Source organism: Paraburkholderia sp. J10-1, assembly GCF_905220165.1.
In the GTDB taxonomy this organism is placed as follows: Bacteria; Pseudomonadota; Gammaproteobacteria; order Burkholderiales; family Burkholderiaceae; genus Paraburkholderia.
This window is the reverse complement of the sequence record NZ_CAJMYW010000001.1, coordinates 55,230-112,646: the sequence shown is the minus strand read 5'-3', so window position 1 is coordinate 112,646 and position 57,417 is coordinate 55,230. Positions and strand designations below refer to the sequence as shown.

The window sequence follows — 57,417 nt, the reverse complement described above, 5'->3', positions numbered from 1 at the left end:
TACGCGTGAAGGGTCCCGCCGTCGGATCGCCTCCATCGGGCTTGATGATGCCGGGTACGGCACGCACGCGATGCGTCGCCCAAAAACGCCATTGATATACCGCCGAACAGGGAAACTTCGCGCGATGCAGTGACTGCCATGCTCGCCGCACGGAGGTTTGCCGCCATCAGGCGTACGTCTGCTCTTTTCCGGAAACGCGCGCATCATGAGCAATATACGTGGCCGCGCGCAGACGTCTGGACGGTCGAGAGTCGCCGCGGGGCATAGGAGGACACCATGTCTTTTGCACCTATGTTCAGGCTCATCGTCAGCCTTGTATGCGCGATCGCGCCGCTTGGAGAGGGATCGGCTGGTGCGTTGCAGCACCCGGCCCCGGCATCAGCGCTCCGGCCCACGCCCGTGCATCAGCTCAGCGTGCCCAGCATCCCGTGGCAGGGCGACTTCAATGCGATCCTCGAGCGGCGCCAGCTTCGCGTACTCGTGCCCTACAGCCGCACCCTCTATTTCATTGACAAGGGGCACGAGCGCGGACTGACCGCAGAGCTCATGCGTGACTTTGAACGCTATATCAACAAGACCTACGCGAACCGCCTTGGCAAGCGCCCGCTCACGGTGTTCCTGATTCCGACGACGCGCGACCGGCTGCTGCCTAACCTGAATGCCGGGCTGGGCGATATTGCCGCGGGCAATCTCACGGTCACCGACGAACGGTTGAAACTGGCCGACTTTTTTGTGCCACCCAACCGCAAACCGGTGCGCGAACTGGTCGTGACGGGGCCGCGCTCGCCGCGACTCGCAACGCTGGACGACATGGCCGGAAAGACAGTCCAGGTGCGGCGCTCGTCAAGCTACTATGAGAGCCTCACTGCACTCGACAGGCAACTGCGCGCGAGCGGCAAGCTTCCCTTAAAGATCGTGCTTTTGCCTGATGCGCTCGAAGATGAGGACGCACTTGAAATGCTCAACGCCGGTCTGCTGCAGATTCTGGTCGTTGACGAATGGAAGGCCAGGCTGTGGGCTCAGGTATTACCAAACATCAAGGTTCACAACGATCTTGCCGTGCGAACCGAAGGCTATACCGGCTGGGCGATGCGCAAAAACAGTCCGCAACTCCGGGACGCGATGGCGGACTTCTTTCTCAACCATGTCAAGAAGCAGAGCATCGAAGAGTATCGCCTGGAGAGGTACATGCGGCGCTTCAAGCAGATCCGCAACAACGATGAGTCTGAAGAGCTTCGGCGCTTCGAGCAGACGATCGCGATTTTCCAGACGTACGGCCGGCAATATGGCTTTGATCCACTGATGCTTGCCGCTCAGGGCTTTCAGGAGTCGCAGCTTAACCAGAGCGCCCGCAGCCGCGCTGGGGCAGTCGGCATCATGCAGATCACGCCTGCTACTGGCAGGCAGATGAACGTGGGCAACATCATGGTCACGGAGCCCAACATCCACGCTGGTGCGAAATACATGGATGAACTGATGACCCGCTATTTTCCGGACGCGCACTTCAGCGAGAATGACCGCTCGCTATTTGCCTTCGCGAGTTACAACGCGGGCCCATCGAAGATTGCCAGAATGCGCGACGAAGCATTGAAGCGCCGGCTCGATCCGGACAGTTGGTTCAACAATGTCGAGATCGTCGTCGCCGGGAAGATCGGCATGGAGACGCCCACATACGTGCGCAATATCTATAAGTATTACGTATCGTATCGCTTGATTGCCGATGCCCAAGCCGCGCGCACGCAAGCGGTCGGGACTGTACGCAGATGAGCAGGGCCGCGCCGATGACCGCTAGCACCAGCTAGCTGCCATCGAAACACCTCTCCAATTAAACAATCGACCTTCGCACGGTGATCTACGCACGCAGAAAATAGCAGCGAAGTGGACGCGCGAGGAGACGACACTCGTCAAGTCACGAGGCGATGCAATGTTCGTCGCAACTACTTAATAAGTCCACTCGCACGCGAGCGTCCCCGCACCTGCCGCGAAGAGGTGTGAGCCGCATGGACAAGTTGCGCTACCTCGCCGATGATAAGGCTGGATGGGCATTCCAGAGATGCAGCAATGACCGACGATCTGACGACATGGTTAGCGCAGGTTGGCCTTGGCGCGCACGCTGCAAAGTTCAGGTCGCAAGGGATTGACTGGGATGTGCTCGGCGATCTTTCCGAGGCTGACCTGAAGGAGCTTGGCCTTACCCTTGGCGACCGGAAGCGGCTCGCAAAAGGACTTGCGGCGCTGACCGAAGCCCACGCACATTCGATTGTGCCGGTGGAGGCATGCAGAGCCTTGTCTTCGTCGCCGGCTTCCGAAGCCATCGATGCAGAGAGGCGGCAAATCACGGTGATGTTCGTCGACCTCATCGATTCGACAGCGCTAGCGGAGCGATTCGATCCAGAGGACATGCGACGTCTGCTAGGGGTCTACCATCAAGCTTGTGCACGCGCGATTGAAGCTCACGAAGGCCATATCGCTCACTATATCGGCGACGGCCTGGACGTCTATTTCGGCTATCCCGATTCGCACGAAGACGATGCCATACGTGCGGTGCTTGCCTCTCTCGCCGCCATAGCTGCGCTTCGTGAGGCCAACGAATTCATCGAGCCGGAGTACGGCGTGCGCCTGCAGGCGCGGATAGGGATCGAGACGGGACTTGTCGTAGTCGGCGCGATTGGCGCTGGCTCTTCGCTCGTTCAGCGCTCGATCGTTGGAGAGGCGCCAATCATCGCCGCGAGGCTACAGTCGCTCGCCCCGCCCGATGCGATAGTCGTGGGACCGGCCACCCAGCGCCTGATCGAAGGATCGTTCAAGCTTGAAGACCTTGGATGCCATGAACTGAAGGGGGTCACGGGCCCGGTCCGGGTTCAACGTGTACTCGCGCAAGCGGATACGATCGACCGCTTCGAAATCAGGGCGGCCCAAGGGATCACACCGCTCATCGGCCGGACCGCGGAACTCGAGATGATCCGGCGGCGCTGGAAACAGAGTGTCGATGGCGAAATGCGCTGCGTGCTGTTGACCGGCGCGCCGGGAATCGGCAAATCTCGCGTGCTGCGGGCGCTCTGCGACGGCATGAGTGAAGATGCGCATACGATCATTTCGCTTCACTGTTCCGCGTACTATCGCAACAGCCCATTTTGGCCGGTACAACGCTGGCTGCAGCGCACGTTCGGCGTCGGCCTGGACGCTTCGAATGCATCGGATAGGGAGCGCCTGGCGGCCGGGATTGCAAGGCTCGGGGTCGATGCCGATGAGACGCTTCTTGTTCTTTCAAACTTGCTCTGGATGCCAAAAGGAGATCGCCGTCCGGCCGTTGACACCTCTTCCCCTTCCTTCAAGCGCCGGACGCTCGACGTGCTGGTGGCGATGCTCGAAGCGTCAACGCGCGTTCAGCCGGTACTTGTCGTTGTTGAAGACGCGCACTGGATCGATCCGTCATCCCTGGAGTTTGTTCGGCTTGCGGTTGAACAACTGGTGTCCGCCAGGCTAATGGTACTGGTCACCGCGCGGCCCGAGTTTGAGCCGGGATGGACTTACCCTCATCTCGTACAGATCAATCTCGATCGGCTATCGCGCCGCGATTGCGTTGCGATGATCAGGCGACTGACGGGTGGCAAACGGCTTCCGGATCTGGTACTCGATCAGATCGTCTCAAAGACGGACGGTGTGCCGCTTTTCGTCGAGGAGCTGACCAAGGCCGTGCTCCAGGGCGATCTGTTGCAGGATGCCGGCCTCAGCTACGAGTTGAAAGGCACGGCGCAGACGATCGCGATTCCGGACACGCTGCAGGGCTCGCTGCTGTCGCGGCTCGACCGGCTGGAGCCAGCAGTCAAGGAAACCGCGCAGATCGCAGCGACAGTGGGACGCGAGTTCGGCAGGAAGCTGCTTGGGTTGATTGCGTCGAGGCCGGAGGATGAACTTCAGCAAAAGCTCAATTGCCTGATCGCGGCCGAAATCATTATTCCAGCTTCAGGGAAACTCACTGGCGGGGACGCCTATTTATTCCGGCACGCATTGATCCAGGAGATTGCATACCAATCCCTGCTGCTTGCGCACCGTCGCCACTACCATGCGCTAATCGCCGCCGCTCTTGAAGAACATTATCCGGACGTCGTCGAGCGGCAACCCGAACTGATCGCTCAAAACTTCGCTGCAGCCGATCTGCCGGATCGCGCGATCGGCTATTGGCAGCAGGCCGGGCAGCGGGCACTTGCGGGTGCCGCCTACGACGAGGCGATCGCCCATGTGCGGCGCGGTCTTGAGCTGGTCAACCGCTGCTCCTGCAGCGAGCCGACTCGGTCCAGCCACCTGCTGACGCTGCTGCTGACAAGAGGCAGAGCAGAGCTCAGACTGGCGCAGCGCGAGGCGATCGCGACCTTCCGCGAGGCGGCCTGCATTGCCCGCGAACGGAAGCTGACGTCGCATCTCGTGCAGGCAGCGTTGGAGTTTGACACCGCCGAGACGTTCCTCGAAGGCTCCGGAGATGAATCGATTTCTCTGCTGGAGGAGGCGCTCACCCTGATCGGCACCGAGGAGTCGGTCGAACGTTGCCGCCTGTTGAGTCGCCTTGTTCGCACAGTTCATATGACCGGTGCACGCGAACATCGTAGTGAATTTTCGCTGGAGGTCGTCGATCTCGCCAGACGCCTGAACGATCTGCCGAGCCTGTTCGACGCATTGGCGTGCGAATTGATGCATGTCGGGGCTCTCCCGTTGCCTGCTAACCGGTTTGCGCAGCGAGAAAGCGTGTTGCTTGAGCTCAGGCAGATTGCGGAAGATCTCGGCGATGCCCATACCATCGGTCATGCGTGCGCCCGATGTCTTGCCGGCTATCTGGAGATCGGCGAGGTGGACAGTTTTGAGAGCGCGCTGGAACGGTATCGGGAGATTGCCGCCAGCGGACAGCACTTCGTCGACAAGTGGTGCGTTACGGGGGCCCAGGCAATGCGGGCCATACTCGTTGGCGACTTCGCTGAGGCGGAGCGCAAGACGCGCGACTCGTTGCAGATGGCGCAGAACGCTGACGCGAATCTCGCAACGGGCGTCTACGGCATGCAGATGTTTACGGTCCGCCGCGAACAGGGCCGGCTCGCTGAGGTAGCGCCGATCTTCAAGCGGTTTGTCGATGAGCATTCCGAGGACACTACGTGGCGGCCAGGATTCATGTTGATTTGCAATGATCTCGGCTTCGAAGCGCAGGCCCGTGACAATCTCGAGCGGATCGCGGAATCGGAATCCGGTATCCCCGTGGACAGCAAGCGGCTTGTTACGTTGACCTATCTAGCTGAAGTTGCCGCGCGCCTGCGGGACGTCGAACGTGCCGAACGGATTTATGCCCTTCTCCTGCCATTCCGCGATCAGGTCGTCACGGTTCCAGTCTTTACGCTTTGCTGCGGATCTGCGGCACGGTTTCTTGGCATACTGGCCCATGCTCTCGGCGATTGGTCTGCTGCCGAACAGCATTTCGAATACGCGCTGCACATGGATGAGCGCTTGCGCGCGTGGCCCTGGCTGGCGCATGGCCGGCATGAATACGCGCTCATGCTGGCGGCGCGCAATGGCAGCGAAGATAGAGCACGAGCGCAAAATCTGCTGTCGATGGCCGCAGCCGCAGCCAAAAAACTCAAGATGTTCGCGCTCGTGGAGCGCATCGGCACCGCGCAGACAGAAGCTTGGCTCAGAAGATAGCACAGGCTGGCGCACCGTTTGACGCGCAATGATCCGCCGCTACTCAAGGAGAGTCACATGCCGCGCTTTATGATTGAACGCAATTTTGCGGAACAACTCGAGGTCACGGGAGAAAGTGCTGCAACTGTGAAAAGAATCAACGACGAGGAAGGCGTCGAGTGGCTTTTTTCGTTTCTCAGCGCCGACAAGAAGAAGACTTATTGTCTGTATGAGGCGCCCAACGCCGACGCCATCCGCGCCGCCGCACGTCGGGCAAATCTGCCGGCCGATGTGATCATCGAGGTCAGCGACTTGCGGCCGGAAATGTTTACTTAGAAGGTGGGAGCACGGATGCAATGTCTGATGGCTGTCTATGCAACGACAGCATTGCCGCCAACGAAAGCTCGCAGCGGCGGCAATCCGCAAGTGGCGACCGACATTCGGCCGCCATCGCGGCGCACAGTACGACCTCCCACGCCGTCCCAACTACAGACGGCGTGCTCCACATCGCCCAGATCAATCAGACGAAAACGCTTACGACCCGCCAAAGAAAACCGGCTTCATCCCACTCGGGCTGGCCGGACGTCCCGTCTGGGACGACCCGTTCGTTGCAGGGCCATAGCCGCTGCTCTGGCCCGCAGCACTGGTCTCGTTGGCCTGCATATTGGCAGGAAAGTCGACGGTATTCGCATTCGCCGGATTGAAGCCGGCTTGTTGTAGCTGAGCGATTTCTGCTTGCACTTGCGAGCGCGTCAGCGCCCCGTCTGACTGCGCCGACGATGCAATTGGCATCGCAATAACGGCGACCGCGCAAACTGTGTGGACTAGCGGCTTCATGATTGCCCACCTCCAGGTGAGTGACTCCAGTTGATTCGGGCCGCAAACGGCCCGGACTTTCGTTCGACGTTTGCCGCACTTTATAGCGCTCAAACGTTGACGTTGTCGTTCATTTCAATCGTATGCGCGAGTGATCGTTTTGGCCTCCATCATTTGATGGAGGCCGTCCAGCGTGAAAACGAGACGCTGCCGTCTACGCGTTCTATCGTGATGAAGTGGCTCGATAAGCCAGACTAACCCAGACGATCAATTTCGGATAACTAACCCACGGTGGCGTAAGCCAGCTCTGGACGCGAATGTCATGCTCATACGGGAGTTACTGGGCACGTTTCCTAACCAGGTCATGCCGCGCTCGCCACTATTTTTTGGCTGATTTTCGCCACACGACCTAAGCTGATAAAACCGAGCGAGGGTCGAATCCATGCATATCAAGCAAAACGTGACCTGCGCGCTGCTGCTTGCCGCGACGCTGGCTGCAGGTTGCAGCGGTGGTGGTGGAGGCGCCAACACCACGCCCGTGTCGGCGCCGGCCGGATTGACCGAACGCGACGTTGCAGTGGTCTACTCGCAGGGCGCTGAAATTGTTCCCGATACGCTCAGCATCAGCGGTGGCCCCATTACACAGTGCAGCATATCGCCGCCTTTGCCTGCGGGGCTATCGCTCGATCCTCAGACCTGCGCGATCAGCGGCACGCCAAATGGCGTTTCTCCCGACACGATTTACACGATCAACGCCAGCAATGCGGCGGGAAGCGAGTCCATCAAGGTCGAGATCGAGGTCAAGGCTGAAGTGGTCCCCCCGGAAAGCCTGAGCTACCTGAACGCCGCAGTGATCTATACGACCAACGCGGCAATCATTCCCAACACGCCGATCGCCACGGGCGGAGAAATTACCCTGTACAGCATTTCGCCGGCCCTGCCTGCGGGGCTTCAGTTCGATCCGCAAACAGGCGTCATTTCCGGCACACCGCTGGCAGTCAGTCCGCCGGCCGTCTACACGGTGACCGGCAGCAACAGTGCCGATTTTGTCGAGACCCAACTCACGATCGAGGTGCACGCAGTCACTCAGCCGCCGGCGAGCCTCAGCTATTGGGATCTCGCTCCCATCTACGTCGTGGGCCATCCAATCTCGTACGACGAGCCGCAGTCCACCGGCGATGAAATCACCTCCTTCTCGGTCTCGCCCGCGTTGCCTGCCGGATTGAGCCTGAATCCGCAGACGGGCGCGATCAGCGGGACGCCGACCACGGCGCAGCCGCCGACGACCTATACGTTTACCGGCAGCAACAGCGCTGGCAGCGTCACGGTGCAGATCGTCATCGGCATCGACGAACCGGCGACCGGAGCGTGGACACCGGCTGGTTCCATGAGTCAGGGGCGGTTCCGGCACACCGCCACGCTCCTGTCCAATGGCCAGGTCCTCGTCGCTGGGGGGCAAAGAAGACAGGTCACTGCCTCCACCGAACTGTACGATCCGGTTGCGAACACCTGGACATTGACTGGCGGCCTGAGCCAGGCGCGGCAATCCCACTCGGCGACGCTGCTCCCCAACGGCCACGTGCTCGTGGCGGGTGGATTCAAAACGGGCGTTGGCAGTGAACAGTCGTCGGCGGAGTTGTACGACCCGGCTTCCGGTAGCTGGTCGTCCACCGGCAGCATGAGCGATGCGCGTGACGCTCACACGGCCACGCTGTTACCCAACGGCCTCGTGCTCGTAGCGGGCGGCGAGGGGAAGTCGGGAACGCTGTCGTCGGCAGAGTTGTACAACCCGGCAACGGGAACCTGGTCGCCAACAGGCAGCATGGCGCAAGCGCGCTTCTCCCATACTGCGACGCTGTTGGGCAACGGCCTCGTTCTCGTCGTGGGCGGGGCGACGGATTCAGGCGTCCTGGCTTCTGCGGAACTCTACAACCCGTCAACGGGCACCTGGTCACCCACGGGTAGCATGAGTCAGGTGCGCACCAACTTCGCCACGGCGTTGCTGCCTGACGGTACGGTGCTGGCCATAGGCGGAACGGACGGAAACGTCGAACTGTCGTCGGTCGAACGGTACGTCCCCGCTGGCACATGGACACCGACTGGCAGCCTGATCCATGCGCGCGACTTCCTGAGCGCCACGTTGCTGCCCAACGGCCGCGTGCTTGCCGCCGCCGGACTGGCCGGGAGCGACCTCTACTCGGACGAGCTCTACGATCCCGCCACGGGCACCTGGACGCCGACCGCAAGCCTGAGCTGGGCGCGCGAGCAGCACACGGCCACGCTACTGGGTAACGGCAGCGTGCTCATAACCGGGGGACTCGGTCGCGGAATACTGGCTCACGCCGAACTGTTCCATTGATACGGGAATGCAGATCGCGACCGACATTTCATGCGCGCTGTCTGTCTCAAGCCGGGATCATTTCTCAAACTGGGCATGCGGTTGCTGATTCCTGATGTAGGCGCGTCGGTACAGAATCGACCAGGCCGTCAGCCCGGCATAAGCGCCATATCTGACCAAAGTGGAGAGCCGATCCACGTCGTGCCCGGCAAGGTACCCGACGATATAGACCCGAATCACGTTTTCGGCTACGAGGCCGATTCCCCAAACGGCCGTCATGAGCCGGATCGATCGCGCGAGTGCCGGGCGCGATTGCCACATTTCGTCGAATTCCCGTTCGCGTCCCTCGCGCTCTCGCGCCAGCGTCGATCTCGCGAGATAGAACACGAGTGGGCGCTTGACCAGCAAGGAGAGGAGAAAAAGCACGCCAATGAAACCACCTACCAGTGGTTCACGTGCTTCGCGCAACCATCGACCAGCAGGCGAAGTTAGCAAGGCGAGCGACAGCGCCAGGCTCGCGAGGACGATTGCGCTCAAGGCATCGAAGTGCCGAAAACGGGCGAAATCGAAAGTGATCCAGGCCAGCAACGGTATGCTCGACGCCATCAGCGCGCCGGGTGTCCCCCAGTGGGGAAGCGCTATCCGGTAAGCCAATGCAGGCAATGCCACATTGACAACGAATGCCAGAACGTACCGGGCAGAGGGGATCATCTCGAGCGCATGGACTTTGGCGAGGGCCGATACCGGCGCGAAGTGAACGTCCGAATCTCCGAGGCACCTTACCACCGACTGGTCGTTGCTGGCCGCACGGCGATGGTCGTTCAAGGTGTGGGGCGAGGGCGCTCAGGTCGGGTTGCGGGCCGACCCAAGATAACAAATCGGTAATCCACGCGTCACTTTTCGGCAAGCCGGTCTATGGAGAATTGAAGCTCCACACACGCTGCGCGATACAAACATCATGATGTTTCTTCGTACCAGAATTGCGACCGTTGTCGTGACCGTTGTGGCGCTCTTCGTCGTGCTCGGCGCCGCAGGTTTGGCCTTCATGTACTCCGGGGTGTATGACGTCTCGGCAAGCTCCAAAGACAACCCGATCGTCGCGAAGCTGCTGCACGGAACGTACGAGGCCTCGTTGCATCGGCATGCCGGTTCCGATGTCGCGCCTGGCGACTTGCTTTCATTTGAAAACATTCGTTCAGGTGCACGAATGTATGACGCAAGCTGTGCTCTCTGCCACGGTGCACCTGACCGGCCACTGAGTGCGGTTGGGCAGGGTATTCAGCCCGCCGCGCCCTCGCTGTTGTCTGCGAGCCGCCGGAATAAGCCCGCTCTGATGTTCTGGACGATCAAGCATGGCGTGAACATGACGGCCATGCCGTCGTTTGGGAAGACGCAGTCGGACGACACAATCTGGCAAGTCGCGGCCTTTATTTACGCCGAACGCGGAATTTCGAAGGATAAGTACGACCTGCTCGTCCATGGGAACGCCCAAGCCGACAGCACGGCCGCATCTCCGAAGCGCCCCATGCCCGCGCCCGATCAAAACTGACGAAGCTGTTCCGATGTGCACACCCGCCTGGCTGAATGTCTTTCCTGGGTCAATTCCATGTTGCGCGTTGTCGTGGCTCTCCAGTTCGCAGTGCAGTTGGCCGCCTGTTCAACGGCCCCGTCAACCCATTTGGCGGCGGTTGATGTCGTCGATTACGCGGGCCAGGTATGTGGCGATCAAAGCGGTCACGTAAAAATGCCTGTATGCCTTTTTCCTCGAGCGATCACGCAAATGCCCGGGCAACGCTCACAATCCGGGCTCCTAAGCGCTCGTTGACGCCGCCTGTTGGTGGCAACCGCTACAGTCGCGATCAAACGGCGGAATGCCGCGGTACCGTAAATTGAACGGCTGCGCCGCGCGGCGAGCAGTCGCTCGCCCACAGGCGACCGCCATGTGCGTCGATGATCGAGCGGCAAATTGAAAGCCCCATGCCGAGCCCGGTCTCCTTCGTGGTATAGAACGCGTTGAACGCGTTCTCGGCATTCGGGCCAAAGCCTGGGCCCGAGTCGCGCACGGTCACGATCACGCAGGCCTCGGCCTCGCCGGTGCTGATGTGCACGTGCCGCACGCCACCGAGGCTGCTCATCGCCTCCAGCGCATTGATGATCAGGTTCAGCAGCACCTGCTGCAGTTCCACACGGTCGCCTTCGATAACCGGCAAATCTTGCGCGAGTTGCAACGCGAGCTGGGTGCCGCTCTTGCGTGCTTCTCCCTGGACCAGTTCGGCGATCTCACGAATCGCCTCGTTGAGGTTGACGGGTTCCTTTTTGCGTGGCGCTTTTCTGATCAGTTGCCGCAGTCGCCAGAGCACGTCCCCGGCACGGTTGGCGTCCCTGACAATCCCGCCTAGCGCTAGGCCGGCCTCGGTGAGGTTGGCAGGCTCGCGGTTCAGCCATCGCAGTGCAGCCTCGGCATAGCTCACCGTCGCGGCAATGGGCTGACTGACTTCGTGAGCGATCGAGGCCGCGAGTTGCCCCATGGTCGCAACACGGTTCGCATGGGCGAGTTCGGCCTGGATCTCGCGATAGCGTTCTTCGCTCTCGCGGATTCTCATTTCCGCCTGCTTCTGCCCGGTCAAATCGAGCACGTAAGCCACGCCCTGGTTCGGCTGTTCTTCGAATGCCGCGCCGGCGATGAGAACGGGTACGCGGCTGCCGTCTTTCCTGAAGAACTCCTTTTCACAGGGTTGCAGCGCGCCGGTCGCCTCAAGCTCTTCCAACTCGCGTGGGACGCGCGCTTGCCATTCGGGAGGCGTCATGTCGTACCATCGGAGCCCGGCCTCCAGATCCTCACGCTCGTACTGGCACATGTGGAGAAATGAATCGTTGGCGTCGATCAGTCGTCCGTCGAGGCCCCAGATGAAAATCCCAATGAGATTGGCGTCGACGAGGCGGCGGATTTTGGCTTCGCGTTGCGCAACGTCGCGATACAAACGGGCATTCTCGAGCGAAATCGCAGCCTGCGAGGCCACCAGCTTCAGCACGGCGATCCGGGCGGGGCTGAACACACGGGCAGTGAGATGGTTCTCGAGGTAGAGCGCGCCCATGAGCTTGGCGCCGTTCATCAGCGGCAGGCACAGAATGGAGCGTGCGCGATGTTCGCGCACGTAGGGATCGGCATCGGCCTTGGGATCGGTTGCGGCGTCGTCCAGGAAGAGGTTCTCGCGCGTACGCAGGACATGGTTGAGGATCGATTCCGGCAACAACGCAGCAGTGACCGGTTCGTCGGACAGTTGCACGCGCACCCCGTCGCCGGCAATAGTGGCCTGCGCTGCGATGCGGTGATCATCTCCGTCGGAAAGGATCAGCAGACCTCGCTGCGCGCCCGCCTGTTCGATGGCCGTGCGCATGACCATCTCGATCAGCCTTTCAAGGTGGATCTCGCCTGAAGCCGCCTGCAAGACCTTGATCACGGTCGCCAGCTCGAGGTGCTCGATTGGCGCGGCTATCGTATTCGTCGGTCCGGGCACGGTCTCTTCGGTCCGCAGGTACCGATACTTTTCCTCGAGCTGCCGCGCCTTTGCGTTGGCGCCCCAGCGGAGATAGCCGTAGTGTGCGTCCTGCATGTACACACGCGCAATCTTCTGAAGGCCGCGGGCTGCATAAAAGCGCGAAGCGAGTTCGTTGGCCGTTGCTTCGACGTGCGTAAAGCCGCTTTCTTTTGCTGTTTCGATAGCCTGCTCGTAGAGCATCTCGGCGTCGACTACGCGGTTCTCGATACGGGCGATTTCGGCACCGACCAGCGCGGCATGGCTTGCGAAGTTCTCCGCGCACAGATTCGCCCAGATGCGAAGCTGGTCGTGACGGGAACTCAGTGCTTCCAGGTGCTGCGGTAGTTCGCCAGACGGGATGGCGTCGCAACGGGCAGCCTGCGCCAGCGCGGCATAGAGGTAGTATTCGGCCGCCTCGTTGTAGACGTACGCGGTGGTCCAGATGAGACCTTGTGCGTTCGACGCAGCCGCCATGGCTGCCTCATACTCGCCAGCTAGATAGCACTCCTGCAGTTTCCGGAGCCAGTACCATCTTGTATTTTCAACAGGGGATTGGGGCAGGCCGGGTTCAGCGTGCAGCTGTTCAGACTGCGCGTCTTCAAGGTTGCCTGAGACGGGCGTCAAGCCCCGGAGGGTCCGGATCAACGCGAGTTTTTCTTCGATAAAGTCGACGGTGATGCCGAACTGCAGCTTCTTCGCGTGCGCAAGGCAGGACTCGACCTCGCGTTGTACGTCGGGCAGCGGGTCGCCGATGAGAAGCAGTGTCTGGACGAGGTGCGCGTACGCGACGGCGCCATATGTCAGGTCGCCGGTCCGGTGCGCCGTGTCGTATACGCAGCGCAGCTGGTCAATGCATGCCCGCACGGGTTCCACCCAGCGTGCGACATACAGCGAGTAGCACAGATACGTGCGCGTTTCATACCGTTCGAGGCCACGCTCTTCCACGAGTTTGCAGGCGAGCCGGCCGAATTCAAAGCCGACTTTGTAGTCGCCGAAAAGCAGGACGGAAAATCTGGGCAAACGCGCGTAGGCCACGCACGAGGCATCGGCGTTGCCATGCTCGAGACTGAGATTGATTGCCTTGCACAGCGTCAGGCAGGCAAGGTTCGCATCGGTGTCGATGGCAGGCAGGACGAGGGTGGTCAGCACCTCGATGGTTGCCAGGGCGGCCACGTCGTTCATTGGCGGCAGATCGATGAGTGCTTCGATGCTCCGGTCGCCGAGCAGTGACGTGATGCGCTCGTATTCGCTGCGCGTGGTCATCTCATCCGGATGAGGCGACCACGCGATGCCTGCGTGACGAAGGAAGGCGAGGCCAACAGCGATCGCGGTGTCAGTCTGGCGAAGGAGCACGTAGATCTCCATCTGCCTGCATGCGACCTGGGCGCGTTCGGGCGGGGTCGAGGCACGCTTTGCCAGGGCCGCGAGTTGCGCTTCGGCGGCCAGCAGCTGTCCCGTGAGGATTTCGCATTCGGCCCGGTTCAACGCCAGCGTGAAGAGCAGGTCATGGCGACGCTGCCAGCAATCGTCGCCCAGTACCGCCGCGCCGGTGCTGACATAGGCGAGCGCCGAGGTGTAGGCCGTCGACGCCCTGGCGCGCTGGCCGGCGAGCAGGTTGAGTTCGGCCAGTTGCTCGCGTTCGTCCTGGTCGCCGATCAGCACGGCCCCGCGATTGAGTTGCCCCACGATCTCGAAGATCGCCTCCTCGCGCTTGTCGTCCGGCGTCTGCGCGATGAGCAGCCGGCCGATGCGCAGATGGGCGTCGGCGCGCGATGCCTCCGGGATCAGCGAATAGGCGGCTTGATGGACCCGGTCATGAACGAAGGCGTAAGCGCCGTCGAGCCGCACGGCCAGTTCCTGGCGAACCGCCTCCCACAACACGGCATGAACCTGCGTCTCCTGCATGCCGAGCACAGCCGAGAGGGTGGCGATGTCCGCGACGTTCCCGAGGCAGGCAAGCTGCTGCAGCGCGTGCTGCGTTGCGCACGGCAGGCGGGTCAGCTTGCCGGCCATCAGGTCCACGATGTTGTCGGTGTAACCCTTCGCGTGGATGCGCTCGGTATCCCAGCGCCACTGCCGCGCATCAGGGTCGAACGTCAATAGATCGCCTTCGGCCAGCGCATGCAGGAACTGGATGACGAAGAACGGATTGCCGCCGGTCTTGTCACGCACGAGGTGCGCCAGAGGCTCGATCGATTCGGGCGCACAGTGGAGCGCATCGGCGATCAGACGCCCGATGTGTGCACGGTTGAGCGGCGCGAGCCGGATTTCCGCTATCTTCGCGCCCGCGTTCCGGACGGCCTGAAGCCTGAGCGTCAGTGCATGGGTGGCATCCACCTCGTTGTCGCGGTAGGCGCCAATGACCATCAGGTAGCGCAGGTCCGGCTGGCACAGCAGATCCGCGAGCAGGTCCAGTGTCGCTGCATCGAGCCACTGCAGGTCGTCGAGAAAAAGCGCCAGTGGATGGTCGGCCTGGGCGAATACGCCGATGAAGCGCCGGAACACCTGCAGGAAGCGCTGTTTCGCCTGCTGCGGTTCAAGTTTCGGAACGGGGGGCGGCTCGCCGACGATGAGCTTCAGTTCAGGGATCAGGTCGCTCACGAGGGCCGCATTCTGCGCCAGTGCCTCGAGCAATGCGGTGCGCCAGCGGGTCAGCTCCGCTTCGGACTTGCCCAGAAGCATGCGCACCAGCCCCTGGAACGCCTGAACAAGCGTCGCGTAGGGGATATCGCGCTTGTACTGGTCGAACTTGCCGGACGCAAACAATCCACGTGGCGGCACGAGTATCTTGTGCAGCTCATTGACCACCGACGATTTGCCGATGCCCGAATAACCGGAAACGAGCACCAGTTCCGGCATGCCGTTCTCGAGAATACGGGCGAACGTGGCGACGAGGGAATCGACTTCGCGCTCGCGCCCGTAAAGCCGCTCGGGAATCATGAGCCGGCCAGGGGCGCCGTGTTCGTCCAGTGCGAAGTCGTCGATGTGACGGTGACGCTGCCAGTGGGCGAGGCAACGCCGCAGATCATGCTCGACACCGGCGGCACTCTGGTAGCGCTCCTCGGCGGTCTTCGCGAGCAGCTTCATGACGATGCGCGAGATGGCCGTGGGGACGGCATCCGCGCGCGTGTGCGGCGGCAACGGCGTTCTTGCGATATGGCAGTGCACCCATTCCATGGCGTCGCTGGCGGCAAACGGCAGGGCGCCCGTGAGCATCTGGTAGAACGTGACACCGAGCGAATACAGATCGCTGCGCGAATCGGCCGAGCGATTCATCCGGCCAGTCTGCTCGGGCGCCATGTAGGCGAGCGTTCCGGCGATGGTTTCGGGGGGCTCCGGTGCGTGCCGCTCGCGTGGCAGGCGCGAGGCCAGGCCAAATCCGGCGAGCCGTGGCCGCCCATCGGCGCAATGCACGAAGATGTGCGCGGGCTTGAGGTCCTTGTGGACGAGGCCCCGCTGATGCAGCTTGCCGAGCGCGGCGGCAATGCCAATGGCGAGTTCGAGGAAATACCCGGTCTCGAGCGGCGCGCCAAGCAGCCTTGCGAGCGGCTCGCCGCCGGGGTCGTCGAACGACAACAAGGCCTGACCGCCTTCGCGCACCAGTCTTTGCGGGCGCACTGCCCATTCGCCATCAAGCTCGTCTCTGAGCCCGAACTCGCGGGCAAGACGCTCGAGACTGGCGGGCGAGGGCTGCTCTGCGGCGAGCCGCGCATGCAATACATCCTGGCCAGCTAACGTCGAGGACGGTTCCCTCCAGAAGATACGTTCCCCGTCGTCCCACAAAATATTTGCCTTTTTATCCATCGACGCTGCAATGCGATTATCTATTACGGATAGCATACACATTCTTCGTCGTGGCGCAATTCGCGATACAAATGGCTGCGCGCGCAACGTATTACGTCATGGTGTGCATAGTCTCGCGACGGAAGTCGTTGGATCGCGTCATCTCATCCAGGATGAAACGGCGGGCACTCCATGTTGAACCAATCGTCGACCCGGCGCTGCGCCGCCTCCAGATCCTCGGGATAGTAGGGGTCGTTCCATGGTGACGGGTTGTAGCCCGCTTTTCTCAGAGCCGCGAGTTCGCTCTGGTGTTGCGCCATCGTCGCAGGCGCGTTGCGTTTAAGGGCGGCCAGGTCGCGGCACTGCGTTGGGCTCAGATGCGGCCCGCTTTGCGGCATGCCGCCGGCGGTACAGGCAGTCAACAGGAGCGCAAACGCGGTCAGCGCAGGGCGCAATGTTGGGTAGCGATTCATAGTGCGTCTCCACGCGTGTGATTGGCGCAACGCTAGCGGCGCGATGCGACGGGCACGCGTGACTTACGCGTTCATTTTGCCTTAGGCCAATCGGCCCAGGCGCAGTACGAAGTGAAGAAAGCGCCCGCGCCGTTCACCCAGCAACGGACTTTACACGTTGTTACCGTCGCGCAGCGCCCGTTTGTACGCGCTTTCCGTATACTGCCGCGCTTGTCGCCTTCCTCTTTACGCTTGTCGTGCCCGGCGCGGCGGCAATGCGAACCACACTGTGATGCCCATGTTCTCTACCAGGTCCGTTCTCACTGCCGCGCTTGTCGCCGCAGCAAGTCTCTCGTTGTCGGCATGCGTTGCCCCGGGATACACGCCGTACGGCGCACAGCAAGGCTACCAGGCCCAGTACAGCCAGCCTGCTTATGCACAACCGGGCACCGTGCAGCAACCCGCCTACGTACCGCCGCCCGCGCCGCAACAGCCGTATGACACGCAAAGCAACGGCCAGTACGGTTCGCAGTACAACTCGCAATACGGCAACCAATATGGCACGCAGTACGGCACGATCTCGAGGATTCAGCCCTTGAGTAGCGCGACCGGTGCATCGGGCATCGCCGGGGCCGTGGTCGGCGCATTGGCTGGTGGCGTGCTCGGCAACCAGATCGGCGGCGGCCACGGCCGCGATGCCGCTACCGTCATCGGCGCGCTGGGCGGCGCTTATGCGGGCAACCAGATCGGTCAGCAGATGGGCCAGCCCGCAGGATTCCAGATCGACGTGCAACTGAGCGACGGCTCCACCCGCGCGTTCAACGTGCCGACGCCCGGCGACCTGCGCCCGGGCGACCGCGTGCAGGTCAACGGCAGCCAGCTTGCGCGCTACTGATTCCGCCTGCTGTCGCTGAGCGGTCCTACCCGGGCGCGCCAGTCATGCAGCGAAATCGGTCGACGCAGACAGGTCCTTCCACGTTTGCGTTTCCTGCGTCACATAAGCATTTTTCGCAGCGATGGCGGCCAGGGTGTCCGTACCGAGCGGAAGGCGCAGCGGCGGGTTAGCCGCGTCGACGAGCGTGATCAATGCGGCAGCAAGCTTCGTCGGGTCGCCGGGCTGATTGTGATTCATTTGCTCGGCCTTGCGGCGAACCGCGCCCGAGGTTTCGTCGTAATCGGCGATCACGTCGGGCGCCACGACCAGCGAGGACGCATCGAGAAAATCCGTGCGGAAATACCCCGGCTCGACAACGGTTGCGTGAATGCCCAGCGGTTTCAGTTCGGCATGCAATGCTTCCGTAATGCCTTCGACGGCGAACTTCGTCGACGAGTACACGCCGAATCCGGCCGCGGCCCGATAGCCGCCAATCGATGAAATATTGATCACGTGACCCGCGCGGTTTGCGCGCATCGTCGGCAACACAGCGCGCGTGACGTTCAGCAGTCCGAATACATTCGTGTCGTACATGCGGCGCACGTCCTTGTCGGCGGATTCTTCGATCGCACCGAGCAGACCGAAGCCGGCGTTGTTGACCAGCACATCGACGCGGCCGAATTGCTCGAGCGCCAACTGCACTGCCTGCTTGGCCTGGGCCTCGTTGGTCACGTCGAGCGCAACCGGCAGCAACGCTGCCGACTCGCCCAGACGCTCAACGATAGCCTGCACGTTACGTCCGGCGGCCACGACAGCATTGCCGTTTGCGAGCGCTGCTTCGGCAATCAATGCGCCAATGCCTCGCGAAGCGCCGGTGATGAACCATACGCGTTTGAAGCCACCTTGTTGAGCGTCAGCCATGATGTCTCTCCTACGTGTGTGATGAGGTGACGCCATGGTAAGCGCGACGATTGACACGAACTAGCCGTATATTACTGGAGTGATAATCAACGTTTGTTTGCGAATCGGGGGTTCCGGAAATGAACGAAATTCGTGCGATCACCACTTTCGTGCGGGCCGCGGCGCTCGGAAGCCTGCGCGGCGCGGCGGTCGATCAAGGCATCTCGCCGCAGGCCGCGAGCCATGCGGTGATGCAATTGGAGAAGGAGCTGGGCGTGCGGCTCTTTCATCGGACCACCCGCAAGTTGAGCTTGACCGAGGAGGGCCAGCGGCTTCTTCACAGCGTGGAGCCGGCGCTCGCCATTCTGGCGTCTGCGCTCGACGAGGCCCGGCGTTCGCAAGAGGATGTGGCAGGCATGCTGCGCGTGAGCGCGCCGCGAGCATTCGGGCTCCCGGTCCTGTGGCCGTACTTCGAGGAATTCCAGAAGCGCTACCAGAACGTGCAACTCGAAGTGCAATTCGACGATCAATTCACGGATCTCGTGACCGACCGCTCCGACGTGGGATTTCGCGGTGGACCGCCGCCTTCGGGTGGGTCGATCGCACGCCGGCTGGTGCCGATTCAGCTGATCGTGTGCGCTTCGCCGGAATATATCGAGCGCAATGGCGCGCCGCGCACGATTGAGGAACTCGCTCAACATCGCTGCACCGGGTACCGCCGCGCAAACACGGGAAAGCTTGCGCAGTGGCAGTTCCGTATCGGCGACGAAATCGTCTATCGCGACGTGCCCGCCGCCATTTGCGTGAACGATACGGAACTGGAAACGCAGGCTGTGCTTTCGGGGCTCGGCATCGGGCAGTTGGGCAGCTTTAACGCCACGACGCATATTCGCAGCGGCCGGCTCATTCCGTTATTGATGGAGCACACCACCGAATACGGCACGATTTACATCTACTATAAGCATCGAACTGAACAATCGCTGCGCGTGAAGACGTTCATCGACTTCATGGTCGAGCGCATGGCCGGCAACCGGGACTTCTTTCTCGATGCGTCCGAACTTCGCGCTGCGCAGCAGCCTCAGCACAAGCGTGCTGCGAAGCGGCGTGGATAGTCGCCAGGCATTGCACCCCCCAAACGAGCAAGGTTTCCTGGCTTCTTCCTTAGTTGCCTTCGTGCGCAAAGGCGCCTGCCGCGCGAACCTTGGGCGGGCGGTCGCGCAGCAGTAGCGGCGTCAATCGCCGGTTGGCTGTCTGCGCCGCCCACTCGCAATACGCGGCGCTGCCGAGCACCCAACCCTTGAGCGTGGACTGCATCAGATTATCGACCTCGCGCTCATCAAGAGGCTGTGCGCCCAGCTCGCGGTATGACTCGTAGCGCTCGAACGGCGTATTGCCGAGCGCGCGATAGAGCGGATGTTCCTTGATGAAGCGATCGACGCGCAGCCCGACGTGGTGCGAGTAGCTCGACCACGCGTAGTTTCCCGGTTCGGCCGCAAGGCGAGCGCGCACCGGCGCATGATCGATGACCTGGCTTGCGAGCAGGAAATAGCGGTCGGGCTCGATCACGGTTGCGTGGTACCCGCCACGCCACACCGTACCGCGACGTCCATGGCGGCGGTTGAACGTTTCGACATAGCGACGGCTGACCGCCTGCATCGCCATGGCCACGCTCGACTCGTATGAAGGCGTGACGAGGAACTGCACCGCGTCGGGCATGAGTACCCACGCGTGGACTGCCAGATCGGCAACGCGCGCGGCGTCCGCCAGGCAGGCGAGAAAGTAAAGATAGTCTCCTTCGTCGAGAAATGCGGGCCCTGTGAGCCCCTGCAAGATAACGTGCTGCGGTTGTTCTGGGACGTAGTGCCGTGCGAGCCGTGTCATGCTGAATTAACCGGAAATCCGATAGGAGAAAGCGATCCGATTGGGGATCGGACGCTCGGGCGTTGTGTAACGTGAATACACGATCAAATTCTAGGGGTGGCGAGCGCGCCTCCGCGTTGCGAACAAGCCTTTTTTCTGGCCTCAGTTCACTGATTTGACGATTGCAAACGGCGTTTTTTATGCCATCGCTGAATAGCAGCGAGACATCACGCGTTGCCAGTAGGAACGATTCCCGTTGCCTCGACCATCAGGATCACCGTTTTCTCTGGCGCTCGCGGGCGATGCAGCAGGCCTTTACGTACGACAAAAGCGTGTCCCGGACTCAACTCCACGACGCGGTCCTCAAGATCAATCAGAAAGCGTCCGCTCACGACATAAAAGAACTCGTCCTCTGCGTCATGTTTGTGCCAGTGATATTCGCCTTGCACGACGCCCAGCCGAACCACCGACTGATTCACTTCACAGAGCGTCTGGTTGTACCAGGGATGGGTGTTCGCCGCCACGAGGGCAGGAATGTCGATGATTTCGCCGAATGAGTGGAGGACGTTAATACGGGTCAGATATGGAAAGGCATCGGTGCTCACATCAATCTCCATGAACGCGGGTTCGTGCGCGGGTTCGTATGGAACATGCGAGCCACTCTAGGCGATAGGCGTTCTGTGGGTCTTGCACCGGAGCGTCAGTCTTTGGTACGGGAGCGATGTTCGAGCAACTGCGCGCGGTACGCGCCGGGTGTCAGACCCATCCGGCGACGAAAGACGCGCGTAAAGTGGCTTTGGTCGGTGAAGCCGGCGGCCTGGGCGATGGCTGCGAGCGAATCGTGGCCACGAATCAATTGATCGCAGGCGAAGTCAAGCCGAAGCTGGCGCACGTACTCACCCACCGTGCAGCCAAAGTGCTTGCGGAATTCACGTGCGAGATGGTCGGCGCAAACATGGTTGTCCGAAGCAATTTCATCCAGCGTCAACGACTCGCGAAAGCGATCGTGCAGCAATGCCTCCACGCGGCCGAGCCATCGACGCGCACCGACAACCGTTGCCGCACGCGGGACGGACCGCTCGCACGCTGCAAGAAGTTCGAGTACCAGACCTTCCACGGCCAACGGCGTAGCCGAATCCTGCTCGCGGCACTCGCGCACCAGGCGGCGCATGAACGACAGCGGCGTTCCGCTGGCAAAGTCATCGGGACGATCGAGAACCCGTGTGCGGCCACCAAGCCGCTGCAGCCACGCGGGCGAAAACTCGAGATGGAGTGCCCGTCCGCCGGACCCGTACCAACAATTTGCATGCGGTACGCCTGCGGGAAAAAACGTCAGTGACATCGGGCCGTCCTCGCCACGGCGTGTCGGCCAGGATCGTGTACCGCGGCCGTCCAGCACGAAACAGAAAAACGGATTCACATGTTCGTGCTGCGGGATGATCAGATCCGTTGCGAAATGCGTCTCCACGACCGAGATGCCGTCATCGCCGTATTGCAGGGTGGTGGTGCCGAAGTAGTCGCCCGGTTCAAGTACCCTCAGCATGGGACGGCTCCCAAAGAAACGTTGCAGTCGATATTACACACTTCGATTTGTACTGGCGTGTATCTACTGCGTGCGTCGGTACATGCGTCTACAAAACGATCGATTCATGAAATGACTGGGATACACCCTCGCGTTCCAATAGCGCGTAGCGGGCCGCAAGGTTCATGTTATTTGTCGCGAGCGAAGCGCGCGACGGGAAAGTGAGGGATTTCAGTTATGGGTTCATTGAGCATTTGGCACTGGATGATCGTTCTCCTAATCGTGGCACTAATTTTCGGTACGAAGAAGCTACGAAACATTGGCGGCGATCTGGGCGGTGCGGTGAAGGGATTCAAGGAGGGCATGGCGCAAAGCGAAACGCCCGAAACGCCGCGTGAATTGCCGAGCAGCGGCGCGGTCGACATGGAAGCAAAGGACGTGAAGCGTTCACGCGATTTCCGCTAACCATTAGCGTTTTAGTCTGATCCAGCGGTAGAACGGGGTAAAACGGACGATGAACGAGCGGGAAAATTCGGCCATTTTGCGCGCCGCCGGAGCAAGTGCGCGCATGGAGGTGCAATATGGATCGCGGCCGCTGCATCTCTGCGCGGCAACGACAGGAGGTGGTCATGAAATCGAACCTGCGATACGCCTTGTGTGCGTTTTTTCTGTTGACCGCTGCTGGGATCGCTCAAGCCCAGTCGGCGAGTGCGCCAATGGACGCGTCGATGGCGCCGTCCACGACGCAGGCAGCGCCCAGCGCGACGAAGTCGGACCGCGCACTCGCCCGTGCTGTGCGGCGTGCGTTGTCCAGAGCGCAAGGGTTCAACGTTTCCGGCGTTTTCGTTCGCGCGCGTAGCGGCGCCGTGACGCTGAGCGGAACGGTTCGCACTGGCGATCAGATCCGCCAGGCGGAAGAGGTTACGCGTTCGGTGCAGGGCGTCACTTCGGTATCGAACAAGCTAACGCTCTTTCACGGCGGGAACGGTTGAATACACCGCGGTGGCAAACAGGCAGGACATCCGGTTCGTGCGCTGATTGCACGGGACGCAATTGGCGCACAGTTCACGTCGATAGGCCTGCAAGCGTGATTACGGCGACAAAGACACCAAGCGGCACCAGGTGCGTGAAGTCGCGGTGACGCAGAACAGTCAAAACCGCAGCCGCAATGATTAGCGCCCCAAGCGCCAGGCCAGCCATGCGACTGGCGGGAAGCGCAATCAGCAGGGCGCACGTCACTTCCAGTGTGCCGGTCAACCGGCCCCACCAGCGCGGGTAACCCCACCGGGCGAAATCGCTTTGCGCCGCGGGCGTGCCGATCGCGTTGAAGACGCCCGCGCCAAAGAAGCCGGCAACGAGAAGCCAGATCGAAAGCGTATGGATCATCTCAGCGCCCGCCCATCAGCAGCGAAATTGCCGTGAAGACCATCACCGCGGCTGTCGCGCCGTGCATGCCGAAGGCGCTTTTGGCGGAGCCTTTCGCCGCCAGAATGACCAGCATGTCGCCCGTAGGGATGCAGGCTTGCGCAAGCAGCAGGATGCCGATCGCCAGAGGCGTGCCCCACCCCATGAACGCGAGCACCGCCAATCCCGACGCAATGTCGCGCACGCCCTTGAGGCGAAGCCACCAGGCCATGTTGGCGCCGTTTTCGGGAAGCGGCAGGCCGAAACTGCGTGTCGCAGTCCTTGGCCTCACAAGATATAGGGTTCCGATCACGATAATCGCGACGGCGAGGAACAGCGCTAGTCCAATCGAAAGCTGATGCATCGCGTAGTCCTATGCTTCGGGGTATAGTGGAAGAATATAATCTAGCATTGCTAGAATTTCAAGCTTCCGTATCATCGCGAGGCATGTGGACCATCGCAGTCAGGGAGACGAAAAGTTGAGTATCGCGGAGCGCAAAGGCAGGCAACGGGCAGAGCGCGAGTCGCGCATCGTCGCGGCAGCGCGGTTGATCGCTGAGCGCGAAGGCTGGGATGCCGTAACGGTTCGCCGCCTCGCCGAAGAGATTGAATATAGCCAGCCGGTTCTCTACTCGCATTTCGAGAACAGGGATGCAATCGTGGCTGCGGTTGCCGTCGAGGGTTTCCAGGAGCTTGCCGTCGCGCTTCAGGACGCAGCGCGTGGATCGACCGGGCAACAGAACGCCCTCGAAAATGTCGCCATGGCCTATCTCGGCTTTGCCGTGCGTTGTCCTGCACTCTACGAGGCCATGTTTACGCTGCCGACGAATCTGCTGTTTGCTGAGGCCGAGACGCGGCCAGAACTGCGCGCGGGTTTCGAAGCGCTTGCATCGGTCGTCGCGCCGTTTTGCACCGATGTCGAGGACGTGACCGAGACGTTTTGGGCCGCCCTGCATGGGCTCGCGGAACTCGAACGTTCAGGACGAATCCGCCCCGGCGCGCGGGCTGCACGCATCATGTGGATGGTTCGGGCAGTTGTCGTTGCCGGTAATCCTCGCTGAAATAAAAAATGGCGCCGCAGGCATTGAGCCTGCGGCGCCATTGCGTGGCGCTACGGTGGGGCGCTACAACAACAAAACCCCCGCACCGTACCCCAACATCACACTTACATCGTCACCGTATCGGCGACTTCCTTGAAGTCTTCGATCTTGTCGAAGTTCATGTACTGATAGATCTTGTCGCCGTTGGCGTTCAGCACGCCCATGTCGGCCATGTACTCTTCCTTGGTCGGGATCTTGCCCAGACGCGAGCAGATCGCAGCCAGTTCCGCCGAGCCGAGGTACACGTTCGTGTTCTTGCCCAGACGGTTCGGGAAGTTACGCGTCGAGGTCGACATGACCGTTGCGCCTTCGCGCACCTGTGCCTGGTTACCCATGCACAGCGAGCAGCCCGGCATTTCGGTACGCGCACCCGCCGTGCCGAACACGCCGTAGTGGCCTTCCTCGGTCAGCTGCTTCTGGTCCATCTTGGTCGGCGGCGCGACCCACAGCTTGACCGGAATGTCGCGCTTGCCTTCGAGCAGCTTCGAAGCCGCACGGAAGTGACCAATGTTGGTCATGCACGAACCGATGAACACTTCGTCGATCTTGGCGCCGGCCACGTCCGACAGCGTCTTCACGTCGTCCGGATCGTTCGGGCAGGCCACGATCGGCTCGTGAATGTCGGCCAGATCGATTTCGATGACGGCAGCGTACTCGGCGTCCGCATCCGGTTGCAGCAATTGCGGGTCGGCGAGCCACGCTTCCATCGCCTTGATACGGCGCTGGAGGCTGCGCGGGTCCTGGTAGCCCTGGGCGATCATCCACTTCAGCAGCGTGATGTTGCTGTTGAGGTATTCGATGATCGGTTCCTTGTTCAGGTGCACCGTGCAACCGGCGGCCGAACGCTCAGCCGATGCATCCGACAGTTCGAACGCTTGCTCGACCTTCAGGTCGGGCAGGCCTTCGATTTCGAGAATGCGGCCCGAGAAAATGTTCTTCTTGCCTTGCTTGGCGACCGTCAGCGTGCCTTGCTTGATGGCCCACAGCGGGATCGCGTTGACGAGGTCACGCAGGGTCACGCCCGGCTGCATCTTGCCCTTGAAGCGCACGAGCACCGATTCCGGCATGTCCAGCGGCATCGTGCCGGTGGCGGCGGCGAAGGCGACCAGACCCGAACCTGCCGGGAAGCTGATACCGATCGGGAAGCGCGTGTGCGAGTCGCCGCCGGTGCCGACGGTGTCGGGCAGCAGCATGCGGTTCAGCCACGAGTGGATCACGCCGTCGCCCGGACGCAGCGCGATACCGCCGCGCGTGCTGATGAAGTTCGGCAGCGTCTGGTGCGTCTTGACGTCAACCGGCTTCGGATAGGCTGCCGTGTGGCAGAACGACTGCATGACGAGGTCGGCCGAGAAGCCGAGGCACGCGAGGTCCTTCAGTTCGTCGCGCGTCATCGGGCCCGTGGTGTCCTGCGAGCCCACCGAGGTCATCTTCGGTTCGCAGTACGTGCCCGGGCGCACGCCCTGGCCTTCCGGCAGACCGCACGCGCGGCCAACCATCTTCTGCGCGAGCGAGAAGCCCTTGCCGCTGTCGGCCGGCTGCTGCGGCAGGCGGAACAGCGTCGACGGGGCCAGACCCAGCGCTTCACGCGCCTTGGCGGTCAGGCCGCGGCCGATGATCAGCGGAATGCGGCCGCCGGCGCGCACTTCGTCGAACAGCACGTCGGACTTGACCTGGAATTCGGAGATAACTTCGCCGTTCTTCAGTGCCTTGCCTTCGTACGGACGCAGTTCGACGACGTCGCCCATTTCCATCTTCGACACGTCGAGTTCGATCGGCAGCGCGCCGGCGTCTTCCATCGTGTTGTAGAAGATCGGAGCGATCTTGCCGCCGAGGCACACGCCGCCAAAGCGCTTGTTCGGGATGAAGGGGATGTCTTCACCCGTGAACCACAGCACCGAGTTGGTGGCCGACTTGCGCGAGGAGCCGGTGCCGACCACGTCGCCCACGTAGGCGACCAGGTGACCCTTTTCCTTCAGCGATTCGATGAACTTGATCGGGCCGCGCTTGCCGTCTTCTTCCGGGGTGATGCCGGGGCGCGCGTTCTTCAGCATGGCGAGCGCGTGCATCGGGATGTCCGGGCGGGTGGTGGCGTCCGGGGCCGGCGAGAGGTCGTCGGTGTTGGTTTCGCCCGTCACCTTGAACACGGTGATGGTCAGGCTTTGCGGCACTTCCGGACGGCTCGTGAACCATTCGGCGTCGGCCCAGCTTTGCAGCACGGCCTTGGCGTTGGCGTTGCCCTTGTCGGCCAGTTCCTTGACGTCGTGGAACTGGTCGAACATCAGCAGGGTTTTCTTCAGCGACTCGGCGGCCACCTTGCCCACTTCGGCGTCGGCCAGCAGCTCGATCAGCGGGGCGATGTTGTAGCCGCCCAGCATCGTGCCGAGCAGTTCGGTGGCGCGAGCGCGCGAGATCAGCGCGCAGGCGGTTTCGCCCTTGGCCACGGCGGCGAGGAAGCCAGCCTTCACGCGGGCAGCTTCGTCAACGCCTGCGGGCACGCGGTTCGTGATCAGGTCGACCAGCGTTTGCTCTTCGCCCGCGGGCGGGTTTGCCAGCAGTTCCACCAGTTCGGCGGTCTGCTGAGCCGTGAGAGGCAGGGGGGGAATGCCGAGCGCGGCGCGTGCGGCTACGTGAGCGCGATAGTTTTCAAGCATTGGGGGACCTACTGGTATTGCGTTTGAAGGCGAAGGCTTTTCGGGCACTTCGATGCTTTTCCAGGCACTGCTTTGAGCGCAATTTTAATTGGAATGCCGTCTAACGTCAAATGTCTTATGTCTTATATAAGAGTTGGGCTAGACCCCAATGACGGCGTGGAAAAGCCTGCGATTTTGTCGGAGAGCTTGCGGCCGGACGCTTTGCAAAGCTTTCGATTCGCTTTCTTAACGGGAGCAATCACCGCCTGCTGCGCGCAGCAGGGCCCGGCATGCTCCATGCATCGACGTAGGTGTGCGCGCGAGGCGTGAGGAAAACGGCTTGCGCGCTCCGAACCGGCAAAGGAGGCAGTCGATCATGAAGTCAACCCCACGCTACGAAGTGAATGTTTGCGGCGGCGATTTCCAGCATGTGAGGGAATGCTTTCGTGCATGGAAAACGGAAACGCTCATCTACCGCCAGGACCAGAAGATGTTCGAGGGCCGCAATGAGGTGCGGCCGCTGGCCAGGCGCGAGTACGAGAACACGGAGCAGGCGCGCAAGGCGCTGCAAAACGCTTGCAGCCCGCACGATCGCTACGCGCTGGCGGCCGAAGTGAGCAACGGCGAGCGCGACATGTGGATCGTGATGGCGGCTTATCGGGAATGAACGATGGGCGCAGCCTCGGCGCGAGCCGGGGCGCGCCGGTGCGAGGCTGAAAGAGGGGAGCGGGGTAGAAAAATTACAAGCGCGGCGCGCGGCAATTGCAATTGCCGCGCACGAGAGCGGGATCAGATCAGGCGTGGCGGCCGGCCATCACGCCGCCGTCCACGGGCAGCACGGTGCCCGTGATCCACGAAGCGTGAGGCGAGGCGAGAAAGAGCATGGCCTCGGCAACATCCGCGGGCTGACCATTGCGCCCGAGCGGATGAAACGCGTTGAACCCCGGCAGCGTTTTGCTGACCTCGTCTTCGGTCATGAAGGTGCGATAGACCGGCGTTTCCACGACGCCCGGCGCGACGGTATTGATGCGGATATGCGCGGGCGCGAGTTCGATGGCGAGATTGCGCGTGAGCGCATGCACGCCCGCATTCGCCGCCGAATAGGCCGCGGAAGGCGTGGCGCCGATGGCCTGCAGCGCCCAGAGCGAACCTGTTTGCACGATGGCGCCGCCGCCGCGTTTGAGCATGGCTTTGGCCGCGGCCTGCGCCATGAAGAACTTGCCCTTGAGGATCGTGTCGAGAAAGCCGTCGTATTCGGCCTCGGTTACGTCGAGAAACGCTCTGGGCCGGAAAATGCCGGCGTTGTTGATGAGAATGTCGACGCCGCCGAACGCCTCGGTTGCGAGGTCCACCAGCGCAACCGCGGTGGCGGGCAGCGCGATGTCGCCGGCATGAAAGCGCACGCTCGCGCCCGAAGGGTCGATTTGCGCAGCCGCTTCACGCAACTTCGCCTCGTCGCGCCCGCCGATGACGACGCGCGCGCCGCCCGTCACGAGGCGCGCGGCGACTTCCTTGCCGATGCCGGAGCCGCCGCCGGTAACAATGGCGACCTTGGACACAAAATCAAAAGAAAAACTATGGGTCATGGTGGACTCCTCGAAGTCACGGAATGGAGGGCGACGCTGGCGCAATGGAACCCATCTGCCGCTACGTCTACAGCGCCCATTCTGTTCCCGTGCTCATGCGGCCACAAATCAGATATTCTGTGCCTCATTGATAGAAAAACTTTAGATCATGAAGACGCCGGTCTACCTCAACGCCATGCGTGCATTCGAAGCGAGCGCGCGGCATCAGAGCTTTTCTGCCGCGGCGGCCGAGTTGAATGTGACGCCTGCCGCCGTTGGCCAGCTCGTGCGCAGTCTCGAAGACTGGCTCGGCACGCCTCTGTTCGTACGCGGCAGCGGCGGACGCGCGCGGCTGGTGGCGACGGAAGTGGCCGAGCGTGCGCTGCCCGATATCCGCGCGGGGTTCGATCGCTTGAGTCTCGGGCTGGAACGCCTGAAGGAAGGATCGGCGAACGGTGTGCTGACGGTCACGGTGAGCCCGGCGTTCGCCGCCAAATGGCTCCTGCCGCGCATCGACCGCTTTCAGGCCGCGTGGCCGGAGACCGACGTGCGTCTGGACACGAGCCTGAAACTGCTCGACTTCGTTGCGCAGGGCGTCGATATCGGCGTGCGCTATGGGGCGGGCGCGTGGCCAGGGCTCGCTGCCGAAAAGCTCATGGACGAGGAGATTTACCCCGTCTGTTCGCCTGCCGTGCGCCGCGCCGGCAAATGGCGCGCGCCGCGCGATCTCACCCGCGCGCCGCTCATTCACGATCTCTCCGTGGACAGCCATGCGGGCTTTGCTTCGTGGCAGGCGTGGTTCGGGAGCGTGGGCGTGACGCTCGCACCAGCCAGCCGCGGCATGAAGATCAACAACTCGGCTGCGGTGCTGCAAGCCGCGATAGAGGGCCACGGCGTCGCGCTCGCGCGCAGCGTCATGGTGCGCGACGATCTGGCCGCTGGCCGGCTCGTGCGTCTCTTTCCGGAAGTCACCTTGACATCGGCGCTGGCGTATTACGTGGTCTATCGGCCCGAATGCGCGAGTCTGCCTCGCCTCGTGGCGTTTCGTGATTGGCTGAAGGACGAGGCGCGACGCGGTGCGCAAGCGTCGCCAACGCGTGTTCGCGGCGCACTCAAGGCGGTAGCATCCACGAAGTGATGTCATGCACGACTTCGCTTTCGATGCCGTTGAAACCGTGATACGCAAGCGCCCCGCACGCCTCGCCGCGTGAAGTACCACCGGAGACGAGCGTCAACGTCGTTCTTGGCGATTGCGTGAGCTTTTGCATGAGCGCGTCCGTTCCGGACACCGGACAGAGCTTGCAGGCGTCGTCCTTGTTGTGCACTACGAGCACGGGAATCTTGAGCGCGGCGAGGTTCATGCCGGTGACCGGGTCGCCGCCCCGGTTTTCGCGCAGGATGGTCGAGGTGAGCACGATGCCGTCGGGGCCCGCGCCGGAGTTTGCGTTTGAATTTGCGTTCGAATTTGCGCTATTGGCGAGCGCAATGGCGATGGCCGCCACCGACTGCGTGCCGCGACTCGTGCCGACGAGCCAGACCGGCACGTGTAGTTGTGCGCGCAACCATGCAATCACGGCGCGCGCGTCCTCGGCGTGTTCGGGCGTGAGGCGAAAGCCGTCCAGGTAGGGCGGCGACTGCCGGTCGCTCGGTGCGTCGACGACCGCCACGGCAACGCCGTCGTCAACGAACAGCGTGCGGGTACGCACGAGAAAGTTGTTGGCGCCCCAGCCGAAGTTTCCCTGCGGGTCCAGTTGCAGGCCGCCATGCCCGCCTGCGTAAAGAATCGCAACTGCCTTCGGCGCCTCCGGCGTGATGAAAAGAAAGCGCTGGGTGACGCCGGGCCGCGTTGGAATGTCGACGACCTTGGGCGCGCTTTGCGCGTGGCCCAGCAAGGACAACACTGCGAGCGCGAACGTCAGCAGCGACGCACGCAGCCATTGTGAAGCGATGCGCGCGCCCATCACTGCGCGGGCTAGCTCAGCGCCCTGCGAGCATGCGCCCGCCGAGCCCGATCAGCACAACGCCCACTACCGAGTCGAGCGCGGCTTTGCGCCGAACGAGGAACTGTCGCACTGAGGGATGCGAGGCGAGCAGGGCCATCGTGCAATACCAGGCGCACGAGATGAGAATGGCGATCACGACGACGGCCGCCTCGAGCCAACGCGGCGCGGCGGCGGGCACCATCAACGCGAAGATGCTGCCGTAGAACGCAATGGCCTTGGGATTCGTCATGCTGACGACATAGCCTTTTTTCGCGGCCGCCCAACCCGATGCGCCCGCCTGCGTCGAGACCTCCAGGGGGTGGCGCGCGGTGAGGAGCATCTTCGCGCCGAGCCAGATGAGATAGGCCGCGCCCGCGACGCGCAGCCCGGTGCCGATCCACGCGACATGAGCGACGATCAGGCTCAAGCCCGCGATGGCGATCCACGCCCATGTGCCTGAAGCGGCGGCGAGGCCCAGGCCGGTCGCGAGACCCGCGCGGCGCGAAGCCACCGCCGTCGAGGTGACGATGACGAAGTTCGGCCCCGGGCTGGCGACGCTCAGAAGCAGCACGCCCGAAAGCGCGAGCAGGACATTGAAATAGTTCACGATGGCAGGTTCCGCGGCAGGTTCGATGCGCGTTCAATCGACGCGTCGATCAGTTCGTCATGATACTCCGCGCGACTCCGGGGTTCGGCGCAGTTGCCTTCAGCTGAGGTATTGTTTTGTCTGGCTTGGGCTGGGCTTCTGCCGCTTGGCCTACGTCGTGCGAATGTCTGAGCCATCTGAAAACCGACTGATCGAATCAACTGAACGGAGCCATCGCCATGATCACTTCCACTGCCGCACGCCGCGCCGCCTTCCGCGCCAAGGTCAACGAACGCCGCGGCCTGCTCGTGCCGGGCGCCTTCAACGCCATGAGCGCCCGCGTGATCGAGGACGCCGGCTTCGAGGCGCTCTACCTCACGGGTGCGGGCGTGACCAACATGTCGTTCGGCCTGCCCGATCTCGGTTTCGTCGGGCTCTCCGACATTGCCGAGCACACGGCGCGCGTGCGCGACGCCGTCAACCTGCCGCTCATCGTCGACGCCGACACGGGCTTCGGCAACGCGCTGAACGTGCGCCAGACCGTGCGCACGCTCGAGCGCAGCGGCGCCGACGCGATCCAGTTCGAAGACCAGATCATGCCGAAGAAGTGCGGCCACTTCGCCAACAAGGAAGTGATCGGCGCAAGCGAGATGGTCGGCAAGATCCGCGCGGCCGTGGACGCGCGCGAAGACGGCAACCTGCTCATCATGGCGCGCACCGACGCGGCCGCCGTGCACGGCATTGAAGACGCGATTGCGCGCGGCCATGCGTTTATCGAGGCGGGCGCGGACATTCTCTTTATCGAAGCCACGGAAAAGCTCGAGGACATCGAGCGCCTGCCGAAGCTCATCGACGCCCCGCAGCTCATCAACATCGTAATTGGCGGCAAGACGCCGGTGCAGTCGCGCGAAGCGTTGGCGGGCCTCGGCTACGCGCTGGTGCTGTACGCGAACGCGGCACTGCAAGGCGCGGTGGTCGGCATGCAGCGGGCGCTCGGGCAATTGCGCGCGAACGGCCGTCTCGACGAAGACGCGAATATCGTCGCGCCGTTCGCCGAGCGTCAACGTCTCGTGAACAAGCCGCTCTTCGACCGGCTCGATCGCGAGTACGCACCGAAGGACTGAACGCCCACACCCCGGCATTTTGAGGAACAAGAGGAGGAGACACGCATGTCGAATGAAGCGGACTCTGCGCGGCGATTTCGGTGATCGTGTCGCTGCGCATGCCTGAAACGCGCGGGCGCCGGGCAGAGTCCGCGTAATGCCAGTTAGCGGGCGCGGCGCCTCACGAAGCGCTGCTCCGTGACCTGCGTGCCCCACTGGCTTCCTTCGAGTTCCTCCGCCAGTTCGAAGCCGAACGACTCGTATAGATGCCGCGCGGCGTCGAGGCCCTTGAACGTCCACAGGTAAGTCTCGGCGTAGTGCGCATCGACGAACTGCATCGCGCTCGTCATCATCTGCCTGCCGATCCCGGTGCCGCGCAGCGAGTCGTCCACGATGAACCAGCGCAGATGCGCGACGCCTGCGTTGCCGTGCTCGTTTCCGTCGATGGCAAGCGAAGCCAGTATGCGATCGCGCTCCACCGCGAGCCACAGCGCACGGCCTTCGGCGGGCAACGCGCCGGCGAATTCGGCCAACTCCGTCGCTACCTTCTTTTCGAAGTAAGCGCCAAAGCCCCAGTTCGCTGCGTAGAACCGCGCGTGCAGACTCGCAATGTCGCCAATACAGCCGGTGCGGTAGCCTTCCACGACCTGTACGCCCACTGTCGACGCGGTCGTGCTTTCCTCGTTGGGGTTGTCGTGCGCGAGCGCGTCGGCGTAGAGCGCGAGCGCGCGCACGAGCGCCTGTTGATCGGCGGGAACCAGCCGCCGCAGCGCGTTGGAAACCTGGTCCGTGGCGAAGCGGTCGATCTTTGCGCGCAACTTTTGGCCCGCCGCGCTCAGGCTCAGTTCGGAGGAGCGCGCGTCGTCGTCGGCGGTCTTGCGTTTGACGAGACCGGCCGCCTCGAGCCGCGCAACCTGGCGGCTCGTGTTCGACTTGTCGAGCCGCAGGATATCGCCCAACGCCCGCGCGTTGATGCCAGGCTGCGCGCCGATCTCGATGATGGCGTGCACGGCGGAAGGGGCGAGATCGCTGTCTGCGAGCGTCGTGCGCATGAAGCCCAGTTCGCGCACGAGCCGCCGCGAGAACTCGCGCAGCTCGAGAATGGTCGTCTCGCGGGGCTGGGCGGGCACGTCGACAAAATCCATGAGAGTCTCCGCTATGGTCTTCTTGCGATTGGTTGCGAGTCGCAACCATTAGAGGCCAATATAGGCGGCCATGAAGGATAACGCAAGTTCGGAGCGCTGGCGGGAAATTGCCGTTCGACCCTTCAGTCGTTCAGGCTTCAGAAGCGAAAGGGCGGGCGACGCAATCCGCGTTCGCCCGCCCTTTTTTCAAAGCGGCGTTCTTGTGGGTCGACCGTTCAGTCGATTACCTTGTTGCCGGTTTCCTCGAACAAGGAAACGGCGATGAGCGAAATCAGCACGCAGCCGATCATGTACCACGCGGGCGCCATCTTGTTGCCCGTGACATGGATGAGCCAGCCGGCCACGAGTTGAGCCGTGCCGCCGAACACCGACACCGCAATCGCGTACGCGCTCGACATATAGCCTGCGCGCAGATGCTTCGGAAAGTTTTCCGGCATCAACGCGTAAGCGGGCGCGGAGCCCATCGTGTAGCAGAGCATGAGCACGATGAGCGCGCCGAGCACGACCGGCAGCGAAGGAAAGTGCGTCATGAGCCAGAACGCCGGGTAGAGCAGCAGGATCAGCGCGACGCGACCGATCACCGTGAGCGGTTTGCGGCGGCCCATGCGGTCCGACCACGCGCCGTAGATCGGGCACATCACGAGCGAGATCGTGCTGGACGCCACGCCCGCGAGGATCGACATCTTCGGTGGCAGTCCCAGGTACTGGATGCAGTAGGTCGGCATGTAGTACATCATCACGTACGTCGACACCGACATGCCCATGACCGCGAAGATCGTGAGGAACCAGTTGCGCACGTACAGGCCGCGTTTCGGGTCGTTGCGGTCCGCGACCACGCGCTGTGCGGGCGGCTCCTCGCGAATGTGCCGGCGCAGATAGATGCCGACCGGCGCGATGAGCGTGCCGAGCAGAAACGGAATGCGCCAGCCCCAGCTATGCATCGTCTCTGCGGAGAGCAGAAAGCCAAGGCTTGCCGCAAGACCCGAGCCGAGCAGCGCCGCCGCGCCCTAGCTGGCAAGCTGCCAGCTTGCGCGAAAGCCGCGGCTCGCTTGTCCGCCCATTTCGAGCAGCGTGGCCGTTGCCGCGCCGAATTCGCCGCCTTGCGCGAAGCCCTGCACGAGGCGGGCGAGGACGATGAGCAGCGGCGCAGCGATACCGATCTGCGCATAAGTGGGCGCAAGACCGATGGACGCGGAACCCACCGCCATCAGCAGGATGGTGAGCGTGAGCGCCGGCTTGCGGCCCGCGCGGTCGGCGTAGCGGCCGAGCACGATGCCGCCGAGCGGGCGCATGACGAAGCCCACGGCGAACACCGCGAACGCGAGCAGCAGCGACGTGACCTGGCTGTCGGCCGGAAAGAACTGATGGCCGATCGTCAGCGCGAAATAGCTGTAGACCGTGAAGTCGAAGAATTCGAGCAGGTTGCCGATCACCGCCGCGAGAACGATCTTGCGCTGGTAGCCAGGGGAGATTGCGACTTCGTCGGTTGTTTTCAGAAGCGGTTCAGTGGCGGCGTTCATGCACGGTCCTTGCTGAGGAAGCGTTCGACGAGACGCGTCCAGAACGCAGCGCCAATGGTCAAGTTCTCGTCGTTGAAGTCGTAGCGGGCGTTGTGCAGCATCGGCCGGCCTTCGCCATTGCCAAGGCGTACGAAACAACCGGGGCGCTGCTGCAGGTAGTACGCGAAGTCTTCGCTACCCGCGATCGGCGGGAACGGCGCGATGACGTGCTCCGGCCCGACCAGTTCCTCGGCCACCTGGCGGGCAAATTCGGTTTCGGCTTCGCTGTTGATGAGCACCGGATAGCCGCGGATAAAGTCGATGTCCACCTTCGCGCCGTAGCTTTGCGCCTGCGCCTCGACGAGCGCGCGGATGCGGGCTTCGAGCGTCGCGCGCACTTCGGGCGAGAACGAGCGCACGCTCATTTCGAGCACGGCGTCTTCGGGAATCACATTCGGCGCATGGCCCGAACGGAACGCGCCAACGGTCACGACCGCGGCTTCGTTTGGGTCGACGTTGCGCGACACCACCGACTGCAAGGCCATCACGATGCTGCTGCCCACGAGCACCGGGTCCACGGCCAGATGCGGGCGCGCCGCGTGGCCGCCCTTGCCGTGAACGCGCAGCTTGACGGTGTCGCAAGCGGCCATGAGCGGGCCGGCGCGAAAGCCGAACGTGCCGGTGGGCACGCCCGGATGATTGTGCAGACCGAAGATCGCTTCGCAGGGGAAGCGATCGAACAGGCCGTCGGCGATCATGCGCTCGGCGCCGCTGTCCGAGCCGGCTTCCTCGGCGGGCTGGAAGATCAGGTGGACCGTGCCGTCGAAGTTGCGCGTTTTGGCGAGCTGGCGCGCCGCGCCGAGCAGGACCGCGGTGTGGCCGTCGTGGCCGCATGCGTGCATCTTGCCCGCGTGCACGCTTGCATAGTCGAGGCCGGTCAGCTCCTGGATCGGCAGGGCGTCCATGTCGGCGCGTACGCCTACCGTGCGCGCGCTCGTGCCCGCCTTGAGCGACGCCACCACGCCGTGGCCGCCCACGTGGCGCGTGACTTCGTAGCCCCAGGCCGCGAGCTTGTCCGCGACGAAGCGCGATGTGTCGGCTTCCTCGTACGAGAGTTCAGGGTGCTTGTGGAGGTGATGACGGATTTCGTCGAGTTCCGAACGGGCTTCGGCCAGGTCGGCGATTTCGCAGTAGTGGTGCTCGCTCACGGGGACTCCTTATTGGAATTGGTTTGGGCAAAAGCCGAAGGCCGAGTATTGCATCGACGAAAAACTCGACCCATGACGGAAAAGCGCCGAAAATGTTGACTTGAAGTCAACGGTTAATTGTCGCGGCGCAGCAAGGCAATGCGCGCAAAAGGAGCCACGCAGTGCGGGGAAAAGCAGATCGGGAAGATGCGGCGCGAGGCGCGATTGACGATATCGGCGAGCGGCCGTTGCGCTATCTGGCCGAAATTGCGGCGGCGGGCGGCGTGCGCATGGCCGCCGAGGCGCTGGGCGTCAACGCATCGGTCATCAGCCGCCAGGTGGCGGCGCTGGAGCGGCGGCTGCGCTTTTCGCTGATCGAGCGGCGCGGGCGCAACGTGGCCGTGACCGAGATCGGTCAGGTGCTCGTGGACCACTATCGCGACGGTCAGCGTCGCCAGCGCGATCTGGCCGCGCGGCTGGAGGAGTACCGGCACCTGAGGCGCGGGCGCGTGGCGCTAGGCGTGGGCGAGGGCTTCATCGGCAATCTGATCGCGCGAGCGCTGCAGCGATTTTCGATGACGTACCCCGACATTCTCGTGGAGATTCGCTCGGGGCCGACGCCGGTCGTGCTCTCGCTCGTGCGCGACGACGTGGTCGATATCGGCCTCTGCACGCGCACCTCCGACGACCCCGCGATGCGCATTCATCCGTTTGCGTCGCGGCCGCTTTGCGCGCTCGTCGCGCCCTCGCACCGCTTTGCGAAGTTGCAGAAGGTGGCGCCCGCCGAACTCGCCGGCGAGCGACTGATCTTCATGACCGAGTCGTTCGGCGTGCAGCACTTCGTGCAGTCGCTGTTCGACGACGCGCGCCTGAATGTGATGCCCGCCTATCGCGTGGATCTTTTCAATACGGCGCAGACGCTCGCGGCCGCCGGGCTCGGTGTGGCATTCATGTCGTCGATCACGGCGCGCCGCGGCATCGATCTGGGCGAACTGGTGGCCGTGCCGATCGATCATCCGATTGCAGCGGGCTTTTCAAGCCAGATGGTCACGCGCGTGGGCCGCAGGCTCTCGCCCGCGGCGGATCACCTGAGGAAGCAGCTTGCGCAGAGTTTTCTGGAGTCGGCGGAGAAGTAACGGCGTGTCGTTGCGTGCGCAACGGATCGGGTCGGTAGCGGCTCGGTTGCCGATCTATTATTCCTGCGCCGAAGGCGCATCCCCAATCCTCAACACCGCGTCGCGCTTGGCTAGCAAATGCTGCCGCAAGATCGCCGCGAGCCGCTTGCCGTCGCGCGCGTCGAGCGCTTCGAGCATTTCGCCGTGCTCATGAATCGCGCGATCCCACTTCGGGGTCTCGAAGTTCGAGCGAAACCGCAGCGCCTGCAAGCGGCGGTTCACGGCGATATACGTTTGCCGCAGCGCCGAATTGCGCGCCGCTTCGTTGATCTTGTCGTGAATCGCCTGATTGCGGCTGTAGTAACCGGCCAGATCGTTCTGCGCGCGGCAGGCGAGCATGGCGTAGTGCAGCGCCTTGATCTCGGCGATCTCGGCCGCGGTGATCCGCTCGCAAGCCAGTTCGCCTGAAAACGCTTCGAGCCCGCTCATGAGTTCGAAGGTCTCGCGCAGTTCCGCCTCCGACATCTTCGAGACCGAAGCGCCGCGATTCGGCGAAATCTCGATCAAGCCTTCGGACGCGAGCACCTTCAGCGCTTCGCGCAACGGCGTGCGCGAAATGCCCAGGGTTTCGCACAGTTCGCGTTCGTTGAGCTTGCGGCCGGCCTCGAGCACGCCTTCCACGATGAACCGCCGCAGATGATCGACGACGGTGTCGTGGAGTTGCTGGCGCGGAATAGGCGGCAGTTCCGGGCTAACGGCGACGGGGTTCAGGTTCGGGTTTTGCATGCAAAAGGCATTTCCATCGATTTTCAGCGAATTCTAGCCCAAGGACCGGACACCATAGAAGCAAGCGGTGATTGGGGTAAACCACGTCGGAATTCTCTGTCTACGTAAGGGCTGACTGGATTATAGTTTTTTGCATGCAAAATTCAAAAACAGGAGCGATTGCATGTTGAAGCTCGATTTCCATCCCGCTGGTCGTCACTTCCTGCAGATTCCTGGGCCGAGCCCGGTGCCCGATCGCATCCTGCGCGCGATGAGCTATCCGACCATCGACCATCGCGGCCCCGAGTTCGGCGTGCTCGGGCTCAAGGTGCTGGAAGGCATCAAGAAGATCTTCAAGACCCAGCAGCCGGTGGTGATCTACCCGGCATCGGGCACCGGCGCGTGGGAAGCCGCGCTCGCCAACACGCTGAGCCCCGGCGACACGGTGCTGATGTATGAAACGGGTCATTTCGCGACGTTATGGAAGCAGATGGCCGAGCGCCTTGGCCTGAAGCCGGAGTTTCTCGGCCTGCCTGGCATTGAAGGCTGGCGGCGCGGCGTGCAGCCGGACCTGATCGAAAAGCGTCTGCGCGAAGATGCGCAGCACACGATCAAGGCCGTTTGCGTGGTGCACAACGAGACCTCGACCGGCGTGACCTCCGACATCGCCGCAGTGCGCCGCGCAATCGACGCCGCCGGGCATCCGGCGCTGCTGCTCGTCGACACGATTTCTGGCCTCGCGAGCGCGGACTACCGGCACGACGAGTGGGGCGTGGACGTGACCGTCTCCGGCTCGCAGAAGGGCCTCATGCTGCCGCCGGGCATCAGCTTCAATGCGGTTTCGGCGAAGGCGCTGGCAGCCAGCGAGCAGGCAAAGCTGCCGCGCAGCTTCTGGGGCTGGACCGAGATCATCGAGATGAACAAGAGCGGCTACTGGCCGTACACGCCCAACACGAACCTGCTCTACGGCCTTTCCGAAGCGCTCGACATGCTGCAGGACGAAGGGCTCGACAACGTGTTCGCGCGGCATCAGCGTCTTGGCGAGGCGTGCCGGCGCGCGGTGCGCGCGTGGGGCCTCGAGATCCAGTGCGTCGACCCCGCCGTCTACAGCCCGGTGCTCACGGGCGTGATGATGCCCGAAGGCGTGGACGCGGATGCGGTTCGCAAGATCATCTACGAGCGCTTCGATCTTTCGCTCGGCACGGGCCTTGGCAAGGTCAAGGGGCGCATGTTCCGCATCGGGCACCTGGGCGACTGCAACGATCTCACGCTGCTGGCCGCGTTGGCCGGCTGCGAGATGGGCCTGCGCATTGCGAACGTGCCCTTGAAGGACAGCGGCTTGCCGGCGGCGATGGAATATCTGGCGGCGCAGCCCAATGTGGTTTCGCTGAAAGCAGCCTGAAACAGGAGTCCTTCTCACATAAGAAGCACATGCCGCGCACGGGGCGCGGCATGACAGGCTGATTTCCCAGGCGCTGCCACGCGCAGCCAGGTTGTTCCCATGCCGGACGCCCCTGCAAGAAGGGCGAAGCGGCCGATAGAACCAGCAACGGAGACAGACGATGAAACGGTATCGATTGACGAGCGCGAGCAGCATCGTGCTGATCATGCTCTGCATCATGTACTTCATCACCTACCTCGATCGTGTGAACGTGAGCACGGCGGCGGCGGGCTTCGGCAAGGAGTTCCAGCTATCGCACACCGAAGTAGGGCTGGTTTTTTCGGCGTTTGCGTATCCGTATCTACTGTTTCAGATTATTGGCGGCTGGGTGAGCGACCGCTTCGGCGCGCGCCGCACGCTGCTTTTCTGCGGCGCTGTGTGGGGTGTGGCCACGGTGCTCACGGGCATGGCGGGCGGTCTCGCCTCCCTGCTCGCCGCGCGCCTTTTGCTCGGTTTCGGTGAGGGCGCAACGTTTCCCGCCTCGACCTCGGCCATGTCGCGCTGGGTCGCAAAAGAGCGGCGCGGCTTCGCGCAGGGCATCACGCACTCCGCGTCGCGCATCGGCAATGCGGTGGCGCCCGCAGTCGTGGTGCTCGTGATGGCGCGCTACGGCTGGCGCGAATCGTTCTATGTGTGCGGCGCGCTCAGCCTGCTGTGGGTGGTGGTGTGGGCGTTCACGTTCACCGAGCACCCGAAGGATCACCCGCGCATTACCGAGGCCGAACTCGCCATTCTGCCGCCGCCCAAGCCGCGCGTGACTGGCCTGCCGTGGATGGCGCTCTTCAAGCGCATGATTCCGGTGACGATCGTCTACTTCTGCTACGGCTGGACGCTGTGGCTTTTCCTGAGCTGGATTCCGCAATACTTCCTGCACAACTATCACCTGCAGCTGGGCAAGTCGGCGATCTTCGCCTCGGTGGTGTTCCTCGCGGGCGTGGTGGGCGACACGCTCGGCGGCCTCGTGACCGACTGGCTTCTCAAGCGCACCGGCAACCTCAAGCGCGCGCGCAGCTGGATGGTCTCGGTTTGCATGTTCATCACGTTGATCGTGCTGGTGCCGCTGATGTTCGTCCATGATCCGGTTATTTCGATGACATGCCTCGCGGCGGGTTTCTTCTTCGCCGAAATGACCATCGGCCCGATGTGGGCGATCCCCATGGACATCGCACCGGAATTCTCCGGAACGGCGAGCGGCATGATGAATACGGGCTCGGCATTGGCCGCGATCATCTCGCCCGTGGTGGGCGGCTTTCTGATCGACCACTTCGGCAACTGGGATCTGCCGTTCGTGGGCAGCATGGTGCTGATGGGGTGCGGCGTGATTCTCGCGTTCCGCATGCAGCCCGAGAGCCGCTTCGAGCTGGGCAAGCAGGCTGAAGCGACCGCAGGTTCTCATCAGGGAGTGTGAACGGCAATGGAAGGCGCACGCACCCCTGGCATGCTGGTCAAGCCGATTCATCTGGTTCCCTCGAGCGCGGGCCATGGCTCGCCGCTCGCGCGTCGCCTGCGCGAAGCCGTGCGCGGCGACGTGTTCTTCGACGCCGCGAGCCGCGGCCGCTACGCAACCGACGCCTCGATCTACCAGATCATGCCCATCGGCGTGGTGGTGCCGCGCGATCAGGACGACCTGCGCGCCGCGCTGGAAGTGGCGCGCATCGAGCATGCGCCGGTGCTGGCGCGTGGCGCGGGTACGAGCCAGTGCGGCCAGACGGTGGGCGAAGCGCTCGTGATCGACACGTCGAAGTGGCTCAACAACATCGTCGATTTCGATGCCGATGCGCGTACGGTAACGGTCGAGCCGGGCGTCGTGCTCGATCATCTGAATGCCTGGCTCAAGCCGCACGGGCTGTGGTTCCCCGTAGACGTTTCGACGGCCGCGCAGTGCACGATCGGCGGCATGGCGGGCAACAATTCGTGCGGCTCGCGCTCGATCGAGTACGGCAACATGGTGCACAACGTGCTCGGCATCGACGCGATTCTCGCGGACGGCAGCGAGGCCCGTTTCCAGTCGCTGAAGAAGCCGCAGGAAGGCGCGCGCCTCGCGGCGCTGCTTGAAGGCGTGCAGCGCATCGCCACGCGCGAGCGCGGCGAGATTGCCGAACGCATGCCGAAGGTGTTGCGCCGCGTGGCCGGCTACAACATCGACCTGTTCGACTGCCAGAACCCGCTCGCCTATACCGACGACGGCGTGGCGAATCTCGCGCATCTGCTCGTGGGCTCCGAGGGCACGCTCGCCTTCAGCCGGCAGATCACGCTGAAGCTCGCGCCGCTGCCCGCGCATAAAACGCTGGGCGTAGTGAGCTTTCCGACCTTCTGGCAGGCAATGGACTCGGCGCAGCACATCGTCAAGCTCAAGCCGACTGCGGTGGAACTGGTCGATCGCACGATGATCGAACTCGCGCTTGGCAACCCCGGCTTCAAGCCGGTGATCGAAAAGGCGCTGGTGGGCAGGCCCGATGCGATCCTGCTAGTCGAATTCGCTGGCGACAATCGTGACGATCAGGTGCGCCGCCTCGATGGTCTGGTCGAACTGATGGGCGACCTCGGCCTGCCGGACTCGGTTGTGAGGATGACCGACGCGAACGAGCAAAAGGCGCTGTGGGAAGTGCGCAAGGCCGGCCTGAACATCATGATGAGCATGAAGGGCGACGGCAAGCCGGTCTCGTTCATCGAAGACTGCGCGGTGCCGCTCGAACATCTCGCGGAGTACACGAGCCGCCTGACCGAAATCTTTCATCAGCACGGCACCGAGGGCACATGGTACGCGCACGCGAGCGTCGGCACGCTGCACGTGCGCCCGATTCTCGACATGCGCCGCGACGGCGCAGCGAAAATGCGTGCGATAGGCGAAGCGGCCGCCGAACTCGTGCGCGAGTACAAGGGCGCGTTTTCGGGCGAGCACGGCGACGGCCTGTGCCGCGGCGAATGGATTGCCTGGCAGTACGGACCGAAGATCAACCAGGCGTTCACGGAGATCAAGCAGCTATTCGACCCCGAGAATCGCTTCAATCCCGACAAGATCGTGCGCCCGCCGAAGATGGACGACGCAAAGCTGTTCCGCTTCGCGCCGGGATATCGCGAGCGCCAGATGCGGCCGATGCTCGACTGGTCGGCGTGGGACGCGAAGCGCGATCCGCTAACGGGCGTTGAAACGCCCCCCGGCAGCGGCGACGACCTGACCGGCGGCCTCGCGAAAGCCGTGGAGATGTGCAACAACAACGGCCACTGCCGCAAGTTCGACGCGGGCACGATGTGCCCGAGCTATCGCGTGACGAAAGACGAGAAGCACGTGACACGCGGCCGCGCGAACACGTTGCGGCTCGCAATCTCGGGGCAGTTGGGCGAGGACGGGCTCGCGAGCGACGAAGTCAAGGACACGCTCGACCTGTGCGTGTCGTGCAAGGGCTGCAAGCGCGACTGCCCGACCGGCGTGGACATGGCGAAGCTGAAGATCGAGGCGCGCGCGGCGTGGAATACGAAGCACGGCCTGAAGCTGCGCGAGAAGATGATCGCGTTCTTGCCGCGCTATGCGCGTCGTGCAGCAAAAGCGGGCGGCCTGGCGGCGGCCGGCGAGCGCATTCCTTTGGTCAATGCATGGGTGAAGCGCGCGCTCGGTCTCGCGCCGCAACGCTCGCTGCCGCAGTTCAGGCGGTCATTCCTTGCGGAGGTTGCAGCCACAAAGCCGGATGCTGCAGCGGCCACCAAAGAGGTCGTGCTGTTCGTCGATACCTTCAACGACAACTTCGAGCCGGAAAACGCGCGCGCCGCGAAGCGGGTGCTCGAAGCGGCCGGCTATTTCGTGCACTACAACGTGCGTGGCGAAGAACGTCCGCTGTGCTGTGGCCGCACGTTCCTCGCAGCGGGTCTGGTGGACGAGGCGAAGCGCGAGGCGCGGCGGCTACTCGATATGCTCATGCCGTTCGTCGCGCGCGGTGTTTCGATTGTCGGGCTCGAACCCTCGTGCCTGCTCTCGATGCGCGACGAGTTCCTGCAATACGGCTACGGCGACGAGGCCCGCGAACTTTCGGCCGCGGCATTCCTGTTCGAAGAATTCCTCGTGCGCGAGAAAGGCGCTGGCCGATTCGATCTGGCCTTGCATCCGCTCGCCGCGCCGCGTGCGTGGGTGCACGGGCACTGTCACCAGAAAGCGTTCGACGCCTTCCGGCCCGTGCTCACTGTGCTGGGCTGGATTCCGGGGCTGGAGGTGAAGCCGATCGAATCGTCATGCTGCGGGATGGCAGGAAGCTTCGGATACGAAGCCGAGCACTACGAAGCATCACTGGCGATGGCCGAGCTTTCGCTGTTGCCCGCCGTGCGCCAGGCAGATCGCACCGATCTCGTCGTGGCGGACGGCACGAGTTGCCGCCACCAGATCCACGACGGCGCGAACGCCACGGCGCTGCACGTGGCGAGAGTGCTGGAAATGGCGATTAGCTAACTTGCGAGTGTGCTCGTGCCATGGCGCGAACACACGGCATCTACGGCGTGCAGCATCTTGCCGAAGAATGCATCGGCGAATTGCGAGTCGAGCCAGCGCACGATCAGCGCGATTTTGCGCTCGGGCTCGATCCACATGAAGGAGCTGCCCGCGCCTACGCCAAAATAACTCGACTCGGGCACGCTCGGAAACACGCGCCGCTCTGTATTGAGCCACACCAGCGAGCCATAGAACGGCGCGAGCGGGCAGGGCGTGCGCATGCGCGCGATCCATTCGCTCGAAAGCACGCGGCGGCCCGAGGCCATGCCATCGTCGAGCAGCATCTGCGCGACCTTCAACTGATCGTTGGCGCTCACCGACATGCCGCCGCCCCAATGCGAGCCGCCGGGCACCGATTGCACCCGTTTGCCGCCCAGATCGATCCATGCGTCGTCGTAGCCGACCCATTGCCAGTTCTCGCTTGCGCCAACGGGCCGCATGATCGTCTCGCGAAATACTTCGGGTAACGAACGACCGAACAGATGCAGCAGCGCGAGCGAGAGCTGGTTGATGCGCACGTCGTTGTATTCCCAATACGCGCCGGGCGCCTGCAACGGGCGCAATTCGCCTTTCTTTCCGTTGGGCGGCTTGCCGAAGGTGACGGCGCGATAGTGATCGGCCTGATCGGAAAGGCCGAAGCACTTGCCTTGCCACTCGCTCGTCTGTTGCAGCAGGTGCGTCCACGTCACGGTCGCATTGTGGTCGTCGTCGAAGCCGATGCCGGGCACGCGCACGCGTACAGGCTCATCGGGATCGGGCAAGAGGCCCTGATCGTGGGCGACGCCCGCAAGTAACGCCAGATACGTCTTCGCAATGCTGAAGGTCAGGTCCGGCCGATCAGGTTCGCCCCATTGCGCGAGCGGGCGGCCACCCACGGCAATGGCGCCGGACACAGGGCCGCGGTCGTGGATAGGGCCGAGCAAGCGGTTCCACGGCGGCGGGTCGTTCACGTGCACGCCGAAGTTGCCATCGGCGTGGCGGTCCCATGCCGATTCGTGATCGACGGAAAACTGAATGGCGTCCTGAACTTCTTGCGGCAAATCGTGTGACATACGTGCGTATTTCCCTTTCGTGTTCCTGTATGGCGCCGGTTCAACGGGCGCCCAGCTGTATGCGCGCCCAGATCAGCGTAGCGAGGCTCAACACGGCGGCGAACATCAGCCAGAGTCCCGGCGCGAGATTATTGCCCGTCGCCGCAATGAGCGAGGCCACGGCCAGCGGCGTGAAGCCGCCGAACACGGTCGTGCCGACGTTGTAGGCGAGCGCCATGCCCGTGGTGCGCGTGCGGGTGGGGAAGAAGCTTGCCATGAGCGCCGGAATCGAGGCGAAATACACGACCTTCAGCACCGCGACCCAGATCACGGCGGCCAGCAGCGTGGAGAGCGACGGATACGCGTTGATGAGCATGAACGCCGGATAGACGGTGAGCAGGAACAGCACGCCCGCCACGAACATGATGCGCGTGCGGCCCACCTTGTCCGACCAGTGGCCCACAATGGGTGTGAGCACGATGGCGATCAGGCCGGCCACGAGCGTGGCGATAAAGCCCGACGAAGGCGCGAGGCCGAGCTGGCGCGCGGCATACGTCGGCATATAGAGGAGCACGTACTGCGCCGACGTCGTCAGTATCAGCACGCCGATCGACGCAATCACTTGTGCCTTTTGCGTGGCGAACAATTCGCGCACGGGCGACTCGGCTTTCTCGACGCGCTCGAATTCGGGCGTTTCGTCCATGCGTTTGCGGATATAGAGACCCACGGGCCCAATTAGCACACCGAACAGGAATGGAACGCGCCAGCCCCAGCTTTCGAGCTGCGGCTGCGTGAGCGCGCCCGTGAGCACGGCGCCGAACAAGGAGACGAGCAGCGTGCTCGCACCCTGGCTCGAGAACTGCCAGCTCGACATGAAGCCGCTGCGCTGCGGCGCGTGCTCGACCAGGAAGGCGGTCGAACTGCCGAACTCGCCGCCCGCCGAAAAGCCTTGCAGCAGGCGCGACGCAAAAATGCCAATGGGTGCGAGTATGCCGATCGTCGCGTAGGTGGGCATGAGCGCGACCATGCCGGTGCCGATCGTCATCATCGCAATGGAGAGCGTGAGCGACGCCTTGCGGCCCTTACGGTCGCTGTACGAGCCGAGCACGAGCGCGCCGAACGGCCGCGCGAGGTATGAGAGCGCGAATGTGCCGAGTGTCAGCAGCAACGATATCGTCGCGTTGTGAACGGGGAAGAAGAGCTTGGAGAGCGTCGTGGCGAAGTAGCCATACGCGAGCAGGTCGTAGAACTCGAGCGCGTTGCCGATCGAAGTCGCGATGATGAGCCGCGAGACGTTCTTGCCCGAAGTGCTTCGCGTGGGCTCCGACCAGGGCTCGCTGCCGTGATGCGCGGGAAGGGAATCGATGCTCATTGCGACGTCCTCATGCAAGCGTTGTTGGATGCGGTGCGGGGTTGGACGCACCGGCTTCTCTTGCGCCGAGGTCCCAGAAAAGGCCAGCCATGATGCGCAGCCCGTCGCGCACGACCGGGCCGAGCAGGTGCTCGTTCGGTGCGTGCTGCGAGCAGCCTGGATACGAATGCGGCACCCACAGCGTGGGCATGCCGAGCACGTCGGCGAATACGTCGTTGGGGAGCGTCCCGCCCAGGTTCGGCAACAGCACGGGTTCGGCTCCCGTGGTTTCGCGCAGCGAGCGCAGCGCCCATTGCACCCACGCGTTGTCGGGATCGACACGCGTGGCCGGCGCGCCGCGCTCCACGTCGAGTTCGATCATGCCGAAGCCGTGCGCGTCGAGGTGCGCGCGCACGATGCGTTCGAGGTTTTGCCAGTCTGTGCCGACGACGAAGCGAATCTGCATGTAAGCGATCGCGTGCGGCGGAATTGCGTTCACGGGCTTTTCGGGGTTGCCGGTGCGAAACGCGAGCACTTCGAGATTGTTCCAGCCGAACACGCGCTCGGTGGACGTGAGGCCCGGCTCGCCGTAGTCGCGATCGACCTCGGGCTCACCCGGATTGCCGCCCACACGAATATCGGCAAGCGCGCGGCGTACGGATTCCGGAATGGGGGGCGGGCGCAGACCTTCTACGAGAATCTTGCCGTTCGCGTCGACCATCGAGGCGATCGCGTTTGCGAGCACGACGCCCGGATTGCGCAGGAGGCCGCCCCAGTTGCCCGAATGGTGGCCACCTTCACGCAGCGTCAGTTCGAGCTTGAAATTGACGAGGCCGCGCGAGCCGAGAAAGATCGTCGGGCGGTGCGCGCTCAGGCGCGGGCCGTCGGAGGCGATCAGCACGTCGGCGGCGAGTTCGTCGCGTAGGTGCGTGCACAGTTCGTGCAGGCCCGGCGAGCCGACTTCTTCGCCCGTTTCGAACAGCAGCTTGAGGTTGAAGCCAAGCTTGCCGCCGCGCGCGTCGAGCACGGCCTTGAGCGCCGCGAGATTGATGCTGTGCTGGCCTTTGTTGTCGGCGGTGCCACGGCCGTACCAGCGCTCGCCGTCGACGGTCACGTCCCACGGCGTGAGGCCCGTGCGCCATTGCGCGTCGTAGCCGCGCACCACGTCGCCGTGGCCGTAGCTGAGCACGGTGGGCAGCGCATCGTCTTCGTGGCGATGCGCAATCAGGAACGGGCCCGCGCCTTGGGCGGGATTCTCGACGACACGGCAGGTGAAACCCCAATCGACAAGGAGCGGCGTGAGTTCCTCGTCCAGATAGCCGCGCAGGCGCTCGCCGCTTTCCGGCTCCTGGCTCTCGGTGCGATACGCCACGCGGCGGCGCAGGTCGTTCAGGAAGTGGCCTGAATCGTATTGACCGGCTGCGGTTTGAATAGCGGTGTCACGGGTCAACTCACGTCCCCCTGTTTTTAAGGCCGTCGAGCGATCCTGCAGTCGCCGATATTTCTTCACAATTACAATATTTGTGATTTATCTTTGCCGAAACGGCAAAGCGAACGAGACCGCGCTCATCGACATGGACAACACCGCACTGCGCTATTTTCTGGAAGTGGCCCGCAGCGGCTCGCTGAGCAAGGCGTCCGAACGGCTTTACGTGGCCGTTTCGGCGCTCAGCCGCCAGATCAGCCGGCTCGAAGAGGAACTCGGCACGCCGTTATTCGAGCGGCGGCCGCGTGGCATGGTGCTGAGCGAGGCGGGGCGCATGCTCGCCGAGCACGCGCGGCGCAGCCTGCTCGAAACGGATCGCGTGGTCGGCGAGATTCGGGGCTTAAGCGAGGGTGGCCGCGCGACCATACGCGTTGCGAGTTCCGAAGGCCTCGCGCCGGATTTTCTGCCCCAGGTTTTCGCGCACTTCCTCCGGACCTGGCCGCAAACGCATTTTCAGCTGGACGTGTCGGCGCCTTCTGTTGCAACGCAGCGCGTGAGAGAAGGTACGGCCGATATCGCGCTGTGCTTCAGCCTCGCGCCGGAGAAAGAAATTGCCGTGCACTATTCGCAGCGCGCACCGATATTTGCGCTCATGCGGCACGATCATCCGCTGGCGGCGCGCGAGTCGCTTTCGTTGCGCGACTTGATGCCGTGGCCGGTTGCCATGAACAACCAGGGCGTAACGATCCGCCAGCTCATCGACATTGCGTGCAGCCTCGAAGGGTTGATCTTCGAGCCGGTGTTCGTCAGCAACTATCATGTCGCACTGCAAAGATTCGTACGCCTGACCGATGCCGTGACGTTCACCGGTTTTCTAACCGTGCGCGGCCGTCTCGAGGTGGAGGGCCTTGCCGCCGTGACGCTCTCGAACCCGGAGTTGCATCAGCGCACACTGCAGATCCAGACGATGGCGGGCCGCACGCTGCCGCAGACCATGCAGGCTTTTCTCGACCTGCTCACGCGCGCGATCGACGACGAGGATTTCGCCTGCGGGTGATTGCGCTTAATTCGTGAGCCCGGCGGTAAGCCGCGCGGCGAGCCTGCGCATGCCGGCGAAAACGGCGTCGGCTACGTCTTCCGGAAAACCGGCGGGAATCTGCGCCGAGACGGCTTCGATCACGCGCGGCGTTTGCGCCGCCACCTGCGCGAGCATCGCTTCGACTTCCGGCGCTGCGTATCCCACGCGCTGGCCCTGCGCGATCCAGTGCCGGGGATAGATCTCCTCGACGCGATAGTGCCGGTTGCGCCCGCGCACGGCCATCGCGAGGCTCACGCGCTGCGGCGCAATATGATTGCGGCCCCGGCCGACGACAGGATGCGCGCTGAGCACGTCGTAGAGCGGTGTAGCGGCGTACTCGCTGCCGGGCAGCAGTGCGATGCTGTAGTTCTTCGCGTGGCCGTCCGTTGCCGCGAGCAGCCAGAAGACGATTTGCGTGACGAAGAAGTGGCGGCGGTCGGCCGTGGCCTGCGCGGAGCCGTCCAGCACTTGCATGATCGCGTCGATGCCCGGGCCGCCGTCGGTTTCGTATTTGGCGAGCCCGGACGTGCCCGTGGCCTGGCACAGGTCCTCCTGCGGCAGGCGCACGATCCATTTGCCGTCGCTGGCAAGACGCCGGTCGAATCGCTCCACGACCAATGCCTTCATATCCTCGAATTGCGCGATTTCGCAGGGCGCGACGGGCAAGCCGTAGGCCGCGATGATTTGCGTGCACAGCCACTCGTTTTCCACCGAGGTACGCATGTCGGCGCGCATGTTGCCGACGAGCCCGAGCGGCAGCTTCAGGATATGCGTGGTCGGCGTGCTGCCTTCGGGAAGCAGCCACTGGCCGCCATGCCATAGCAGCGCGGTCTTTTCCTGCGCCCCGGCGATGGAAAGCCGCAGGCTGTCCACGGAGTCGTGCTCGCCCGCGTGCGGCGTGGCGGTGGTTTCGCGCAGCAGTTGTGCGATGTCGCCTTCGCTCAGCGCTCGCCCCTTGATGCTCCTGAGGCTCGCGGGCGCAACGCCAGCGGGGAGAATCTGCAGCGCGCCCACGCAATCGCGGCCGAGCGCGGCGAGCAACTCGAACGGCGAGGTGCCGCCCGTCTGGTAGCGCGCGGCGATACGCCTGCGAATGCGGTCGCTGTCCGGCAGCAGATTGTCGAAATAGTCCGCGACGATCTGGCCGCGGTAGGGCTGGTTGCCGGGCGTGAACGGCAGCGAGAGCGAGAGGGGGCGGCCTTGCGGGTCGTCGAGCCAGCTGTCGAGATACACGAGGCGCTCGTTGCCGCGCGCGCTCTCCCAGGAGCCCACGGGCAGGCCGTTCATCCACAGGTCGAGCCGGTTGGGTAGACGTGGGCGTGCGCTCACCAGTTCTCCCTCGGTTTGCGGCGCGTGGCGGACTGGCGCGGCGGGGCTCCGGCTGCCTGCGTGGTGCGGGTGCGCGTGCTTTCCCGGGTGCTTTTGCGAGTGCTTTTGCGGGCGGCCGGCGGCTTGGCCGCGCTCGGCATCCTGGCTGTGGCCGCGGGAGCTTTGGCCGGGCGGGGCGCGGCTTTCGCCGCGACCGGCGAAGCCTTGGCTTCGGGCGCGCCGAACTTGATTTCGACGTCGACGAGCCGCAGAACCCGAACGAGCCGCTCGACGCTCGCCGCTTCGGGATTCGCCTCGAACGCGGCATAGCTTTGCTGCGAGATGCCGAGCCGCGCGGCCATGTCTTTCTGGGTGAGGCCGGCTTTCTTGCGGAAGCCGACGAGAATCGGGCGCAGTTGACTCAGGGTCTTGAGAGGGTAGTCCACGGCAACTCCGGGCGGCTAGATGCGGATGCAAACGGAAGCAACGGCCGATGCAAACGGAAACGCGCGGCGCAGTGGTATACAGTCTATACGTTGTAAAGCAAAAATACAAACCATAGGCTGTAATTTGAAAATACAGCCTGTAGGTTGTATCTGGTGCCAGGAGAGTGCGGCAGCGGGTGAGTGACGACGATCAGGTTGCCACGCAAAGCTGCAACTAACTGTCCGGCGCGCCGTGATCCCGCCCAGCCGCTTCGCGGCCAGGGCGGTCTGCCTTCAGGTTATCGAGCCGGTTCTCCAGCATGCACAGCAGACCGGGCGCCTGCTTAGCCCTCGGCGCCTTGCATCGGCTCGCCAAGCACGAACGGTCCGCCCTGATACTGCTGCGCGGCGTCGCCAGGCTCGGCGTTCGGCGCGGTCGCCGGGAAGCGCTCGGCATACGCCGCCGAGCTGTCGCGCGGCCGGTAGCCGAGAAAACCCGCCTTGCCGTTGTCCCACCAGCTTGCCGGGTTGTCCGACACGCCATACACGACAGCATGACCCACGCGGTTGGTGAACAACGAGCAGCGCACGAGTTCGATGAAGTCGCGATAGCTCAGGAACGTGACGAGCATGCGCGCGTTCTTCGGTTCTTCGAACGACGAACCAATGCGCAGACATACCGTTTCCATGCCGAAGCGATCGAAGTAATAGCGCGACAGCGATTCGCCGAAGCATTTCGTCACGCCGTACAAGCTGTCCGGCCGGTGCGCGGCGTCGGTATCGAGCACGCTCGTGACCGGATGGAAGCCCGTGACGTGATTGGAGCTCGCGTAGACGATGCGCTTGATGCCGTGCTTGCGCGCGGCTTCGTAAAGGTTGTACGTGCCGCGAATGTTGGCTTCGAGCAGGTCGTCGAATGGCGCGTCGATGGAAATGCCGCCCAGGTGCACGATCGCATCCACGCCTTCCACAAGCTGCATGACCGCCTCGCGATCCGAGAGGTCGACGCGGTGCGTTTCCTCGTGCGCCGCCGCCTCGCCCAGTTCCGTGATGTCGCTCACGCGAACGACGTCGGCCCAGTTCGCGAGCGCGCCGCGCAACTGACGGCCCAGATTGCCGCCCGCGCCGGTAAGAAGAAGGCGGCCGAACGGTTTGGCGGAAATTGAGTGTTGCGACATCAGGGCTCCCTGGGAATTATTTTGATATTGATGGACGCATGGAAAACGTTTTCCGAATATAGCCACCGGCAATCGTAGCGTCAATGGAGGAATACCTGCTCCGAATACGGGGTTCACCCCAGGTCCGTTTCTGCGACAATGCTCGCCGTCGATCATCCCTGGCGCTGCCAACCTATGAAAAGTGGTTCCCCGACGATTCGCGATGTCGCCGCGATGGCCGGCGTCTCGGTCGCGACGGTATCGAAGTACGTGAACGGCACGCAACGCTTTTCGCCGGCGGTGGAAGCGAAGGTCAAGGACGCCATCGAGGTGCTCGGCTACCGCTCCAATCCGCTTGCGCGCTCAATGATCACGGGGCGCACGCGCACCATCGGCGTTGCCATTCTGGACATCGCGAACCCGCACTTCACGAACGTGGTCAAGGGCGCGAACCGCGTCGCGCTTCAGCACGACTACACGCTGCTTCTCGTGGACGCCGAAGAAAATCTCGCGCGCGAGCGCTCGCTCATCGAAGCGCTTTCGCCGCGCGTGGACGGCCTGATCGTCAGCTCGCGCGCGTCCGAGGAGATCGCCAGGTGGACGATGAATCTGGGTAAGCCGGTCGTCATGCTCAGGACCGTGCGCGGCCTCGACATTCCCACCGTCGGCTTCGACAACCGGCTCGCGACTTCCATGATGGTGCGTCATTTGCTCAATCTCGGGCACCGCCACGTGGCCTACCTCGGCTTCGCCGCGGCGACCATCAACGACGAGCGGATTGCCGGCGCAACCGAGGCGCTGGCCGAAGCCGGCCTCACGCTCGACGTGTACGAGACCCACGCGCCGACCGCCCAGGCAGGCGAGCAAGCCTGCTCGCGGGTGATGCTGGGCCCGAAGCGCCCGCAGGCGGTGATCTGCTACAACGACCTCATCGCGCTTGGCTTCATGAAGGAAGCGAAGTCACTCGGCTTTCGCATACCGCAGGATGTCTCGGTCGCGGGCATCGACAACGTGCCCTATGGCGAATACGTGGAGCCGCGCCTGACCACGATCGACGGGCAAAGCGAGCGTATGGGCGAACTGGCCATGCAAAAGCTCATTGACGTCCTCGCAGGCCGCGCGGATGTCGAGCAGGTCGTGCTCGAACCCCGCCTCGTTGTGCGCGACTCGACCGCTCCCTGCCGCTGATTCCCTGATCTGCGAAGTACCCGCTCGCTGGCCGTTCTTCAACGGCCAGCGGCCTCGTCACGCGTGCCCCGGGCACGCACTTTCGCACTGCCGCTCCGCGTAACTACCTACTAGCCATTTCGAAAGGAACGCATTAAATTTAAGAAAACGTTTTCCCGAAGTGACACATAAAGAACAAAAGGAGATCGGAGAATGCCGGAGAATACGCGCCGTTTGAAGTGCGCCGTCGTCGGGGTGGCGATTGCAGGTGCTGCGCCTGCCTTTGCGCAAAGCAGTGTCACGCTCTACGGTATCGTCGATACGGGCATTGGCTGGCAGTCGAGTCAAACGACACTCGGTTCGACCTCGGGCGGCCGTTCGGCGGTCAAGATGATCAACGGCGTGTGGGCCGGCAGCCGCTTCGGCCTGAAGGGCGCCGAAGACCTGGGCGGCGGCACGAAGGCCATTTTCCAGCTCGAGCAAGGCTTCAACAGTGCAACCGGCGCGCAATCGACGAGCGGGCTCATGTTCAGCCGGCAAGCGTTCGTGGGCGTGACCAATCCCACCTACGGTTCGCTCACGGCGGGCCGCCAGTACGCTTCGTACTACCAGATGCTTTCACCGTACAGCCCGACCACGTGGCTCACCGGTTTCTACGGCGCGCATCCGGGCGATCTCGACGGTCTCGACACGATCTATCGCGCCAATAACACGCTGTTGTACACATCGCCGAAGATCTACGGCTTCACGGTGAGCGGTTCGTACTCGCTCGCTGGCGTCCCCGGCAGCGTGACGCAAGGCTCGACCTGGACCGCCGCGGCGCAGTACGCCATGGGGCCGTTCGGCATGGCGGTGGGCTTCTCGCGCATCAACAACTCGAACGTGAACGGCGGCGCCTTCGGTGCCGATACGACCACGTCCAACGCGGGCGCGCAGCCCGGCATTTCCGCCGTCACCTACGGCTACCAGTCGGCGCGCGCACAGCAGCGCTTCGCCGTGGGCGCGGGCTATACGTTCAACAGCCAGTTCGATCTCACCGCGACTTACTCGAATGTGCAGTACATCCCCGGCGTGGGATCGGGCTTCCACGACACCGCGATCTTCAATACGGGCGGCGTCGTCCTGCACTGGAAGCCGGCTCCGACGTGGGACTTCGCGACGGGCTACAGCTATACGCGCGCAACGCGAGCCAACGGCATCACGAGCAGCGCGCAATACCAGCAGTTCAATCTCTCGGAGTACTACACGCTTTCCAAGCGCACGGGACTTTACGCGTTGCAGGCTTTTCAGCGTGCAAACGGCAAGACCCTCACGCCGGCGGGCAACGGTACCCAAATCATCAACGCGACCGCGACGATTGGCGATGGCTTCCAGACCACGCCGTCTTCGTCACGCAGCATGGTCGCTGTAGGTGCAGGCATCATCCACCGGTTCTGAGACACCCGGTTGGCCAGCTAATCAGCCCAAACACGGCTTGAAAACAACTCTTCCATTCTTGGGGCAAGCGATGAAAAAAACCTTTCGCAACGCACGCACTGCACGCACCGCAAAGACCGCAATGACGGTTCTGGCAGCGGCTCTCGCACTGACCGCCGGCGCCGCGCACGCGCGCGTGTTCCGCGTAGCCGATGTGCACAGCGACACCTTCCCGACCAACATGGCGATCAAGCACATGGGCGAAGAGATTTCGCAGGCCACGGGCGGCAAGGACTCCGTCAAGGTGTTCGGCAACAGCGCGCTCGGTTCGGAAAACGACACGATCGATCAGGTGCGCATTGGCGCGCTCGACATGGTTCGCGCCAATGGCGCCGCGTTCAACGAGATCGTGCCGGAGTCGATGATTCCGTCGCTGCCGTTCCTCTTTCGCGACATCGACCATTTCCGCAAGGTGATGTACGGCCCCGAAGGCCAGAAGATTCTCGACGCGTTCAAGGCCAAGGGCATGATCGCGCTGACGTTCTACGAGAGCGGCGCGCGTTCGATCTACGCGAAGCGCCCGATCAAGTCGCCGGCCGACATGAAAGGCCTGAAGGTGCGCGTGCAGCCGTCCGACCTGATGGTCGACGAAATCAAGGCCATGGGCGGCACGCCCACGCCGATGCCGTTCGCCGAAGTCTATACGGGCCTGAAGACGGGCCTCGTGGATGCGGCTGAAAACAACCTGCCGTCGTACGAGGAAACCAAGCACTACGAAGTGGCGCAGGTGTATTCCGAAACGGATCACGCCATGACGCCGGAAGTGCTCGTGTTCTCGAAGAAGGTATGGGACACGCTCACGCCGCAGGAGCAGGACGTCATCAAGAAGGCGGCGGCCGACTCGGTGCCGTACTACGTGAAGCTCTGGACGGCGCGCGAAGACACGGCGGGCAAGACGGTGCAAAAGGGCGGCGCGACCATTGTTCCGGCTACGCAGGTCGATCGTGCAGCGTTCGTGAAGGCCATGCAGCCTGTGTGGGCGAAGTATGAAAAGACGCCCGAAATGAAGCAGATCGTGGACGAGATCCAGGCGATTCACTAAAGCCCGGGGCTCCGCGCCGCAAGCGGCGCGGAGCCGGAAAACCGCAGTTGTGAAGTCTGTACCGTGCAAGGGTGGATCATGACCTTCCTGAAGCTCCCCAACGATTTACTGTTTCGCCTGCTGACGATCGTCGCCTCGGTTGCGCTCGCCGCGCTAACGGTGCTCGTCTTTTACGGCGTGATCATGCGCTACGTGTTCGAAAGCGCGCCCGATTTCGTGGAGCCGGTCGCGTTGCTGCTGGTGGTGACCATCGCCATGTTCGGCGCCGCGCTCAAGGTGCGCGAGCGCGGGCATATCGGGCTCGATTCGCTCGTCAAGAAGCTTTCCCCACGGTGGCAGTTGATCGCAGAAGCGTTTCAGCATGTCTGCCTGATCGCGCTTGGCGGGGCGATTTTCTTCGGCTGCCTGCAAATGGCGGAAACAACCATGGACGACCGTATCGCGATTCTCGGCGTGCCGGAAGCGGTGCGCTACGTCATTCCGGTCGTGGCCGGCACCTGCATCGTGCTGTTTTCGCTCGAGCATTTGTTGGCGCTGTTCGTACGCAAGGCAAAGTAGGGCAAACATGGAACTCGCAATTCTTTCGCTCAGCTTCTTGGTGCTCCTCGCCTTTGGGGTGCCGGTTTCTTTCTCGCTCGGTCTCGCCTGCGTCAGCACGTACCTTTACGAAGGACTGCCGGCCGCGACTGCCATGCAGTCGATGATCTCGGGCATGAACGCGTTCTCGTTTCTCGCCGTGCCGTTCTTCATCTTCTCCGGCGAGTTGATGCTGCACGGCGGTATTGCCGACCGCATTCTGCGCTTCGCCCAGGCCGCCGTGGGGCACTTCCGCGGTGGCCTCGGCATGGCCAATGTCGTTGCGTGCACGCTCTTCGGCGGCGTTTCCGGCTCGCCTTCGGCGGATACGTCGGCCATGGGCGGCGTGGTCATTCCGCTCATGAAGCGCGAAGGCTATAGCGCCGCCTATGCGGTCAACGTGACGACGCACTCGTCGCTCGCAGGCGCGTTGATGCCGACTTCGACGAACATGATCATCTACGCATTCGCGGCGCAAGGCATTACGGGCACGCTGAACGGTCAGCAGATGAGCGGCGTGTCGATTGGCGACCTGCTGTTCTCGGGCCTGCTGCCGGTGTTGTGGGTCATGGGTTTCGTGCTGATCGCCGCGTACTGGCAGGCGCGCCGCTTTGGCTATCCGCTCAGCGCGGACGGCAAGACCAAACTGCAGGTGTTCCCCGGCTGGCTCGCCGTGGTGCGAGCGTTCCTCGGCGCGCTGCCTGGCTTGCTCGTGATCGCGATCATTCTCTTCTGCGTGGCGCGGGGCATTGCGACCGCGACGGAAGCGGCCGCGATTGCCGTGGTGTATTCGCTCGCGCTCACCGTGGTCGTGTATCGCACGATGACGAAAGAGAAGCTGTTCTTCGCCCTCTCGCGCGCGGCCAAGACCACGGGCGTGGTGCTGCTGCTGATCGCGGTGTCGAACATGCTGCGCTACCAGATGGCGTATCTGGAGATTCCGGAAGCCATCGAGCGCGTGCTCGAACATGCCACGACGCTTCCCTGGCTGATGCTTCTGTACATCAACATCATCCAGGTGTTTCTGGGCACGTTCATCGACATGGCGGCGCACATCCTCATCACGACGCCGCTGTTCCTGCCGCTCGCCATGCATAGCGGCGTGGGTCCGGTGCAGTTCGGCATCATGATCCTGCTGAACTGCGCGCTGGGCCTCGTGCATCCGCCAATCGGCTCGGTGCAGTTCATCGGCTGCGCAATCGGCGACGTGTCGATCGGGGAGACGACCAAGGTCGCGTGGCCATACTATCTGGCGATTTTCAGCGCGATCAATCTGGTCACCTACTTTCCGTTCTTCTCCACGTGGCTGCCTAGCGTGATCAACGGGCATCCGGTCTTCTAAAGCGACGGGCACAAGCAAAACGAAACGGGCACCTCGAGTGCCCGCTTCGCTTTTCTGCGCCGCTAGCGCATCACGCCACGCGTATCACCACCTTGCCGAAATGCTTGCCGGCTTCGAGCCACGCATAAGCTTCGGGCGCTTCGTCGAAACCGAATACGCGATCCACCACGGGGCGAATCTGCTGTGCGCCGATGAAACGCGTGAGGTCGTCTAGCATCGTGCGGCTGCCGACCATGAGGCCGTGCAGCCGCTTGAAGCCGCCGATCACCGGAAGCAGGCCGAGTTCGGGGC

General features: G+C 63.1%; 47 protein-coding genes and 2 pseudogenes (2 of these 49 running past the window's edge). 24 read left to right on the top strand and 25 right to left on the bottom strand.

Translation table 11 applies throughout. The features are described from left to right. The 4 genes and pseudogenes from U5A65_RS00505 to U5A65_RS00490 form a co-directional block, all read left to right on the top strand. Positions 1–130: pseudogene (locus tag U5A65_RS00505) on the top strand (integrase) (its annotated part extends 48 nt beyond the left edge of the window); the annotation flags it as partial. A 146-nt stretch (positions 131–276) separates the two neighbouring features. After that, positions 277–1,767, top strand: a complete 1,491-nt coding sequence (locus U5A65_RS00500; RefSeq protein ID WP_321945123.1) for a transglycosylase SLT domain-containing protein — start codon at positions 277–279, stop codon at positions 1,765–1,767. Between the two features lie 294 nt (positions 1,768–2,061). Beyond that, positions 2,062–5,685: an AAA family ATPase gene (locus U5A65_RS00495; protein WP_321945122.1), complete on the top strand. Its 3,624-nt coding sequence runs from the start codon at positions 2,062–2,064 to the stop codon at positions 5,683–5,685. Between the two features lie 57 nt (positions 5,686–5,742). Continuing rightward, on the top strand, positions 5,743–6,000 hold the full coding sequence (locus U5A65_RS00490; RefSeq protein ID WP_321913258.1) for a DUF4242 domain-containing protein: 258 nt from the start codon (positions 5,743–5,745) through the stop codon (positions 5,998–6,000). A gap of 198 nt (positions 6,001–6,198) precedes the next feature. Here the strand turns inward: U5A65_RS00490 and U5A65_RS00485 are convergent, their stop codons facing one another. Next, the gene (locus U5A65_RS00485) at positions 6,199–6,501 is read right to left on the bottom strand and encodes a DUF4148 domain-containing protein (RefSeq protein ID WP_321913259.1); all 303 of its coding nucleotides are present in this window, start codon (positions 6,499–6,501) and stop codon (positions 6,199–6,201) included. 421 nt (positions 6,502–6,922) lie between these two features. Between U5A65_RS00485 and U5A65_RS00480 the strand changes: the two genes are divergently transcribed. Then, positions 6,923–8,839 carry a kelch repeat-containing protein gene (locus tag U5A65_RS00480; RefSeq protein ID WP_321945121.1) on the top strand — a complete coding sequence of 639 codons (1,917 nt, stop codon included), beginning with the start codon at positions 6,923–6,925 and terminating at the stop codon, positions 8,837–8,839. A gap of 57 nt (positions 8,840–8,896) precedes the next feature. On the opposite strand, the gene U5A65_RS00475 is transcribed toward U5A65_RS00480, so the two are convergent. Further along, positions 8,897–9,643 (bottom strand): VC0807 family protein, encoded by a 747-nt coding sequence (locus U5A65_RS00475; protein ID WP_321913261.1) that lies wholly within the window; start codon positions 9,641–9,643, stop codon positions 8,897–8,899. A 133-nt stretch (positions 9,644–9,776) separates the two neighbouring features. On the opposite strand from U5A65_RS00475, the gene U5A65_RS00470 reads away from it, so the two are divergent. Beyond that, positions 9,777–10,367, top strand: a complete 591-nt coding sequence (locus tag U5A65_RS00470; RefSeq protein WP_321945120.1) for a cytochrome c — start codon at positions 9,777–9,779, stop codon at positions 10,365–10,367. Between the two features lie 310 nt (positions 10,368–10,677). Here the strand turns inward: U5A65_RS00470 and U5A65_RS00465 are convergent, their stop codons facing one another. After that, entirely contained in the window at positions 10,678–16,161 is a 5,484-nt protein-coding gene (locus U5A65_RS00465; RefSeq protein ID WP_321945119.1) for an AAA family ATPase, read from the bottom strand. Between the two features lie 143 nt (positions 16,162–16,304). Continuing rightward, a complete protein-coding gene (locus tag U5A65_RS00460; protein WP_321945118.1) occupies positions 16,305–16,613 on the bottom strand; it encodes a DUF4148 domain-containing protein in 309 nt (102 codons plus the stop codon). 268 nt (positions 16,614–16,881) lie between these two features. On the opposite strand from U5A65_RS00460, the gene U5A65_RS00455 reads away from it, so the two are divergent. Further along, a complete protein-coding gene (locus U5A65_RS00455; protein ID WP_321913409.1) occupies positions 16,882–17,487 on the top strand; it encodes a glycine zipper 2TM domain-containing protein in 606 nt (201 codons plus the stop codon). A 42-nt stretch (positions 17,488–17,529) separates the two neighbouring features. Here the strand turns inward: U5A65_RS00455 and U5A65_RS00450 are convergent, their stop codons facing one another. Then, positions 17,530–18,387, bottom strand: coding sequence for an oxidoreductase (locus tag U5A65_RS00450; protein WP_321913265.1), 858 nt, complete (start codon positions 18,385–18,387; stop codon positions 17,530–17,532). 119 nt (positions 18,388–18,506) lie between these two features. On the opposite strand from U5A65_RS00450, the gene U5A65_RS00445 reads away from it, so the two are divergent. Next, entirely contained in the window at positions 18,507–19,478 is a 972-nt protein-coding gene (locus U5A65_RS00445) for a LysR family transcriptional regulator (protein ID WP_321936950.1), read from the top strand. 49 nt (positions 19,479–19,527) lie between these two features. On the opposite strand, the gene U5A65_RS00440 is transcribed toward U5A65_RS00445, so the two are convergent. The 3 genes from U5A65_RS00440 to U5A65_RS00430 form a co-directional block, all read right to left on the bottom strand. Beyond that, positions 19,528–20,247 (bottom strand): transposase, encoded by a 720-nt coding sequence (locus U5A65_RS00440; RefSeq protein ID WP_321945117.1) that lies wholly within the window; start codon positions 20,245–20,247, stop codon positions 19,528–19,530. A 206-nt stretch (positions 20,248–20,453) separates the two neighbouring features. Further along, positions 20,454–20,831: a cupin domain-containing protein gene (locus U5A65_RS00435; RefSeq protein WP_321913268.1), complete on the bottom strand. Its 378-nt coding sequence runs from the start codon at positions 20,829–20,831 to the stop codon at positions 20,454–20,456. Positions 20,832–20,926: 95 nt separating this feature from the next. Then, a complete protein-coding gene (locus U5A65_RS00430; protein ID WP_321945116.1) occupies positions 20,927–21,769 on the bottom strand; it encodes an AraC family transcriptional regulator in 843 nt (280 codons plus the stop codon). Positions 21,770–21,985: 216 nt separating this feature from the next. Between U5A65_RS00430 and tatA the strand changes: the two genes are divergently transcribed. Both tatA and U5A65_RS00420 read left to right on the top strand, forming a co-directional pair. Further along, complete coding sequence (gene tatA / locus U5A65_RS00425; RefSeq protein ID WP_321936956.1) at positions 21,986–22,213, top strand: Sec-independent protein translocase subunit TatA; 228 nt, start codon at positions 21,986–21,988, stop codon at positions 22,211–22,213. Positions 22,214–22,377: 164 nt separating this feature from the next. Further along, complete coding sequence (locus U5A65_RS00420; protein WP_321913271.1) at positions 22,378–22,740, top strand: BON domain-containing protein; 363 nt, start codon at positions 22,378–22,380, stop codon at positions 22,738–22,740. Positions 22,741–22,813: 73 nt separating this feature from the next. Here U5A65_RS00420 and U5A65_RS00415 read toward each other — a convergent pair whose 3' ends face one another. Next, a complete protein-coding gene (locus U5A65_RS00415; protein ID WP_321913272.1) occupies positions 22,814–23,134 on the bottom strand; it encodes a DoxX family protein in 321 nt (106 codons plus the stop codon). Between the two features lies 1 nt (position 23,135). Then, positions 23,136–23,516 (bottom strand): DUF4267 domain-containing protein, encoded by a 381-nt coding sequence (locus U5A65_RS00410; RefSeq protein WP_321945115.1) that lies wholly within the window; start codon positions 23,514–23,516, stop codon positions 23,136–23,138. A gap of 85 nt (positions 23,517–23,601) precedes the next feature. Between U5A65_RS00410 and U5A65_RS00405 the strand changes: the two genes are divergently transcribed. Further along, positions 23,602–24,213 (top strand): TetR/AcrR family transcriptional regulator, encoded by a 612-nt coding sequence (locus U5A65_RS00405; protein ID WP_321913274.1) that lies wholly within the window; start codon positions 23,602–23,604, stop codon positions 24,211–24,213. Positions 24,214–24,317: 104 nt separating this feature from the next. Here the strand turns inward: U5A65_RS00405 and acnB are convergent, their stop codons facing one another. Continuing rightward, the gene (acnB, locus tag U5A65_RS00400; protein WP_321913275.1) at positions 24,318–26,903 is read right to left on the bottom strand and encodes a bifunctional aconitate hydratase 2/2-methylisocitrate dehydratase; all 2,586 of its coding nucleotides are present in this window, start codon (positions 26,901–26,903) and stop codon (positions 24,318–24,320) included. A 355-nt stretch (positions 26,904–27,258) separates the two neighbouring features. On the opposite strand from acnB, the gene U5A65_RS00395 reads away from it, so the two are divergent. Continuing rightward, positions 27,259–27,549 (top strand): hypothetical protein, encoded by a 291-nt coding sequence (locus tag U5A65_RS00395; RefSeq protein ID WP_321913276.1) that lies wholly within the window; start codon positions 27,259–27,261, stop codon positions 27,547–27,549. Positions 27,550–27,676: 127 nt separating this feature from the next. Here the strand turns inward: U5A65_RS00395 and U5A65_RS00390 are convergent, their stop codons facing one another. Next, a complete protein-coding gene (locus U5A65_RS00390; RefSeq protein WP_321945114.1) occupies positions 27,677–28,468 on the bottom strand; it encodes an SDR family oxidoreductase in 792 nt (263 codons plus the stop codon). 148 nt (positions 28,469–28,616) lie between these two features. Between U5A65_RS00390 and gcvA the strand changes: the two genes are divergently transcribed. Then, complete coding sequence (gene gcvA / locus U5A65_RS00385; RefSeq protein WP_321945113.1) at positions 28,617–29,585, top strand: transcriptional regulator GcvA; 969 nt, start codon at positions 28,617–28,619, stop codon at positions 29,583–29,585. On the opposite strand, the gene U5A65_RS00380 is transcribed toward gcvA, so the two are convergent. Continuing rightward, entirely contained in the window at positions 29,560–30,408 is an 849-nt protein-coding gene (locus U5A65_RS00380) for an alpha/beta hydrolase (RefSeq protein WP_321945112.1), read from the bottom strand. The two genes, gcvA and U5A65_RS00380, sit on opposite strands and share 26 nt — an antisense overlap. A 16-nt stretch (positions 30,409–30,424) precedes the next feature. Then, positions 30,425–31,036 carry a LysE family translocator gene (locus U5A65_RS00375; RefSeq protein ID WP_415764027.1) on the bottom strand — a complete coding sequence of 204 codons (612 nt, stop codon included), beginning with the start codon at positions 31,034–31,036 and terminating at the stop codon, positions 30,425–30,427. A 218-nt stretch (positions 31,037–31,254) separates the two neighbouring features. Here U5A65_RS00375 and U5A65_RS00370 point away from each other — a divergent pair, with 218 nt between their 5' ends. Continuing rightward, positions 31,255–32,139, top strand: a complete 885-nt coding sequence (locus U5A65_RS00370; RefSeq protein ID WP_321945111.1) for an oxaloacetate decarboxylase — start codon at positions 31,255–31,257, stop codon at positions 32,137–32,139. Between the two features lie 143 nt (positions 32,140–32,282). Here U5A65_RS00370 and U5A65_RS00365 read toward each other — a convergent pair whose 3' ends face one another. The 3 genes and pseudogenes from U5A65_RS00365 to U5A65_RS00350 form a co-directional block, all read right to left on the bottom strand. Then, on the bottom strand, positions 32,283–33,263 hold the full coding sequence (locus U5A65_RS00365) for a helix-turn-helix domain-containing GNAT family N-acetyltransferase (protein ID WP_321945110.1): 981 nt from the start codon (positions 33,261–33,263) through the stop codon (positions 32,283–32,285). Positions 33,264–33,478: 215 nt separating this feature from the next. Next, positions 33,479–34,783, bottom strand: a pseudogene (locus tag U5A65_RS40890) (MFS transporter). Next, complete coding sequence (locus U5A65_RS00350; protein ID WP_321913283.1) at positions 34,780–35,970, bottom strand: M20 aminoacylase family protein; 1,191 nt, start codon at positions 35,968–35,970, stop codon at positions 34,780–34,782. The pseudogene U5A65_RS40890 and the gene U5A65_RS00350 overlap by 4 nt, the downstream one beginning before the upstream one ends. A 161-nt stretch (positions 35,971–36,131) precedes the next feature. Between U5A65_RS00350 and U5A65_RS00345 the strand changes: the two genes are divergently transcribed. After that, positions 36,132–37,085: a LysR family transcriptional regulator gene (locus U5A65_RS00345; protein ID WP_321945108.1), complete on the top strand. Its 954-nt coding sequence runs from the start codon at positions 36,132–36,134 to the stop codon at positions 37,083–37,085. A gap of 57 nt (positions 37,086–37,142) precedes the next feature. On the opposite strand, the gene U5A65_RS00340 is transcribed toward U5A65_RS00345, so the two are convergent. After that, a complete protein-coding gene (locus U5A65_RS00340) occupies positions 37,143–37,850 on the bottom strand; it encodes a GntR family transcriptional regulator (protein ID WP_321945107.1) in 708 nt (235 codons plus the stop codon). Positions 37,851–38,013: 163 nt separating this feature from the next. On the opposite strand from U5A65_RS00340, the gene U5A65_RS00335 reads away from it, so the two are divergent. The 3 genes from U5A65_RS00335 (at position 38,014) to U5A65_RS00325 (ending at position 43,708) form a co-directional block, all read left to right on the top strand. Continuing rightward, positions 38,014–39,231, top strand: a complete 1,218-nt coding sequence (locus tag U5A65_RS00335) for a pyridoxal-phosphate-dependent aminotransferase family protein (RefSeq protein WP_321945106.1) — start codon at positions 38,014–38,016, stop codon at positions 39,229–39,231. Positions 39,232–39,391: 160 nt separating this feature from the next. Next, the gene (locus U5A65_RS00330) at positions 39,392–40,678 is read left to right on the top strand and encodes an MFS transporter (protein WP_321945105.1); all 1,287 of its coding nucleotides are present in this window, start codon (positions 39,392–39,394) and stop codon (positions 40,676–40,678) included. 6 nt (positions 40,679–40,684) lie between these two features. Beyond that, positions 40,685–43,708 (top strand): FAD-binding and (Fe-S)-binding domain-containing protein, encoded by a 3,024-nt coding sequence (locus U5A65_RS00325; RefSeq protein WP_321945104.1) that lies wholly within the window; start codon positions 40,685–40,687, stop codon positions 43,706–43,708. Here the strand turns inward: U5A65_RS00325 and U5A65_RS00320 are convergent. Genes U5A65_RS00320 through U5A65_RS00310 form a run of 3 tightly spaced genes read right to left on the bottom strand, consistent with a single transcriptional unit; the run spans position 43,705 to position 47,579 of the window. Beyond that, positions 43,705–44,799 carry a serine hydrolase domain-containing protein gene (locus tag U5A65_RS00320; RefSeq protein ID WP_321913289.1) on the bottom strand — a complete coding sequence of 365 codons (1,095 nt, stop codon included), beginning with the start codon at positions 44,797–44,799 and terminating at the stop codon, positions 43,705–43,707. The two genes, U5A65_RS00325 and U5A65_RS00320, sit on opposite strands and share 4 nt — an antisense overlap. A gap of 40 nt (positions 44,800–44,839) precedes the next feature. After that, positions 44,840–46,150, bottom strand: coding sequence for an MFS transporter (locus U5A65_RS00315; RefSeq protein WP_321913290.1), 1,311 nt, complete (start codon positions 46,148–46,150; stop codon positions 44,840–44,842). A gap of 10 nt (positions 46,151–46,160) precedes the next feature. Further along, positions 46,161–47,579, bottom strand: a complete 1,419-nt coding sequence (locus U5A65_RS00310) for a M20 family metallopeptidase (protein WP_321913291.1) — start codon at positions 47,577–47,579, stop codon at positions 46,161–46,163. Between the two features lie 124 nt (positions 47,580–47,703). Between U5A65_RS00310 and U5A65_RS00305 the strand changes: the two genes are divergently transcribed. After that, a complete protein-coding gene (locus U5A65_RS00305; RefSeq protein WP_321913292.1) occupies positions 47,704–48,612 on the top strand; it encodes a LysR family transcriptional regulator in 909 nt (302 codons plus the stop codon). A gap of 6 nt (positions 48,613–48,618) precedes the next feature. Here U5A65_RS00305 and U5A65_RS00300 read toward each other — a convergent pair whose 3' ends face one another. The 3 genes from U5A65_RS00300 to U5A65_RS00290 all read right to left on the bottom strand — a co-directional run bounded on the left by U5A65_RS00300 (position 48,619) and on the right by U5A65_RS00290 (position 51,544). Continuing rightward, positions 48,619–49,962, bottom strand: coding sequence for a type II toxin-antitoxin system HipA family toxin (locus tag U5A65_RS00300; RefSeq protein WP_415764026.1), 1,344 nt, complete (start codon positions 49,960–49,962; stop codon positions 48,619–48,621). Beyond that, the gene (locus U5A65_RS00295) at positions 49,959–50,387 is read right to left on the bottom strand and encodes a helix-turn-helix transcriptional regulator (protein ID WP_321945103.1); all 429 of its coding nucleotides are present in this window, start codon (positions 50,385–50,387) and stop codon (positions 49,959–49,961) included. Before U5A65_RS00295 ends, U5A65_RS00300 begins: the two co-directional genes overlap by 4 nt. 323 nt (positions 50,388–50,710) lie before the next feature. Continuing rightward, positions 50,711–51,544, bottom strand: a complete 834-nt coding sequence (locus U5A65_RS00290; RefSeq protein ID WP_321913294.1) for an NAD(P)-dependent oxidoreductase — start codon at positions 51,542–51,544, stop codon at positions 50,711–50,713. A 174-nt stretch (positions 51,545–51,718) separates the two neighbouring features. Between U5A65_RS00290 and U5A65_RS00285 the strand changes: the two genes are divergently transcribed. The 5 genes from U5A65_RS00285 to U5A65_RS00265 all read left to right on the top strand — a co-directional run bounded on the left by U5A65_RS00285 (position 51,719) and on the right by U5A65_RS00265 (position 57,126). Continuing rightward, positions 51,719–52,711: a LacI family DNA-binding transcriptional regulator gene (locus tag U5A65_RS00285; RefSeq protein ID WP_321913295.1), complete on the top strand. Its 993-nt coding sequence runs from the start codon at positions 51,719–51,721 to the stop codon at positions 52,709–52,711. Between the two features lie 192 nt (positions 52,712–52,903). Next, complete coding sequence (locus U5A65_RS00280) at positions 52,904–54,127, top strand: porin (RefSeq protein ID WP_321913296.1); 1,224 nt, start codon at positions 52,904–52,906, stop codon at positions 54,125–54,127. Between the two features lie 70 nt (positions 54,128–54,197). Then, the gene (locus U5A65_RS00275) at positions 54,198–55,208 is read left to right on the top strand and encodes a TRAP transporter substrate-binding protein (protein ID WP_321913297.1); all 1,011 of its coding nucleotides are present in this window, start codon (positions 54,198–54,200) and stop codon (positions 55,206–55,208) included. A gap of 78 nt (positions 55,209–55,286) precedes the next feature. Continuing rightward, entirely contained in the window at positions 55,287–55,766 is a 480-nt protein-coding gene (locus U5A65_RS00270; protein ID WP_321913298.1) for a TRAP transporter small permease, read from the top strand. 7 nt (positions 55,767–55,773) lie between these two features. Then, positions 55,774–57,126, top strand: coding sequence for a TRAP transporter large permease (locus U5A65_RS00265; protein WP_321913299.1), 1,353 nt, complete (start codon positions 55,774–55,776; stop codon positions 57,124–57,126). Between the two features lie 70 nt (positions 57,127–57,196). On the opposite strand, the gene U5A65_RS00260 is transcribed toward U5A65_RS00265, so the two are convergent. Continuing rightward, on the bottom strand, positions 57,197–57,417 hold the end of the coding sequence (locus U5A65_RS00260; RefSeq protein WP_321945102.1) for an NAD(P)-dependent alcohol dehydrogenase. The gene runs 796 nt beyond the window's last position; 221 of the gene's 1,017 nt are visible here — the last part of the coding sequence; its start codon lies off the right edge, out of view — the gene reads right to left on this strand; its stop codon occupies positions 57,197–57,199.

What these genes read in the sequence shown, in the direction of transcription:
- U5A65_RS00365 (WP_321945110.1), bottom strand. Translation starts at nt 33,263, where the DNA reads ATGGATTTTGTCGACGTGCCCGCCCAGCCCCGCGAGACGACCATTCTC.
- U5A65_RS00430 (WP_321945116.1), bottom strand. Translation starts at nt 21,769, where the DNA reads ATGCTGAGGGTACTTGAACCGGGCGACTACTTCGGCACCACCACCCTG.
- U5A65_RS00480 (WP_321945121.1), top strand. Translation starts at nt 6,923, where the DNA reads ATGCATATCAAGCAAAACGTGACCTGCGCGCTGCTGCTTGCCGCGACG.
- U5A65_RS00305 (WP_321913292.1), top strand. Translation starts at nt 47,704, where the DNA reads ATGGACAACACCGCACTGCGCTATTTTCTGGAAGTGGCCCGCAGCGGC.
- U5A65_RS00415 (WP_321913272.1), bottom strand. Translation starts at nt 23,134, where the DNA reads ATGATCCATACGCTTTCGATCTGGCTTCTCGTTGCCGGCTTCTTTGGC.
- U5A65_RS00315 (WP_321913290.1), bottom strand. Translation starts at nt 46,150, where the DNA reads ATGAGCATCGATTCCCTTCCCGCGCATCACGGCAGCGAGCCCTGGTCG.
- U5A65_RS00380 (WP_321945112.1), bottom strand. Translation starts at nt 30,408, where the DNA reads ATGGGCGCGCGCATCGCTTCACAATGGCTGCGTGCGTCGCTGCTGACG.
- U5A65_RS00485 (WP_321913259.1), bottom strand. Translation starts at nt 6,501, where the DNA reads ATGAAGCCGCTAGTCCACACAGTTTGCGCGGTCGCCGTTATTGCGATG.
- U5A65_RS00280 (WP_321913296.1), top strand. Translation starts at nt 52,904, where the DNA reads ATGCCGGAGAATACGCGCCGTTTGAAGTGCGCCGTCGTCGGGGTGGCG.
- U5A65_RS00420 (WP_321913271.1), top strand. Translation starts at nt 22,378, where the DNA reads ATGAAATCGAACCTGCGATACGCCTTGTGTGCGTTTTTTCTGTTGACC.
- gcvA (WP_321945113.1), top strand. Translation starts at nt 28,617, where the DNA reads ATGAAGACGCCGGTCTACCTCAACGCCATGCGTGCATTCGAAGCGAGC.
- U5A65_RS00410 (WP_321945115.1), bottom strand. Translation starts at nt 23,516, where the DNA reads ATGCATCAGCTTTCGATTGGACTAGCGCTGTTCCTCGCCGTCGCGATT.
- U5A65_RS00445 (WP_321936950.1), top strand. Translation starts at nt 18,507, where the DNA reads ATGAACGAAATTCGTGCGATCACCACTTTCGTGCGGGCCGCGGCGCTC.
- U5A65_RS00490 (WP_321913258.1), top strand. Translation starts at nt 5,743, where the DNA reads ATGCCGCGCTTTATGATTGAACGCAATTTTGCGGAACAACTCGAGGTC.
- U5A65_RS00275 (WP_321913297.1), top strand. Translation starts at nt 54,198, where the DNA reads ATGAAAAAAACCTTTCGCAACGCACGCACTGCACGCACCGCAAAGACC.
- U5A65_RS00325 (WP_321945104.1), top strand. Translation starts at nt 40,685, where the DNA reads ATGGAAGGCGCACGCACCCCTGGCATGCTGGTCAAGCCGATTCATCTG.
- U5A65_RS00500 (WP_321945123.1), top strand. Translation starts at nt 277, where the DNA reads ATGTCTTTTGCACCTATGTTCAGGCTCATCGTCAGCCTTGTATGCGCG.
- U5A65_RS00390 (WP_321945114.1), bottom strand. Translation starts at nt 28,468, where the DNA reads ATGACCCATAGTTTTTCTTTTGATTTTGTGTCCAAGGTCGCCATTGTT.
- U5A65_RS00270 (WP_321913298.1), top strand. Translation starts at nt 55,287, where the DNA reads ATGACCTTCCTGAAGCTCCCCAACGATTTACTGTTTCGCCTGCTGACG.
- U5A65_RS00340 (WP_321945107.1), bottom strand. Translation starts at nt 37,850, where the DNA reads ATGCAAAACCCGAACCTGAACCCCGTCGCCGTTAGCCCGGAACTGCCG.
- U5A65_RS00265 (WP_321913299.1), top strand. Translation starts at nt 55,774, where the DNA reads ATGGAACTCGCAATTCTTTCGCTCAGCTTCTTGGTGCTCCTCGCCTTT.
- U5A65_RS00440 (WP_321945117.1), bottom strand. Translation starts at nt 20,247, where the DNA reads ATGACACGGCTCGCACGGCACTACGTCCCAGAACAACCGCAGCACGTT.
- U5A65_RS00285 (WP_321913295.1), top strand. Translation starts at nt 51,719, where the DNA reads ATGAAAAGTGGTTCCCCGACGATTCGCGATGTCGCCGCGATGGCCGGC.
- U5A65_RS00495 (WP_321945122.1), top strand. Translation starts at nt 2,062, where the DNA reads ATGACCGACGATCTGACGACATGGTTAGCGCAGGTTGGCCTTGGCGCG.
- U5A65_RS00330 (WP_321945105.1), top strand. Translation starts at nt 39,392, where the DNA reads ATGAAACGGTATCGATTGACGAGCGCGAGCAGCATCGTGCTGATCATG.
- acnB (WP_321913275.1), bottom strand. Translation starts at nt 26,903, where the DNA reads ATGCTTGAAAACTATCGCGCTCACGTAGCCGCACGCGCCGCGCTCGGC.
- U5A65_RS00370 (WP_321945111.1), top strand. Translation starts at nt 31,255, where the DNA reads ATGATCACTTCCACTGCCGCACGCCGCGCCGCCTTCCGCGCCAAGGTC.
- tatA (WP_321936956.1), top strand. Translation starts at nt 21,986, where the DNA reads ATGGGTTCATTGAGCATTTGGCACTGGATGATCGTTCTCCTAATCGTG.
- U5A65_RS00465 (WP_321945119.1), bottom strand. Translation starts at nt 16,161, where the DNA reads ATGGATAAAAAGGCAAATATTTTGTGGGACGACGGGGAACGTATCTTC.
- U5A65_RS00395 (WP_321913276.1), top strand. Translation starts at nt 27,259, where the DNA reads ATGAAGTCAACCCCACGCTACGAAGTGAATGTTTGCGGCGGCGATTTC.
- U5A65_RS00290 (WP_321913294.1), bottom strand. Translation starts at nt 51,544, where the DNA reads ATGTCGCAACACTCAATTTCCGCCAAACCGTTCGGCCGCCTTCTTCTT.
- U5A65_RS00470 (WP_321945120.1), top strand. Translation starts at nt 9,777, where the DNA reads ATGATGTTTCTTCGTACCAGAATTGCGACCGTTGTCGTGACCGTTGTG.
- U5A65_RS00335 (WP_321945106.1), top strand. Translation starts at nt 38,014, where the DNA reads ATGTTGAAGCTCGATTTCCATCCCGCTGGTCGTCACTTCCTGCAGATT.
- U5A65_RS00320 (WP_321913289.1), bottom strand. Translation starts at nt 44,799, where the DNA reads ATGTCACACGATTTGCCGCAAGAAGTTCAGGACGCCATTCAGTTTTCC.
- U5A65_RS00460 (WP_321945118.1), bottom strand. Translation starts at nt 16,613, where the DNA reads ATGAATCGCTACCCAACATTGCGCCCTGCGCTGACCGCGTTTGCGCTC.
- U5A65_RS00450 (WP_321913265.1), bottom strand. Translation starts at nt 18,387, where the DNA reads ATGGCTGACGCTCAACAAGGTGGCTTCAAACGCGTATGGTTCATCACC.